At 67.7% G+C, this 43,724-nt stretch carries 40 protein-coding genes and 1 tRNA gene; 18 read left to right on the top strand and 23 right to left on the bottom strand.

The window, feature by feature from the left end; translation table 11 throughout:
- Positions 1–117, top strand: a 117-nt coding sequence (locus BSZ14_RS12985; protein WP_139330359.1) for a transposase domain-containing protein, incomplete at its 5' end; no start/stop codon positions are given.
- Here BSZ14_RS12985 and BSZ14_RS20335 read toward each other — a convergent pair.
- The 4 genes from BSZ14_RS20335 to BSZ14_RS12970 all read right to left on the bottom strand — a co-directional run bounded on the left by BSZ14_RS20335 (position 80) and on the right by BSZ14_RS12970 (position 3,041).
- On the bottom strand, positions 80–394 hold the full coding sequence (locus BSZ14_RS20335; protein ID WP_445190548.1) for a DUF5946 family protein: 315 nt from the start codon (positions 392–394) through the stop codon (positions 80–82). The two genes, BSZ14_RS12985 and BSZ14_RS20335, sit on opposite strands and share 38 nt — an antisense overlap.
- Positions 395–591: 197 nt before the next feature.
- Positions 592–1,140, bottom strand: coding sequence for an acetyltransferase (locus BSZ14_RS12980; RefSeq protein WP_445190547.1), 549 nt, complete (start codon positions 1,138–1,140; stop codon positions 592–594).
- Between the two features lie 165 nt (positions 1,141–1,305).
- On the bottom strand, positions 1,306–2,001 hold the full coding sequence (locus BSZ14_RS12975) for an RlmE family RNA methyltransferase (protein WP_076711245.1): 696 nt from the start codon (positions 1,999–2,001) through the stop codon (positions 1,306–1,308).
- Entirely contained in the window at positions 1,998–3,041 is a 1,044-nt protein-coding gene (locus BSZ14_RS12970) for a Ppx/GppA phosphatase family protein (protein WP_042488338.1), read from the bottom strand. The genes BSZ14_RS12975 and BSZ14_RS12970 overlap by 4 nt, the downstream gene beginning before the upstream one ends.
- Positions 3,042–3,211: 170 nt before the next feature.
- On the opposite strand from BSZ14_RS12970, the gene BSZ14_RS12965 reads away from it, so the two are divergent.
- The 4 genes from BSZ14_RS12965 to BSZ14_RS12955 all read left to right on the top strand — a co-directional run bounded on the left by BSZ14_RS12965 (position 3,212) and on the right by BSZ14_RS12955 (position 5,181).
- Positions 3,212–3,285: transfer RNA gene (locus BSZ14_RS12965), tRNA-Gln, on the top strand.
- A gap of 113 nt (positions 3,286–3,398) precedes the next feature.
- Positions 3,399–3,569, top strand: a complete 171-nt coding sequence (locus tag BSZ14_RS19700; RefSeq protein ID WP_158069210.1) for a hypothetical protein — start codon at positions 3,399–3,401, stop codon at positions 3,567–3,569.
- Positions 3,570–3,647: 78 nt separating this feature from the next.
- Positions 3,648–4,229 (top strand): pseudouridine synthase, encoded by a 582-nt coding sequence (locus BSZ14_RS12960; protein ID WP_076711244.1) that lies wholly within the window; start codon positions 3,648–3,650, stop codon positions 4,227–4,229.
- 121 nt (positions 4,230–4,350) lie between these two features.
- A complete protein-coding gene (locus BSZ14_RS12955) occupies positions 4,351–5,181 on the top strand; it encodes a 23S rRNA (adenine(2030)-N(6))-methyltransferase RlmJ (protein WP_042488344.1) in 831 nt (276 codons plus the stop codon).
- Between the two features lie 8 nt (positions 5,182–5,189).
- On the opposite strand, the gene BSZ14_RS12950 is transcribed toward BSZ14_RS12955, so the two are convergent.
- The 5 genes from BSZ14_RS12950 to BSZ14_RS12930 are packed head-to-tail and all read right to left on the bottom strand — an operon-like array spanning position 5,190 to position 10,832.
- Positions 5,190–6,515, bottom strand: coding sequence for an NAD(P)/FAD-dependent oxidoreductase (locus BSZ14_RS12950; RefSeq protein ID WP_076711243.1), 1,326 nt, complete (start codon positions 6,513–6,515; stop codon positions 5,190–5,192).
- Between the two features lie 52 nt (positions 6,516–6,567).
- On the bottom strand, positions 6,568–7,776 hold the full coding sequence (locus BSZ14_RS12945; protein WP_076711242.1) for a DUF1624 domain-containing protein: 1,209 nt from the start codon (positions 7,774–7,776) through the stop codon (positions 6,568–6,570).
- 29 nt (positions 7,777–7,805) lie between these two features.
- A complete protein-coding gene (locus tag BSZ14_RS12940; RefSeq protein WP_089413648.1) occupies positions 7,806–8,204 on the bottom strand; it encodes a RidA family protein in 399 nt (132 codons plus the stop codon).
- A complete protein-coding gene (locus BSZ14_RS12935) occupies positions 8,204–9,382 on the bottom strand; it encodes a DSD1 family PLP-dependent enzyme (RefSeq protein WP_042488426.1) in 1,179 nt (392 codons plus the stop codon). The genes BSZ14_RS12940 and BSZ14_RS12935 overlap by 1 nt, the downstream gene beginning before the upstream one ends.
- A gap of 22 nt (positions 9,383–9,404) precedes the next feature.
- Positions 9,405–10,832, bottom strand: coding sequence for an aldehyde dehydrogenase family protein (locus BSZ14_RS12930; RefSeq protein ID WP_042488354.1), 1,428 nt, complete (start codon positions 10,830–10,832; stop codon positions 9,405–9,407).
- A 325-nt stretch (positions 10,833–11,157) separates the two neighbouring features.
- Between BSZ14_RS12930 and BSZ14_RS12925 the strand changes: the two genes are divergently transcribed.
- Positions 11,158–11,820, top strand: a complete 663-nt coding sequence (locus BSZ14_RS12925) for a haloacid dehalogenase type II (protein WP_076711241.1) — start codon at positions 11,158–11,160, stop codon at positions 11,818–11,820.
- 2 nt (positions 11,821–11,822) lie between these two features.
- Complete coding sequence (locus BSZ14_RS12920; protein ID WP_241823751.1) at positions 11,823–12,521, top strand: cupin domain-containing protein; 699 nt, start codon at positions 11,823–11,825, stop codon at positions 12,519–12,521.
- Between the two features lie 37 nt (positions 12,522–12,558).
- Here the strand turns inward: BSZ14_RS12920 and BSZ14_RS12915 are convergent, their stop codons facing one another.
- The 5 genes from BSZ14_RS12915 to BSZ14_RS12895 are packed head-to-tail and all read right to left on the bottom strand — an operon-like array spanning position 12,559 to position 18,890.
- The gene (locus BSZ14_RS12915) at positions 12,559–14,340 is read right to left on the bottom strand and encodes an ABC transporter ATP-binding protein (RefSeq protein WP_076711239.1); all 1,782 of its coding nucleotides are present in this window, start codon (positions 14,338–14,340) and stop codon (positions 12,559–12,561) included.
- Positions 14,337–15,125, bottom strand: a complete 789-nt coding sequence (locus BSZ14_RS12910) for an ABC transporter permease (RefSeq protein WP_076711238.1) — start codon at positions 15,123–15,125, stop codon at positions 14,337–14,339. Before BSZ14_RS12910 ends, BSZ14_RS12915 begins: the two co-directional genes overlap by 4 nt.
- 5 nt (positions 15,126–15,130) lie before the next feature.
- On the bottom strand, positions 15,131–16,090 hold the full coding sequence (locus BSZ14_RS12905; RefSeq protein ID WP_042488368.1) for an ABC transporter permease: 960 nt from the start codon (positions 16,088–16,090) through the stop codon (positions 15,131–15,133).
- The gene (locus BSZ14_RS12900; RefSeq protein ID WP_198930515.1) at positions 16,087–17,613 is read right to left on the bottom strand and encodes an ABC transporter substrate-binding protein; all 1,527 of its coding nucleotides are present in this window, start codon (positions 17,611–17,613) and stop codon (positions 16,087–16,089) included. Before BSZ14_RS12900 ends, BSZ14_RS12905 begins: the two co-directional genes overlap by 4 nt.
- Positions 17,610–18,890 (bottom strand): NAD(P)/FAD-dependent oxidoreductase, encoded by a 1,281-nt coding sequence (locus BSZ14_RS12895; protein WP_042488371.1) that lies wholly within the window; start codon positions 18,888–18,890, stop codon positions 17,610–17,612. The genes BSZ14_RS12900 and BSZ14_RS12895 overlap by 4 nt, the downstream gene beginning before the upstream one ends.
- Before the next feature lie 333 nt (positions 18,891–19,223).
- Between BSZ14_RS12895 and BSZ14_RS12890 the strand changes: the two genes are divergently transcribed.
- The 9 genes from BSZ14_RS12890 (at position 19,224) to copD (ending at position 29,675) form a co-directional block, all read left to right on the top strand.
- Positions 19,224–20,135: a GNAT family N-acetyltransferase gene (locus BSZ14_RS12890; protein ID WP_206744340.1), complete on the top strand. Its 912-nt coding sequence runs from the start codon at positions 19,224–19,226 to the stop codon at positions 20,133–20,135.
- Positions 20,135–21,601, top strand: a complete 1,467-nt coding sequence (locus tag BSZ14_RS12885; protein ID WP_076711247.1) for an NAD-dependent succinate-semialdehyde dehydrogenase — start codon at positions 20,135–20,137, stop codon at positions 21,599–21,601. The genes BSZ14_RS12890 and BSZ14_RS12885 overlap by 1 nt, the downstream gene beginning before the upstream one ends.
- Entirely contained in the window at positions 21,598–22,665 is a 1,068-nt protein-coding gene (locus tag BSZ14_RS12880) for a tartrate dehydrogenase (protein WP_076711235.1), read from the top strand. The genes BSZ14_RS12885 and BSZ14_RS12880 overlap by 4 nt, the downstream gene beginning before the upstream one ends.
- A 132-nt stretch (positions 22,666–22,797) precedes the next feature.
- The gene (locus BSZ14_RS12875; RefSeq protein WP_076711234.1) at positions 22,798–24,171 is read left to right on the top strand and encodes an aminotransferase class III-fold pyridoxal phosphate-dependent enzyme; all 1,374 of its coding nucleotides are present in this window, start codon (positions 22,798–22,800) and stop codon (positions 24,169–24,171) included.
- Positions 24,172–24,214: 43 nt separating this feature from the next.
- Positions 24,215–24,709, top strand: coding sequence for an Lrp/AsnC family transcriptional regulator (locus BSZ14_RS12870; protein ID WP_042488380.1), 495 nt, complete (start codon positions 24,215–24,217; stop codon positions 24,707–24,709).
- Between the two features lie 15 nt (positions 24,710–24,724).
- Complete coding sequence (locus tag BSZ14_RS12865) at positions 24,725–25,882, top strand: M20 aminoacylase family protein (RefSeq protein WP_042488383.1); 1,158 nt, start codon at positions 24,725–24,727, stop codon at positions 25,880–25,882.
- Positions 25,883–26,115: 233 nt separating this feature from the next.
- Positions 26,116–28,332, top strand: a complete 2,217-nt coding sequence (locus tag BSZ14_RS12860) for a TonB-dependent siderophore receptor (RefSeq protein WP_076711233.1) — start codon at positions 26,116–26,118, stop codon at positions 28,330–28,332.
- 121 nt (positions 28,333–28,453) lie between these two features.
- Positions 28,454–28,816, top strand: coding sequence for a copper homeostasis periplasmic binding protein CopC (copC, locus tag BSZ14_RS12855; RefSeq protein WP_042488386.1), 363 nt, complete (start codon positions 28,454–28,456; stop codon positions 28,814–28,816).
- Between the two features lie 4 nt (positions 28,817–28,820).
- Positions 28,821–29,675 (top strand): copper homeostasis membrane protein CopD, encoded by an 855-nt coding sequence (gene copD, locus BSZ14_RS12850; RefSeq protein ID WP_076711232.1) that lies wholly within the window; start codon positions 28,821–28,823, stop codon positions 29,673–29,675.
- Between the two features lie 84 nt (positions 29,676–29,759).
- Here the strand turns inward: copD and BSZ14_RS12845 are convergent, their stop codons facing one another.
- The 9 genes from BSZ14_RS12845 to adh all read right to left on the bottom strand — a co-directional run bounded on the left by BSZ14_RS12845 (position 29,760) and on the right by adh (position 41,769).
- Positions 29,760–30,503: a DUF4198 domain-containing protein gene (locus BSZ14_RS12845; RefSeq protein WP_241823750.1), complete on the bottom strand. Its 744-nt coding sequence runs from the start codon at positions 30,501–30,503 to the stop codon at positions 29,760–29,762.
- Positions 30,504–30,742: 239 nt separating this feature from the next.
- A complete protein-coding gene (locus BSZ14_RS12840; protein ID WP_042488397.1) occupies positions 30,743–33,976 on the bottom strand; it encodes an efflux RND transporter permease subunit in 3,234 nt (1,077 codons plus the stop codon).
- Positions 33,973–35,133, bottom strand: coding sequence for an efflux RND transporter periplasmic adaptor subunit (locus BSZ14_RS12835; RefSeq protein WP_076711231.1), 1,161 nt, complete (start codon positions 35,131–35,133; stop codon positions 33,973–33,975). Before BSZ14_RS12835 ends, BSZ14_RS12840 begins: the two co-directional genes overlap by 4 nt.
- Positions 35,130–36,386: a TolC family protein gene (locus BSZ14_RS12830; RefSeq protein ID WP_076711230.1), complete on the bottom strand. Its 1,257-nt coding sequence runs from the start codon at positions 36,384–36,386 to the stop codon at positions 35,130–35,132. Before BSZ14_RS12830 ends, BSZ14_RS12835 begins: the two co-directional genes overlap by 4 nt.
- Positions 36,387–36,441: 55 nt before the next feature.
- Complete coding sequence (locus tag BSZ14_RS12825; RefSeq protein WP_139330441.1) at positions 36,442–36,780, bottom strand: hypothetical protein; 339 nt, start codon at positions 36,778–36,780, stop codon at positions 36,442–36,444.
- 211 nt (positions 36,781–36,991) lie between these two features.
- Complete coding sequence (locus BSZ14_RS12820) at positions 36,992–37,504, bottom strand: GNAT family N-acetyltransferase (RefSeq protein ID WP_076711246.1); 513 nt, start codon at positions 37,502–37,504, stop codon at positions 36,992–36,994.
- A gap of 60 nt (positions 37,505–37,564) precedes the next feature.
- Positions 37,565–39,079 carry an acetyl-CoA hydrolase/transferase family protein gene (locus BSZ14_RS12815; RefSeq protein ID WP_076711228.1) on the bottom strand — a complete coding sequence of 505 codons (1,515 nt, stop codon included), beginning with the start codon at positions 39,077–39,079 and terminating at the stop codon, positions 37,565–37,567.
- A 73-nt stretch (positions 39,080–39,152) separates the two neighbouring features.
- The gene (gene adhP, locus BSZ14_RS12810) at positions 39,153–40,187 is read right to left on the bottom strand and encodes an alcohol dehydrogenase AdhP (protein WP_042488410.1); all 1,035 of its coding nucleotides are present in this window, start codon (positions 40,185–40,187) and stop codon (positions 39,153–39,155) included.
- 70 nt (positions 40,188–40,257) lie between these two features.
- On the bottom strand, positions 40,258–41,769 hold the full coding sequence (gene adh / locus BSZ14_RS12805) for an aldehyde dehydrogenase (protein WP_076711227.1): 1,512 nt from the start codon (positions 41,767–41,769) through the stop codon (positions 40,258–40,260).
- 186 nt (positions 41,770–41,955) lie between these two features.
- Between adh and BSZ14_RS12800 the strand changes: the two genes are divergently transcribed.
- Together BSZ14_RS12800 and BSZ14_RS12795 are read left to right on the top strand one after the other, a co-directional pair.
- The gene (locus tag BSZ14_RS12800) at positions 41,956–42,996 is read left to right on the top strand and encodes a sigma-54-dependent Fis family transcriptional regulator (protein WP_076711226.1); all 1,041 of its coding nucleotides are present in this window, start codon (positions 41,956–41,958) and stop codon (positions 42,994–42,996) included.
- Positions 42,997–43,079: 83 nt separating this feature from the next.
- A complete protein-coding gene (locus BSZ14_RS12795) occupies positions 43,080–43,616 on the top strand; it encodes a hypothetical protein (RefSeq protein ID WP_076711225.1) in 537 nt (178 codons plus the stop codon).
- Positions 43,617–43,724: the final 108 nt, after the last annotated feature.

The raw sequence follows: 43,724 nt of genomic DNA, 5'->3' as shown, positions 1-43,724 counted from the left end.
CGCGTCGACCCACAGGCCTGGCTGACCGACACTCTCAAGCGCCTTGCGGGCGGCCACCGCATCAATGCACTCGGCGACCTCATGCCATGGGCATACGCCGCCCGCGTGGTGCGTTAACAGCGCTTACCACCGACTGGATAGCTCGACGGTCTTTGGTATCGCCCGGATGCTGTAGCGCGTACGCATCAACGGTAAGTCTATGGACAGCTCCGAAAAGCGCCGGGTTCTCATACTCCCGCGCCAGCAGATCGCCATATGAGGACCAGCAACCTGCGGTAGACAGCATATATTTATGCGTCGTGCCTGACATTTCAGGAAACAGGCCCCCACAGCCAAAGCATTCCTGCAAAGAGGTTTCGCTGACGTTGTCTGTGGCCACATCACCTCTCCGCATCACGACATGACGGATATCTTGCGCCACGACGCGCCGCAATCAACCCGCAAGATCGACGGGGCGTCAGGTTCCCGTGTAGGAACGGACAGCGAGACGGCCGGAGCATTCCCATTGGGAACCGCCAGCGAGACGGCGCGGGCGTTCTCGAAATCGATGGTATTTTGGGAAGGTATGTTTGCCCGCCGTTTGCTAGGTCCTCAACTCCGGTGTACGAGGTGTATCAGGGGGTATGGCCTGCCTTGCCCATCGCACGACGAGCGACCGGTTTGTGTGAATCCCATTCGCTTGTAGAAACCTACGGCCTGCGCGTTCTGCTCATTTACGTCTGTCGTCATGCCGGGGTATAGCGCCAATCCATGCCGGACCAGTGCAGCGCCGATCCCGTGGCCGAAGGCAGCCGGATCGATAAACAATGCTTCCATGTGACCATCATCGATCAGCATGAAACCAAGCGGATGGTCGTTTTGATCGACTGCAAGCGTTAGCGGCGCTTGCGGAAGGAAGGCGCAGACCTCCCGATCTATCGCAAGGCGATCCTCGACGGAAAGAAAGTGGTGCGTGGCATTAACCGCACCACGCCATATTTCCAGGACGCGCGCGCCATCTGTGGGGCGGGAGAACCGAATTGTGAACATGGCTGCGCAATAGCGCGAAGCTTTCACGACCTTCAACTGGCGCGAGGCCGGCCGCGCGCCTTCCCGCTTGGGAACGTGATAAGGGAAGGCTGCCCTGCCGTTCGTGTCCATAAGGAGTCCGAAGCGTCCGCTTTCCCAAAATCTGTTCCCAATTGCTTTTTCCCGAAACTGGCGCTTGAGGATGGGAAAATGGGAATGATCGCGCTGAACGAATGACTGCTTTCGGGAAGCCGGAGTGTCCGCAACTGGGCGAAAGCGGACCTCACCGCCCCATGCTCAATCCTCCGCCTGATCCTCCACCACCGCCGCCTTCCGCCCCTTGAACCCCTGCGCCACCACGAACCATTCGACCGATCCCTTGCGGCTCGACGGCGGCTTGGCGTGTTTCACGGTGGCGAAATGGCGCTTCATTTCGGCGACCAGCTGCGAATCGGCCCCGCCCGCGAACACCTTCGACACGAACGCCCCGCCGGGCGACAGCACGTCGCAGGCAAAGGCGAAGGCGGTCTCGACCAGCCCCATGGTGCGCAGCGCGTCGGTCTGCGGATGGCCGACGGTGTTGGCCGCCATGTCCGACATGACGAGGTCGGGCGCGCCGCCCAGCGCGTTCATCAGCGTGTCCGGCGCGGCGTCGTCCATGAAGTCCATCTCGAAGATGGTGACGCCGTCGATCGGGTCGACCGGCAACAGGTCGATGCCGACCACGCTGGCGTTCGGCACCTGGCGCCGCACCACCTGCGCCCAGCCGCCCGGCGCCAGCCCCAGGTCGATGATCCGCTTCTTGCCGCGCAGGAAGCCGAACCGCTCGTCCAGCTCGATCAGCTTATAGGCGGCACGGCTGCGATAGCCCTCCGCCTTGGCGCGGCGGACATAGGGGTCGTTCAGCTGGCGCTCCAGCCAGCGGGTCGACTGGGCGGTGCGCTTCCGCGCGGTGCGCACCCGCTGGTGCAGCCCTGCATTGCCTCTGCTCACGTTCTGGCGATTCCCATCAAGCGGCGCAGGATTCCCTCGCGAATCCCACGGTCGGCGATCCCTAGCCGCTCGGCGGGCCAGAGGTCCAATATCGTCTCCAGGATGGCGCAGCCCGCCACCACCAGATCGGCGCGTTCGGGGCCGATGCACGCCACCTTGCCGCGCGCGGCCAGGCTCTTGCGCGACAGGTCGGCGCTGATCGCGCGCATCGCGGACGTGGGCACGATCAGCCCGTCGACGGCGGCGCGGTCATAATGGCTGAGTCCCAGATGGACGCTGCCCAGCGTCGTCACGGTGCCGCTGGTGCCGAGCAGCCTGGGGCTCTTCAGGTTCCGGGGCAGGCGCGCGGCGAAATCGGCGAAACTGTCCGCCACCATCGTCCGCATCCGGGCATAGGCGGCCAGCCGCCCGGCCTCGCCCTCGCCCCCCCCCGCACTCTCGGTCAGCGAGACGACGCCCCAGGGCGCCGAATGCCAGTCGAGGATACGGGGGCTGGGGCTGCGCGTGTCGACCAGCACCAGCTCGGTCGAGCCGCCGCCGATGTCGAACACCAGCGCGGGGTCGTCCCCGGGCTCGATCAGCACGTGACAGCCCAGCACCGCCAGCCGTGCCTCCTCCTCGGCCGAAATGATGTCGAGATGGATGCCCGTCTCGGCCAGCGCGCGCGCGATGAAGGCGGGACCGTTGGCGGCGCGACGGCACGCCTCGGTCGCGACCGCGCGCGACAGGGTGACGTTGCGGCGCTTCAGCTTGTCGGCACACACGCGCAGCGCGGCGATCGTCCGGTCGATCGCGGCGTCGGACAGGCGGCCCGTGGTCGCCAGTCCCTCGCCCAGCCGGACGATTCGCGAAAAGGCGTCGACGACCGCAAAGCCGCCGCCCTGGGGCCGCGCGATCAGCAGGCGGCAATTGTTGGTGCCCAGGTCGAGCGCGGCATAGGCCTGCGCATCGGACCACCGGCCACGCTGGGGCCGGGGGGGTGCCGGACGGGCAGGCGGCTTGGCCTGCCGGTACGGCCTTCGGGTGGGAACATCCCCCATCGCCGTATCTCGCTTTATTCTGTTCTATCCGTCACGAACATGAGTGTCCGCCGGTGCTTGAAGCCCAAGGTAGCGAGTCGGCGCCCGCGCGACAAGACGCACCGCCGCCGCCGTTGCGGAATTCGGTTGACAGGGGTGATTCGGCCGCCTAGAGGCACGCCCCTGTTCGATGCCCCGTCGTCTAAAGGTAAGACCACGGACTCTGACTCCGTTAATTGAGGTTCGAATCCTCACGGGGCATCCAGATCTCTCTGAAATCTCTGGCTTTTACCCTGTCGCGGATCGGGTGGTGCGGGCGTTTGTGCCGTTTCCGCCCGGAACCGGGTCGTGTGTGGCGGGGTTCCCATTGTCATGGTCGTGATCGGATGCCTGCTGCTCGTCATCCTGCCGCTCATCGGTCTGGTGATCGGGGGATATCTGGGTGGGCTAACGGTTGGCCTGTGGACGGCACTGGCCGGTTTTGCCCTGGCCTTCGCGGTCTGTTCGCTGTCGGTCATCGCATTGGTAAAGGCGCGCCCTTCGCGCTGAGGTCGTAGGCGCAAAGCCCGGCGCGGCTGACGGCATGCGGCGCAAGACAGGGCCGCATGCGAACGCTATGAGCGCAGGATGCCCCGGCTGCTGCTGTTCAACAAACCCTATGGGGTCCTGTCGCAATTCACGGACAACGGGTCGCCGACGGTTCGGTCGACCCTGTCGGACTTCATTGCGGTGAAGGGCGTCTATCCCGCCGGGAGGCTTGATCGGGACAGCGAGGGCCTGCTGCTGTTGTGCGATGACGGGCGGTTGCAGGCGCGCATTGCCGATCCGCGCTTCAAGATGCTCAAAACCTATCTCGTCCAGGTCGAAGGCGATCCGCAGGAGCAGCAACTGGCGCGCTTGCGGCAGGGCGTCCGCCTCAAGGACGGCATGACCCTGCCCGCCGATGTCACGCGTATCGACGCGCCGGACCTGTGGCTGCGCGATCCGCCGATCCGCCAGCGCAAGCTTATCCCCGACGCCTGGCTGAAACTCACCATCCGCGAAGGGCGCAACCGGCAGGTGCGTCGCATGACGGCGGCGGTCGGGCTGCCGACCCTTCGGCTGGTCCGCTGGTCGATCGGCGACTGGTCCGTCGCCGGGATCGTGCCCGGCCAGTTCGTGGAGGCCGCCGGCCCGGGCAGGGAGAGCGGCGGCGCGCCGGACCGATAAAAGCGGCGTGGGCCGCTTTGGGCCATGATGCTCCTTGCCGTCTGTTGCGATCGACCGCGAAAACTGGTTTGAGGCTTTGACGCCTTCCGCTTCCCTAAGCGTCCGGCAGGTTTTGGATTCCATGAATTATCGCCACTCCTTCCATGCGGGCAACAGCGCCGATGTCGTGAAGCACAGCCTGCTGATCGCGCTGGTCCGGGCCTTGCAGCAGAAACCGGGCGCGTTGACCCTGATCGACACCCATGCGGGTTGCGGACTCTACGACCTTGGCGGCGAGCAGGCGCAACGCACCGGCGAGGCCGCACAAGGCGTGCTGCGGGCCTTTGCCGATGCCGACCCGTTGCTGGACGATTACCGCGCCGCCGTGCAGGCGGTGAATGACGGGGCGGAGCCGCGCCTCTACCCCGGCTCGCCACGGTTCCTGGCGCAGCTGCTGCGCCCGCAGGACGTGCTGATCCTCAACGAAAAGCATCCCGAGGATGTCCGGACCTTACGCGGCGCAATGCGCGGGACGCCCGCGGCGGTGCATGAGCGCGATGCCTATGAGCTGTGGCTGGCGATGCTTCCCACCCGCACCCCGCGCGGCGTGGTGGTGGTCGATCCACCCTATGAGCAGACGGACGAACGCGAACGCATCGCCGCCACCCTCGCCGCGGCGCATCGCAAATGGGCGCATGGCGTGACGGTCATCTGGTATCCGCTGAAAGACCGCGCCACGCATGGGCGGTGGAAGTTTGAGCTGCACAAGCTCGGCATCCCGAAATTCCTCTCGGTCGAGCATTGGCTATATGATGCCGACCAGCCCGGCATCTACAATGGCGCGGGCCTTTTCATCGTCAATCCGCCCTATGCCTTCACGCAAGCCCTGCCGCCCCTGCTGGAATCCCTCCGCGCCGCACTGGCACCCGAAGGGCATAGCGGCGAGATCACGGCGAATTGGTTGCGCGACTGAGGATTGGCCTAGAACTCCGCGACCTTGCCCCAGGCGGAGTTGGCGAAGCGGCTGGGGTGGTAAGGTTTGGGGTCGACGATCGGCGCCGCGCCGCTGACGATATCGGCGATCATATGGCCCGCGCCCGGTCCGATGCCGAAGCCATGCCCGCTGAAACCGGCCGCCAGCACCAGCCCGGGCATTTCGTCCACCTCGCCGATGCCGGGCACGCCGTCGGGCGTGCTGTCGACATAGCCTGCCCATGCCCCGGTCACCGCCCGTTCGGACAGGCGCGGCATCAGCTCCAGCGCGCGGGCATGGGTGCGCCTGACGGTCGCGGGGTCGGGTGTGGGGTCGAGGACGCGCATCGCCTCCATCGGCGTCGGCCGGTCGAGCCGCCAGCGTGCGACCCGCTCATGGCCCGACCGCACGCCCTCCAGCCCGCCGGGGGAAAGCTTGCGCCAGCGCCGCAGGAACATCGGCACGAACTGGGTGGAGAAGCGCAGGAATTGCGGGGTCGGATCGACCTTGCCGCTGCCACTGATCGACAGGGTATAGCCACCGTCGCCGCGCCGGGTCATCGAGATATAGTCGCTGTGCATCGCGGCCGGGAAGATGTCCTCGCCCGGCCCGACCGCCATCACCGTCTGGCGGATCGTCGCCTGCGGAAAGCGGATGCCATATTGGTGGCAGAAGGATGAGGCCCAGGCCCCGGCCGACAGCACCGCGATACGGGTGCGGATCGTGCCGTGTTCGGTAACGACCGCGGACAGGCTCCCGCCCTCGGTCTCGACGCCGCGCACGGCGCAATTCTGATGCACCGTGCCGCCCAGTTTCATCAGTGCGCGCGCGGCGGCCGGTGCGGCGCGCGAGGGGTCTGCGGTGCCGTCGGTGGGGGAGAAGACGCCGCCCTTCCACGGCTTGTTGCTGAATCGGCCGCGCTCGCTGGCCTCTGCCGTCGACAGCATATGGGTGGTGACGCCCGCCGTCCGCGCGAAATCGCGCCAACGGGTCCAGCCCTCGATCTCGGCCTCGTTGTCGCTGAGATAGAGCAGGCCACAGCGGCTGAAGCCCGTCGCCTCGCCGGTGTCGGCGGCGAACTGTTCCCACAGGTCCAGCGCCTTGGTCGCCATCGGCAGCTCGCGGGCGTCGCGATTCTGCTGGCGGCACCAGCCCCAGTTGCGGCTCGACTGTTCGGCGCCGACCCGGCCTTTTTCGACCAGCGCGACCTTCAGCCCGCGCTTGGCCAGGTAATAGGCGGTGAAGCTGCCGACGATGCCGCCGCCGATCACGACGACGTCGGCGCTGTCGGGCAGGGCAGGGCTAGAATCGACCAGGGTAAGCGGTGCGGGCATTCCGTGGCTCCAGCGGGTCCGGGTTGACAGTCATGGTGTAGGGCAGGCCGGGTCAGAAATATTTGAGCCAGCCAATATCCTTGCGGCGCTTCTTCAAGTCCGCGAACCAGCGCGTCGGGAAATAGAGCGGCACGATCATCACGATCCACATCAGCCAGATCCCATGGATCGAAGGGAGGCCGAACACCGCGTCATGATTGGTGCCCCAGATCGCCACCGCGCTCAGGTACAGGGTGCGCAGGACATAGAGGTGGAAGAGGTAGAAGAACATCGGCGCGCTGCCGAGCACCGCCAGCCAGCCGATCACCCGTGTGTCCGCCACCCGCTCGAACAGCGCCAGCAGCAACAGGCCGATGCCCAGCGTCTCCAGCACGAACAGCAGCGAAGGAGGATATTTGGTCAGTGCCAGGAAGCTCATGACCGTGCGGACGGTCGAGCCGGGCACGACGAACCAGGGGGTATCGCCATAGACGTTGAGCGCGCGCAGCACAACGAAACCGACCAGCATCAGCACCCCGGTCCGCACCAGCCGCCGCCGCCGGGCCGCGATGTCATCGCCGACGAACCACGGCCCGATCGCCCAGCCGAGGCAGATTACCCCGATCCACGGCAGCAGCGGATAGCTGACCCGCACGGGAAAACCGCCGAAGTTCAACATCCCGCGATCGTGCAGAACGGTCCAGATCAGGTGGAGCGGATGTCCCTCGGGAAAGGTGATCGGACCCAGCAGGTTGTGCCCGGCCACGATGACGATGCCGATGGCGGCGATCGCGGCGTGGGGCAGTCGGATCAATGCCGACAGGACGATCATGCTCAACCCGATCGCCCAGATCACCTGGAGATAGAGGATCGTTGGCGGAATTTCGAAGCGCCAGACGAAGTTGACGACCGTCAGCTCCAGGAGAACCAGGAACGCCCCGCGCTTGAACAGGAAGGCGCTGGTTTCGGCCCGGCTGTGCTTGCAGCTGTAGAGATAGGCGCCCAGTCCGGTCAGCGCGACGAAGATCGGCGCGCAGAGCGTGCTGGTCATCCGGCTGAAGAACGAGTCCGGCGCAACGGTCAGCGCATCGACCGGATCGCCGATGGGGACCCAGAGCAGGAATGCCTCGCGGATATGGTCGAGCAGCATCAGCACCATGACGAACCCGCGCAGGGCGTCGATACCGACCAGCCGCGCACCGGCGCGGACGGGGGTGGCCTGTGTCTTGGGGGGATTTGCGACCCCGGCGGGTCCGATACCCGCGGACGTGATGCTCGCCATGAAGAGGAACTCCGACGGAATGGAATGGGTCAGTCGTGCGCCAGCAGCGCGATGGCGTCGATTTCGACCAGATAGCCGTAGTGAAGCTCGGGCACCGGCACGACGGTACGCGCGGGGCGCGCCTCGCCCAGCCGCGCGGCATAGACCGCATTGAAGCGCGGCCAGTTCTCGACCCCGACGATATAGGCGGTGACCCGTGCCAGCCGGTCGGGCGTGCCGCCCGCCGCCGTCAGGATCGCCAGCATGTTGTCGATCGCCTGCGCCGCCTGCGCCTCGAAACCCATGTCGTCGAGGGCCGCGCCGTCGGCGCGGATCGGCAGTTGGCCCGAGATATAGAGATGATCGCCAGCACGCACGGCTTGCGAATAATGCCCGGCGGGCAGCGGCGCATCCTGGGTCAGGACGGGTTCGATCCGGGTAGCGGTCATTACCATCCTCCGAAACGGGGCCATGTCGCGGCGACCTGCGGGTCGGCGCCATGCACGACACGATAGGCAGGATGCTGCGCGCCGGTGGAACAGGCGTGGTTGGGCAGCACGCGCACCCGGTCGCCGATCGCCAGCGGCGGCAGCGTGCCGTCCGAACCCGGCCGCACGGTGATGATGCCATGTTCCTGATTGGCGTCGGCCAGGATCAGGTCCGCATAGGGTGTCCCGTCCAGCGTGCAGACGATGCCATAGCCTTGGTCGACTGGTTGCTTGGCGGTGCCGCGATCGCGCGACATGGCCATCCAGCCCGCATCGATCAGGATCCAGCCCTTCTCGCGCTGAAAGCCGATCACCGTGCCCAGCACCGACAGCGCGATGTCGTCGATGGCGCAGACGCCGATGCCGTGCATCACCAGATCGAAGAACACGAACACGCCCGCGCGTACTTCGGTCACGCCGGTCAGGTCGGTGGCGAAATGCGCGGTCGGGGTCGAACCGACGCTGACCACCGAACAGGCATGGCCGTCGGCGCGCAGCGTTTCGGCGGCGTCGACGACGCTCTTGCGTTCGACCTCGGCATAGCGGCGCAGTTCATCGGGCGTGCGCGCGGCATAGCTGCCCCCCGCATGGGTCAGCACACCGCGCAGTTCGCCGCCATCGGCCAGCGCCCGACCGATGGCGAGCAACTGGCCGATATCGCCCGGCAACACGCCCGAGCGATGGCCGTCGCAATCGATCTCGATCAGCGCGGGGATCGCGGTGCCCGCCGCGCGTGAGGCCTCGGCCACCGCCTCCGCCTGTTCGACCGTGTCGAGAATCACCGCCAGATCGACTCCGCGCGCGCGCAGCGCCAGCACGCGGGGCAGCTTGTCCGGCGCGATGCCGACCGCATAGATGATGTCGCGCACACCGGCATCGGCGAATTGCTCGGCTTCGCGTAGGGTCGACACGGTGGCGGGGCCGTGCGGGCTGCTCATCAGCCGCGCCGCTACCTCGATCGACTTGCCGGTTTTCAGGTGTGGGCGGAGCGCCACGCCCATCGGCGCCAGATGCGCCTTCAGCCGCGCGATGTTGCGGTCCATCCGGTCGGCGTCGAGCACCAGGCACGGCGTCTCGACGGTCGCCAGCGTCGCGGTGACAGGAGCCTGAACCGGCTTGGCGAGCGTATCGGCTTGCATCGTCTTGATCTCCATCCGGGGCTCAGGCCAGGATCGCCTTGGTCTCGAGATATTCCTCGAAACCATGGACCCCATATTCGCGTCCGTTGCCCGATTGCTTGTAGCCGCCGAACGGCGCGTGCGCGGTCCAGGCGGGATAGTTGATATGAACCTGTCCCGATCGGATGCGCCGGGCGATGGCCTTCGCACGGACCGGGTCGCCCGACTGGACGTGCGCGCCCAGTCCATAGACGGTGTCGTTGGCGATCGACACGGCCTCGTCCTCGTCGGCATAGGGCATGATGCACAGGACCGGGCCGAAAATCTCCTCTCGCGCGATGCGCATGTCACGGGTGACGCCCGAGAAGACGGTCGGGCGGACATAGAAGCCGCGATCGAGCCCGGCGGGACGGCCGGGGCCGCCCGCGACCAGCCGTGCGCCTTCCGCCTGGCCTGCCGCGATCATGGCCTGGACGCGAGCGTGCTGCGCGGCATTGGCGATGGGACCCATCGTCGTCGCCTCGTCGCCCGGCGGGCCCACGCGCCATTCGGCGGCGGCTGCCGCCGCCAGCGCCTCGACCTCGGCCAGGCGGTCGGCGGGAACCAGCATCCGGGTGGGCGCGCTGCAAGACTGGCCGACATTGCGCATCCCAGCCATCACGCCGCGCGGCACGGCCTGGGCGAAGTCCGCATCGGGCAGCAGGATATTGGGCGACTTGCCGCCGAGTTCCTGCACGACGCGCTTCACGCTGACCGCTGCCCCTTGCGCGACCAGCACGCCCGCGCGGGTCGAGCCGGTGAGCGAGATCATCGCGATGTCGGGATGCGCCGCCAGGGCTGCGCCGACGACCTCGCCGGTGCCGCCGACCAGGTTGAACACGCCCGGCGGGGTGCCTGCATCGTGCATCACCTGCGCGAACAGGAGTGCGCTATAGGGCGACAATTCGCTGGGCTTCAGCACCACCGGGCACCCGGCGGCAATGGCGGGTGCGACCTTGGCGGTAATCTGGTAGAGTGGCCAGTTCCACGGCGTTATCAGCGCGCAGACCCCGATCGCCTCCTTGCAAAGAGTAAAGCCCGCCTCCTGCCGCTCGAACGCGTAATCGGCCAGCACCTCCATCTGTGCGCGGACATGCGCGATGGCAAAGGGCACCTGCGAGGCACGGGCAAAGCCGATGGCGGCGCCCATTTCAGTTGCGATCGCCCGGGCGAAATCCTCGGCACGCTCTTCCAGCAAGGCGGCGATCCGGCCGAGCAGGGCGATGCGGTCCGCGACCGGGCTGATGGCAAAGGCGGGAAAGGCGCGGGTCGCGGCGGCGACGGCCCGGTCGATATCGGCGGCAGACCCTGCCGCGACCCTGCCGATCCGGGTCTCGGTCGCGGGATCGATGACGGGAATCGCAGGCGCCGGCGCGACCGGCGCGTGCCAGTCGCCATCGATATAGAAATGTCCCGCCCTGTCGCTCGTCATGTCCACCTGTCCCGACGTCCGTCGCCCTTGCCCCGATCCGAGGCCCCTTGCGCGATCCGGCCTGGGGCCAGTGTAGCCATGGGCGATCAGCAGACGCTTCCGAAAACAGGGGGGCAAACGGCATACCCGCCATGGTCGGCGTATCGCGACAGCGGTTTACCCCGATCGACGCTCCGATACCGCTCGAAAAGGCCAGCATATTATGCTGCGATATCGCGAAGGTTGCGCCGCGCGCGGCATGGACGCGGGCGTAACAAGCAATTCTGCCGCATGGGGCGCACTATCATCGGCCCCGGCAATATCATCTTAGCGAAGGGGGCCGACCGTGCTTCGTCCAAAGTACATCACGTTCGATTGTTATGGCACGCTGATCTATTTCGAGATGGCGCCGGTCGCGCGCCGCCTTTACGCCGACCGTATCGCGGCGGCGGACATGGACAAATTCTGCGCCGATTTCTCAGCCTATCGCCTGGACGAGGTGCTGGGCGCGTGGAAGCCCTATCGGGACGTGGTCGAGGGTTCGCTGCGCCGCACCTGCGGCAAGTGGGGCATCGAATATCGCAACAGCGACACGGCGGAAGTCTATGCCGCCGTGCCGACCTGGGGGCCGCATCCGGATGTGGTCGAACCGCTCAAGCGCGTCGCGGCGGAATATCCGCTGGTCATCCTGTCCAATTCGATGGTGGACCTGATCCCGGCCAGCGTGACCAATCTGGAGGCGCCGTTCCACGCGGTCTACACCGCCGAGGAGGCGCAGGCCTATAAGCCCCGGATGCAGGCGTTCGAATATATGTTCGACCAGTTGGGCTGCGGGCCGGAGGACGTGCTGCACGTCTCGTCCAGCTTCCGCTACGACCTGATGACCGCCTATGACATGGGCATCACGAACAAGGCGTTCGTCAATCGCGGGCACGAGCCGCTGAACGGCTATTATCAGGTGCATGAGATCCCCAGCATCGCGGGTCTGCCCGGGCTGGTGGGGCTGTGAGCGTGGCGACCGAGGTCCGCTCGTTCATCGACCTGCGCGCCTTCGTCGCGACGGCCGCGCTGCCCGCCGGTGGTGACTATCGCACCGCGCGCACGCCGCTGCCGCTTGCGGAGGGGACGTGCAGCGTCGACCTGCTCGCGCTCGACGGTACTTCGGGCATGGATGCGGGCCTGCCGGGTGATGAGTTCGTCATCGTCCTGGCGGGGTCGCTTCGGCTGGGCGAGGTCATGCTGGCGGCGGATGGCTGCGCGGTGATCCCGAGCGGCGTCGCCTTCGACTGGGAGGCCGCGCCCGGCACCCGCGCGCTCGCGATGCGCCATGCGATTCAGACGCCCGCCGCCGACCGGATCGTGCCGATCGACGAAGCGGCCGACCTGACGCCGTCCAACCCGCCGCTCGCCGAGCTGCTCGTCGGGCCGACGCCATCGTGTCGCAACCATACCGATTATCTGTCGAGCGACGGCGTGTTCATCTGCGGGACCTGGGACTCGACGCCCTATCACCGCACCGCGATGCGCTATCGCCATCACGAGCTGATGCACCTGCTCGACGGCAGCGTGACGTTCGAGGACGAGACGGGCGCCCGCCGGACCTTCGCCAAGGGCGACATCTTCCTGCTGGAACATGCCGCGATGTGCTCATGGGACAGCCGGGAGCATGTGAAGAAGGTCTATGCGATCTGGCGGCCGGTGGTCGCCTGATCCCCTCGGGGCGATGCCGCGACCGGCATCGCCCCGATCAAAGCGTTTCGAGCGACTGGTGGCAGAAAATCTGGCGGTCGTCCGTCAGCAGCCGCGGCGGCATCGCCTCGGCACAGGACGGAGCCGCGCGGATGCAGCGCGGTCGGAAGCTGCATCCGGTCGCCGACATGCGTGCCGCCGCCGCCCCTGCCTGCCGCGCGGGCGTCTCCTCCAGCCAGCCCGGCCGCAATTCGGGCACCGAGGCCGTCAACAGCCGGGTATAGGGGTGGTGCGGTCCGTGGCCCAGCCCGTCGCGCGTCGCCTGTTCGGCGACCCGCCCGGCATAGAGGACCAGCACATTGTCGGCGATGGCGCGTATGATCTCCAGGTCGTGGGTGATGAACATATAGGCCAGGCTCAGTTCGCGGCGCAGCTCGATCAGCAGGTCGAGCACCGCCTCCGCCACCACGGGGTCCAGCGCCGAGGTCACTTCGTCGCACAGCAACACGTCGGGGCGCGCCGCCAGTGCGCGCGCCAGGTTGACGCGCTGTTTCTGTCCGCCCGACAATTCGCCGGGTAGCCGGTCGGCGAGCGCGGTGGGAAGGCGGACCAGATCGAGCAGCCGTGCCACCTCCGCCCTGGCCGAACGCCGGTCCAGGCCATGATAGAAGGCGAGCGGCCGGGCGATGGCGGCACCGACGCTGACCGCCGGGTTCAAGGCGGTATCGGCACTCTGGAAAACCATCTGGACCCGGCGCAGCTCGTCGCGCGAACGGTGGCGGACCAGTGGGGCCAGCGGATTGCCGTTCAGCAGGATGCGCCCGGCGGTCGGTGCGTGCAGCCCCGCCGCGACACGTGCCAGGGTACTCTTGCCGCACCCGGATTCACCGATGACGCCCAGCACCTGACCCCGCCGGATCGACACGTCGATCCCGTCCAGTATCTTCGTGCGCGGCGCACCGTCCGGGCCGGTCCCGCCATAGCCCGCGACGATTCCCCACATGTCGAGAAGGGGCGCATCGTCGGTCGGGGGCGCGATGGCGGGCGCGCGCGGCGCGGCGGCGGCGACCAGCGCCTGCGCATAGGCATGACGCGGCGCGAACAGAATCTGCTCGGTCGTGCCCAGTTCCTGCACCTCGCCGCCACGCAGCACCGCGATCCGGTCGGCGATCTGTGCGACCACCGACAGGTCGTGGGTGACATAGACGGCGGTGGTGCCGAGATCGCGTACCGCGTCCTTGAACGCCTTCAGCACCTCGATCTGGGTGGTCACGTCGAGCGCGGTGGTCGGCTCATCGAAGATGACCAGCGCCGGATCGGTGATCAGCGCCATCGCGGCCATCAGCCGCTGGAGCTGCCCACCCGACACCTGATGCGGATAGCGTGCGCCGACGCCTTCGGGGTCGGGCAGGGCGAGGCGACGGAACAACGCCCTGGCCTTTTCCTCGGCGGCGGCGCGATCAAGCGTCCCGTGGATCAGCGCAGGCTCGATCACCTGCGCCATGATGGTCAGCGACGGATTGAAGGCGGCGGCGGCGCTCTGCGCGACATAGGCGACCGTCCGACCGCGCACTTGGCGCAGCCGCTCGGGGGTGGCGCCGTCCAGCCGCTGGCCCGCTACCTCGATGGCGCCGCCTGCGATCCGGCAGCCCGGCCGCGCATAGCCCAGCAGCGACAAGGCGATGGTCGTCTTGCCCGACCCGGACTCGCCGATCAGGGCCAGCACTTCGCCCTTGGCAACCGACAGGCTGACATCGGGGACGATCACGATCTCGCGTCCATCCTCGCCACTGGCGGTGATGCGCAGATGCTCGATACGGGCGAGCGGCGCGTCGGTCATCGCCGCCGCCGTCCGGGAAGGGAGTCGATCACGAGGTTCATTCCGATCGTGAGGGAGGCGATCGCCACCGCCGGGAACAGGACAGCAGGCGCACCGAAGCCGAGCCCGGCGATATTTTCGCGAACCAGCGCGCCCAGGTCGGCCTGGGGCGGCTGGACGCCCAGTCCGAGGAAGGACAGGCCGCTGAGCAGCAGGACGACGAAGACGAAGCGCAGGCCGAAATCGGCGGCGAGCGGCCCGGTGACGTTGGGCAGCGCCTCGCGCACGACGATATAGGGCAGGCGCTCGCCCCGTGCGCGGGCGGCGGCGACGAAGTCCAGCGCCATCACCCCCATCGCCAGCGCCCGGGCGGTGCGGAACGCGCCGGGGGTATAGATCAGTGCCAGCGTCCCGATCAGCACCGGGATGGACGCGCCGGTCGCCGCGATCACCACCAGTGCGAGCATCAGGCTGGGGATCGCGATCACGATGTCGAACGTCCGGGACAGGCCGATGTCGACCCATCCGCCCGCGGCCGCCGCAAGACCCAGCAGGATGCCCGCCGCCGCCGCGATACCGGTCGCGACGAAGGCGATCAGCACGGTATAGCGCGCGCCGTACAGCACGCGGCTCAGCATGTCGCGGCCCAGATAGTCGGTCCCCAGCGGGAAACGGCGGCTGACAGTGTCGAACACGTCGACATGCACGACCTCGGCCACGCCGTGCGGCGCGACGCCGGGGCCGAGCAACGCGACGACAATCCACGCCATGACGAGGGCAAGGCCGATGCGGCCGCTGATCGCCATCGCCCTCACCGGCGCCGCAGCCGGGGATTGGCCAGGATCGCGACCACGTCGGCGGTCGTCACCAGAACGAGATAGGCGGTGCAGAAGATGATCGCGACCGCCTGGACCAGCGGCAGGTCGCGAGTGGCGACCGCGTCGACCATCAGCCGCGCGACGCCGGGATAGTTGAAGATGATCTCGACCACGATGACTCCCCCCAGCAAGGTCGACAGGCTGAGCGCGATCGCATTGGCGATCGGCCCAATGGCGTTGGGCAAGGCATGGCGCAGCACCACGCGCGCGGGCGAACACCCCTTCAGCCGTGCGGCTTCGGCATAGGAGGTGTCGAGCGCGTCAATCACCGCCGCGCGCGTCATCCGCACCATCTGCGCCATGACAAAACAGGCCAAGCTGAACACCGGCAGCGCAAAGACGCGGACCATGTCCCAGCTCGAATGAATGTCGCGGGTCGAGGAGAGGGCGGGCAGCCAGTGCAGGGTGACGGCGAACAGCATGACCGCCAGCGTCGCGATCAGGAATTCGGGCACAGATACGATGCCGATGGTTGCGATGCTGATCGCCCGGTCGAACGCGGTGCCGCGCTGGACCGCCGCGACGATGCCCAGGGTCAGCGCGAACGGCACCGACACCAGCGCGGTCAGCCCAGCCAGCGTCAGCGAATTGCCCAGCCGTGCCCCGATCATTTCGCGCATCGGCAGGCCAGTAACCAGCGAATGGCCCAGATCGCCGGCCAGCACGCCGCCCGCCCATTCCAGGTATCGCCGCCATGCAGGCTGATCGAGGTGCATGGCATTGCGCAGACCCGCCAGCGCCTCGGGCGTGGCGCTTTGGCCCAGAATCGCCTCGGCGACGTCGCCCTCCATCATCTGGGCGATGGCAAACACCGCCAGCGAGACGAAGACCAGGGTCGCCAGGGCCGCACCGATCCGGCGGCCGATCAGCAGGATCAGGGGGGAGCGGATCATGCGCCCTCCAGCCATGTGTCGGCAGTGAAGTCGAAGCCCATCAATCCCCCCTGCGCCATGGGTTGCAGCCCCTTCAGCCTTGGGCTGTGCGCATCGAGCAGGCTGAGGAACAGCGGGATGCCGATACCGGACTGGTCGTGTACGAGATGCTGCATCTCGCCATAGAGCGACTTGCGGCGCGCCTCGTCGGTTTCGCCACGCGCGGCGACCAGCAGGCTGTCGAAGCGGGGATTCTTCCATCCGCTTTCGTTCCACGGCGCGTCGGAGGCGAAGAACTGGGTGAAGACGATGTCGGCGGTCGGGCGCGGATTGGTGTTGCCGAAACCCAGCGGCACCTTCATCCAGCTGTTCGTCCAGTACCCGTCGGACGGCACGCGGCGGATGTCGAACTGCACGCCCGCCCGCCGCCCGGCATTCTGGATCAGGACGGCCATGTCGTCCGACTTGTCCGCCGCCGTCGAGGTGACGATGGGCAGGCGCGCGCCGATCATCCCGGCCCGCGCGAAATGATGGCGGGCACGGTCGGGGTCGAAGGCGCGCTGCGGCACGCTGGGGTCGAAATAGGGGTTGGTCGGCGCGATCGGCTGGTCGTTGCCGATGGTCGCATAGCCGCGGAAGATGGCGCTGCGCATCGTCTCGCGGTCAAGCAGCAGCTTCAGGCCCTGGATGAAATCGCGGTTGCCGGTCTGCTTCTGGTCCAGCCGCGCGATCAGATTCGTATAGCCGCCCGACTTGGTGACCAGCAGGTCGAACCCGGCGCGCTCCAGATGGCTGGCGATGCGCGGGTTGATCGCATGGATCAGGTCGACATCGCCCGATAGCAGCGCATTGATCCGCGCATTGTCGTCGGAAATGCAAAACAGCTCCACCTCGCCCAGCCGGACCTGGCGGCGCCAATATTCGGGCCAGCGCACCGCGATCGACCGCACGCCGGGAGTGAACTCGACCATGCGCATCGGCCCGGTGCCGATCGGATGGTGAAAGTCCCGTGTCCCGTCGCGGATGATCTGAAACTGCGAAATGCCGAGAATCGTCGGCAGGTCGGAATTGGGGCTCTTCAGGGTGATGCGGACATGATCCGGTCCATCGGCACGGATCGAGGCAAATTGCTCGGCGAAGACGCGGGCCTTCGATCCGACCGCCGGATCGAGGTGACGCTTCAGCGAATAAACGACATCGGCGACGGTCAGCATCGATCCGTCATGGAACCGCACATCGCGGCGCAGGCGGATGGACCAATCGCGGGCGTCGCTTGTCTCGATCGACTCGGCCAGCGCGGGTTGCGGGCGGAAATGCTCGTCGAGCCGGGTCAGCCCGTCATAGACCATCGCGCAACGGCAGAAGTCGGACACCACGGTCTGGCGTGCCGGGTCCATCGTGTCGGCGGTCGAGCTGACTGCGACCGCGACCCGCAGCCGCCCGCCCGCGGGTTCGGGCCGCGCGGGCGAAAAGCCGCATGCGCCCAGCCCCAGCGACAGGCCGCCGCCGCCGATCAGGCGGATCGCGTCGCGCCGCCCGATCAATGCCGCCAGTCCTGATAGCGGTAATAGGCCCCGACCAGCGGCAGGAACCAGGGCGGCCCGAAATGTCCCGGTATGGCGGGCCAGTCGATGCCGTGAAACGGATTGGCCTCGGCCGGACTGGCACCGGTCATGATCCGCGCCATCACCTCGCCCATCAGGACCGAGATCTGCGTGCCGTGGCCGCTATAGCCCATCGCATAGTGGAGGCCGTCACGGATGCCCGCGCGCGGCAGGCGATCGGCGGTCAGGTCGACGATCCCGCCCCAATTGTGCGCGATGCGGACATCCGCCAGGGCGGGGAAAATCTCGCGCATCCGTGCTTCCAGGATCATGCCGCTGCGTATGTCGTTGCGCGGGCTGGACAGGGCGAAGCGGGCGCGGCCGCCGAAGATCAGGCGGTTGTCGGCAGTCAGGCGGAAATAATTGCCGATATTGCGCGTCGTCGTCGCGTTGCGCCGCCCCGGCATGACCATGTTCGCCAGATCACCCAGCGGCTCGGTCGCGACGATGAAGCTGCCGATCGGCACGATCCGCCGCCGCAGCCAGCCGAATGGCCCGGCCATGGACGCGCCGGTCGCCAGCAATACGGTGTCGGCGATGATCGTGCCGCGCGGCGTGACCAGCTTGTGGCGCCCGCCCGGCGCGCGGGTCAGGCCGGTCAGCGGCGTGTCCTCATGGATATGCGCTCCGTGCCGCTTCGCCGCACGCGCCAACCCGGTGGCAAAGCGGCCCATGTGGAGCGACGCGCTGTGCGGGAAGACCAGGCCGCCATGGAATGCGTCGGACCGGATTTCCCCGGCCAGCCGGTCGCGGTCGAGCAGGCGGATGTCCGGCTCTACCGTCTTCGACAGCAATTCGGCGGCGCGGGCGAGCTTGGCGACATGTTCGGGTTTGTCGGCCAGCTTCAGCTTGCCGTTGCGGGTGAAGTCGCAGTCGATGGCTTCTTCGGCGACGATCGCCTCGACCCGGTCGACGCCGGTGTCGAAGGCGCGATAGAGGGCGGTGGCGCGCTCGCGGCCGAACCGAGCGCCCAGCGCGGCGAAATCGCCCGCGATGCCGTTGTTGCACTGGCCGCCATTGCGCCCCGACGCCTCCCCGGCGATGCGTCCCGCCTCGATCACCACGACCTGCGTGCCCGCCAGAGCCAGGGCGCGCGCAGCGGCAAGACCCGTGAACCCGCCGCCCACGACAACGACCGAGGCACGGGCGGGCAGTGGGGTCACCCCCTCCGGAGCGAAGCGTTCGCCGCTATCCAGCCAATAGGATTCGAGCATCATCGTGCGGCTTTGCGTCCCCCGGCGAGAGGCCATCCCCGTGCGGCCCCGTCGCAGCATAGTCTGCTACGTCCGCCCGGCATCGTACCACTTTAGTTGTGTCACATGCCGGTCATATGTGCCGATCGGCCCCCGCCTCGCCGCACAGCATACCGCGCCCTCGTCTTCGGCCCGATGGGAGACGAGCGTGCAGGAGCGGGTCGGGAAGCCGCCGATGCCGGGTGCAGCATGATATTCCGCATCGCCCCGCAAATCACATGCGATATGCCCCGGCGCACTAGGCGGTGCGGCACCTCCTGCGCCATGGGGGCGGTAAAAAGGGCAGAGAGGATTTCGATGGAACAGCCAGCCATGCCGACAAGCGCCGACCCTTCCCCCGTCCAGGCCGAGCATCGGACGATGCGCCTGCGTGCGATGACGCTGCGGGACGTCGCCAGCCTCCATGTGCTCGCCAAGGCCGAGCAATGGCCGCACCGGGCGGAGGATCTGGCCGATATGCTGGCGGTCGGCACCGGCACGGTCGCCGAACTCGACGGCGAGATCGTCGGCACGACGATGTGGTGGCGCGCGGGACCCAAGACCGCGACGCTGGGCATGGTCATCGTATCCCGGCGGCACCGGGGCGCGGGGCTGGGCCGGATCATCATGGACTCGGTGCTCGACCAGATCGCGGCCGAGCTGGGTCCGGATGCCGCGATCGTGCTGAACGCCACCGAGGAGGGGCTGCCGCTCTATCGCAAGCTGGGCTTTCGCGGCATCGGCGAGATCCTGCAGCACCAGGGTGCGGCCTTTCAGGCGCCGCTGGTCCCGCTGGAGGCAGGGGAGCGGATCCGGCCGATGGGTGAGCGTGACGGCGCGGTCGTCGATGCACTGGTCCATGCGGCCACGGGCCTTGATCGCCCACCGGTCATGACATTGCTGCGCGAGAAGGCGCATGGCGTGGTGTTGACGCATGGTGACGCCGTGACGGGCGCGGCGCTGTTCCGCCGGTTCGGGCGCGGCTATGTCGTCGGGCCGGTGATCGCCCCCGACGCGACCCGTGCCAAGGCGCTGATCGCCCAGTGGATCGGGTCGCGCAGCGGCGAATTCATCCGGCTGGATATACATGGGAACAGCAGCTTGGGGCCGTGGCTGGAGGAGCTGGGACTCGTTCAGGTCGGCCGGGTGGTAACGATGGTGCGTGGCGCGGAGCCGCCTGCCGCCGTACCGGGACAGGCCTTCGCCATCGTCAGCCAGGCGCTGTGCTGATGTCCCGGGACCTTCGCGCGACCGGCCTGCTTGTCGAGACGATGCTGATCGGTGGGGCATGGCGCGGGGCCGGGGACGGCGCGACGCTGGACGTAACCGACCCCGCCACCGGGGCGGTGATCGGCACCATCCCGGCGGCGGGGGCGCCCGAGGCCGAGGCGGCGATCGCCGCCGCTGCCGAGGCGTTTCCCGCCTGGCGTCGCCGCACCGCCGATGACCGCGCCACGCTGCTGGAGGCGTGGCATCGGCTGATCCTGGACCATGCCGATACGCTGGCCGCGATCATGACCGCGGAACAAGGCAAGCCGCTGGCCGAGGCGCGGGGCGAGATTGGCTATGCCGCGTCGTTCGTGAAGTGGTTCGCGGGCGAGGGGCGGCGCATCGCCGGACATATGATCCCCGCGCCGACCGCCGACCGCCGTATCCTTGCGACCCGCGAGCCGGTGGGGGTGTGCGCGGCGATCACGCCGTGGAATTTCCCCGCCGGGATGATCACGCGCAAGGTCGCACCTGCACTGGCGGCGGGCTGCACCGTGGTCATCAAGCCGTCCGAGCTGACGCCCTATACGGCGCTGGCGCTGGGCAAGCTGGCCCTTCGGGCGGGTATCCCGGCGGGGGTCGTCAATATCGTCACCGGCCTGCCCCAGGCGATCGGCGCGGCGTTGACCACATCGCCGGTGGTGAGGAAGCTTTCCTTCACCGGATCGACCCGCGTCGGCGCGCTGCTGATGCGCCAGTCGGCCGATACGCTCAAGCGACTGAGCCTGGAGCTGGGCGGCAATGCGCCGTTCCTGGTGTTCGACGATGCCGATGTCGATGCGGCGGTGGCTGGGGCCATGGCGTCCAAGTTCCGCAATGCCGGACAGACCTGCGTCTGCGCCAACCGCCTGTTCGTGCAGGACGGCATTCACGACCGCTTCGTGGCAAAGCTAGGCGAGGCGGTGCGGGCCTTGCGGGTGGGCGACGGGCGTGACGAGGGTGTGACGGTCGGCCCGCTGATCAACGCCGCCGCCACGACCAAGGTCGCCGAGCATGTCGCCGATGCGCTGGCGAAGGGCGCGCGCATCGCCGCCGCCCCCGATGGCGTGACCGGGGATGCCCGTTTCGCGCGGCCGGTCGTGCTGATCGATGCGACGCCCGACATGCGGCTGGCCTCCGAAGAGACGTTCGGGCCGGTCGCCCCGGTCTTCCGCTTCCGTGACGAGGCGGAGGCGGTGGCGCTCGCCAATGCGACGCCGTTCGGGCTGGCCAGCTATTTCTACACGAATGACCTGCACCGTGCCTGGCGTGTCGGCGAGACGCTGGAGTTCGGAATGGTCGGGCTCAACACCGGCGCGCTGGCGATGGAGATGGCCCCGTTCGGCGGCATCAAGGCCTCCGGGCTCGGCCGTGAAGGCGGCCGCGAAGGCATCGACGAATATCTGGAAACCAAGGCGTTCCACTGGGGGGGATTGAAGGGCCTGTGACACAGTATCGGATCGCGGTGATCCCCGGCGACGGGATCGGCAAGGAAGTCGTGCCCGAGGGCGTCCGCGCGCTGGAGGCGGCGGCGGCGGCCTTCGGTTTCACCATCGCACAGGAATGGCATGATTTCGCCTCCTGCGACTATTATGTCCGCCACGGCCGGATGATGCCCGAGGACTGGAAGGCGCGGATCGGCGATGTCGATGCGATCTTCTTCGGTGCGGTCGGCTGGCCCGATACGGTGCCCGATCATATCTCGCTCTGGGATTCGCTGATCCAGTTCCGGCGCGAATATGACCAATATGTCAATCTGCGCCCGGCGCGGCTGATGCCGGGCGTGCCATGCCCGTTGGTGGGGCGAAAGCCCGGCGATATCGACATGATGATCGTGCGCGAGAATACCGAGGGCGAATATTCCGCCATCGGCGGCACCGCCTTTCCCGGCACCGACCGCGAGGTGGTGTTGCAGGAAACGGTGATGACCCGCACCGGCACCGACCGCATCCTGCGCTACGCCTTCGACCTGGCGCAGAAGCGGCCCGCCCGGCACCTGACCTCCGCCACCAAGTCCAACGGTATCGCGATCACCATGCCCTGGTGGGACGGCCGCGTCGCGGAGATGGCGAAAAACTATCCCGAGGTGCGGACCGACAAATATCATATCGATATTCTGGCCGCACAGTTCGTGATGAACCCCGACCGGTTCGACGTTGTGGTCGCATCCAACCTGTTCGGCGACATCCTGTCCGATCTTGGCCCCGCCTGCACCGGCACCATCGGCATCGCGCCGTGCGGCAACATCAACCCGGACCGCAGCGTGCCGTCGCTGTTCGAGCCGGTGCATGGCTCGGCGCCGGACATTGCGGGGCAGGGGGTCGCGAACCCGGTCGGCCAGATCTGGAGCGCGGCGATGATGCTGGACCATGTCGGCGAGACGGCGGCGGCAACCTCCATCGTCACCGCGATCGAGACGGTGCTGACGAGCGAGACCGGTCGTACCCGCGACCTGAAGGGGGCGGCCGACACCGTGCAGTGCGGCAAGGCGATCGCGGCGGCGATCGGCTGACGCGCGGACGCGGCATATTCTGCTGCCGGGTCGCAAAACTTGGCAGCTTGCGGCGGCGGGAAGGGTGGTGGCGGTCCCTCCCGCTGGTGAACCGGGCCTAGGATGGCGTCACCACAGACAACAAGGCCAGACATGCTCTCCAATTCGCTGATCGAGGCGGATCGCCGCCACCTCATCCACCCGGTCACGGCGTGGCGCGGGCACGAGGCGCGGGGTGCGACCGTGCTGACGCAAGGCCAGGGGATGTACCTGACCGACAGCGACGGCAACCGCCTGCTCGATGCGTTCGCTGGGCTGTGGTGCGTCAATATCGGTTATGGCCATGACAGCGTCGTCGAGGCCGCCGCCGAGCAGATGCGGCGCCTGCCCTATGCCACCGGTTATTTCTCCTATGCCAGCGAACCCGCGATCCGGCTGGCCGAGCGACTTGCGACCCTCGCCCCCCAGGGCTTGGAACGCGTCTATTTCACGCAGGGCGGTTCGGACTCGGTCGACTCGGCGCTGCGCTTCATCGTCCATTACTGGAATGCCAGGGGACGGCCGACCAAGAAGCACGTCATCGCGCTCGACAAGGGCTATCACGGCTCGTCGTCGAACGGGGCGGGCATCACCGGCCTGCCCGCCTTCCACCGGCTGTTCGATCTGCCGCATCACTGGCAGCATCATATTCCGGCCCCCTATCCCTATCGCCATGCGGCCGGTGCCGATCCGCAAGCGGTGATCGATGCCAGCGTCGCGGCGCTGAAGGACAAGGTCGCCGAACTCGGCGCCGACCATGTCGCGGCCTTCTTCGCCGAGCCGGTGCAGGGCTCCGCCGGGGTGATCGTGCCGCCCAAAGGCTGGCTGGCCGCGATGCGCGCCGCCTGCACCGAACTCGGCATCCTGCTGGTGGTCGACGAGGTCATCACCGGCTTCGGACGCACCGGCCCCATGTTCGCCTGCGAACATGAAGGCGTGTCGCCCGACCTGATGACGCTGGCGAAGGGGCTGACGGCCGGGTACGTCCCGATGGGTGCGGTGCTGATGTCGGCCGACATCTATGCCGGGATCGCCGATGGCCCCGACAACCATCTGCCGGTCGGGCATGGTGCCACCTATTCGGGGCATCCGGTCTCGGCGGCCGTCGCGATGGCGGTGCTCGACCTGTATGAAGGCGGCATCCTGGCGAACGGTATCGCCCGTACGCCGCAGCTGGCCGCCGGGCTGGCGGCGATTGCGGACCACCCGCTGGTCGGCGACGTGCGGCAGGCGGGCATGCTGGCGGGAATCGAACTGGTCGCGGACAAGGCCGCGAAGACACGCTTCGACCCGGCGCTGGGTCTGCCCGACCGGCTGTCGCGGGCGGGCCATGCCAACGGCATCATCTTCCGCGCCTTTGCCGACGGGACGATCGGGCTGGCGCCTGCGATCAGTTGCGGCGAGGAGGACATGGCCACCTTGCTTGCGCGGCTGACGCGCACGTTGGATGATGTCATCGAGCAGCCGGAGGTGCGCAGCATATTGTGATGCGCGTATCTCGCACGGGGAATGAAGGGGTATATCCGCCACCATGACGTCAGCGCCCAAACTCGATCGACTGGACTTTCGTATTCTGGCGCAGTTGCAGCGCAATGGGCGGATCACCAATGTCGACCTGGCCGATGCCGTCGGCCTGTCGCCCAGCCCCTGCCTGTCGCGGGTCAAGCGGCTGGAAAAGGCGGGCTATATCACCGGCTATGGCGCGCATGTCGCGCTGGCCAAGCTGGGCGAGACGCTGACCGTCTTTACCGAGGTGACGTTGAAGGATCACCGCACCGGCGACTTTTCCCGGTTCGAGCAGCGCGCACGCAACGTGCCGGAAATCGTCGAATGCCACCTGGTCAGCGGCGGTTACGACTATCTGGTCAAGTTCATCACCCGCAACGTCTCGCAATATCAGGAGCTGATCGAGTCGATTCTCGACAGTGATTTCGGGATCGAGAAATATTTCAGCTACATCGTCCTCAAGTCGCCGATCGTGAAGCGCTATGACCCGATCGAAACCTTGTTCGAGGATCGCGGCTGACACCATCACGAAGGTATGCCCATGCCCATCGACGCCCAGGAACTCGATCATCTCACCGCGTTGCGCCGCGATCTGCACGCGCATCCCGAACTGGGTTTCCACGAACATCGCACCGCCGGGATCGTCGCGGAGGCGCTCCGCGAGGCCGGGTTGGCGGTGACGACGGGGGTCGGCGGCACCGGCGTGGTCGGCACGCTGCGCAACGGCCCCGGCAACGGCGCGATCGGTTTTCGCGCGGACATGGATGCGCTGCCCTTCGCCGAGGCGACGGGGCTGGCCCATGCCAGCACGGTGCCGGGGGTCTTCCATGGCTGCGGTCATGACGGGCATAGCGCGACGCTGATCGGCGCGGCGCGGCATCTGGCGCGGATGCGCGATTTCTCCGGCACGATCCACTTTATCTTCCAGCCCGCCGAGGAAGGACTGGGCGGGGCCGATGCGATGGTGCGCGACGGCCTGTTCGAGCGGTTCCCGTGCGACCGGGTGTTTGCGCTCCACAACTGGCCCGACCTGCCGCTGGGCAGCGCGCGGACGCGGGCCGGGCCGATCATGGCGGCGGCGGACCGGTTCGACATCACCATTTCGGGGCGCGGCGGCCATGCCGCCATGCCGCACCAGACGCCCGATGCGATCCTGGCGGCGGCGACCCTGATCGGCGAGCTGAACACCATCGTCGCCCGCCGCGTCGCCCCGACCGAGAGCGCGGTGCTGTCGGTCACGAAGGTGACGGGCGGCGACTCGCACAATGTGATTCCGGCGCAGGTGAGTTTGACCGGCACCGTCCGCACCTTCTCCACCGCGGTGCAGGACCGGATCGAGCAATCGCTGCGCGCAATCTGCGAGGGCGTCGCACGGGCGAGCGAGACGCAGGTGGCGGTCGATTATGTCCGCTATTACCCGGCGACGATCAACGATGCCGATTGCGCGGAGATCGCGCTGGCGGCGGCGCGCGCAGTCTGCCCCGATGCGAAGGCGGCACCCGATCCGGCTTTCACGTCGGAGGATTTCGCCTTCATGCTGCGCGCGCGGCCGGGGGCCTATCTGTGGCTGGGGCAGCGCGACGAAGAGCATGTCGCGCCGCTTCATCACCCCGGTTACGATTTCAACGATGCCGCCATCCCGACCGGCATCGCCTGGTTCGCGCAGCTGGCGCGGACCCTTCTGCCGGCCTGACTCCAAACCGGCAGCCAGTCCCCGGCAGGATCGCGTCGGCCCGGCACGCGCAAATCCGCATTTCGTTCCGATCCTGTCATGGCTTCGCAATAAAATGCTTGTCGCGGCTGCCCATCATGTCGCCATCGCAGAGAGGGCGCCACATCGGCCCGCCGGTCCAGGGACCAGGACGAAGGCCAGGACGCCGTCGAGTTGAGGACGACGCGACATCCATTGAAGTCTTGGGGGATCCTATGCGCTACCGACATCTGCTATCGTTGAGCGTCGCCGGTCTGGCGATGACGACATCCACGGCGGCCTGGGCACAGACCATGCCGGTGGCGTATCACGACACGGCCGGGGCGGCCGGTCCGGGCACGGAACCCGACACCGCGGGGGCGGCGGAAGGGCAGCAGGCGGACATCGTCGTGCAGGGCCAGCGTCAGCAATATGTGGCCAACGTTCCCACGATCGAGGTGCCGCAGAGCATCCAGGTCCTGTCGGCCGAAACATTGCGCGATGCCGGCGTGACCCGGCTGGACAATGCGCTGGACTTCGCGACCGGCATCGCGCGGCAGAATAATTTCGGCGGCCTGTTCGATGTGTTCGCCTGTCGCGGCTTCTCGGGGGATGAAGGCACGGCGAGCAATTATCTGGTCAATGGCTTCAACGCCGCGCGCGGCTATGGCGGGTCGCGCGACACGTCCAATGTCGAACAGATCCAGGTGCTGAAAGGCCCCAATTCCTCGCTGTTCGGGCGCGGGGAGCCAGGCTGCACCGTCAACATCATCACCAAGAAGCCGGGCTTCGTCCTACATGGCGGTGCAATCCTGTCAGCGGGCAGCTTCAACACCTATCGCAGCGAGGGCGATTTCAACGTGCCGCTGTCGTCGCGAGTCGCGATGCGCGTGACCGGCGCGGCGGAATCGGCCGACAGCTTCCGCGACTTCAATTCCAGCCGGAAGATCACGGTCACGCCGTCCTTCCTGGTCAAGCTGGGCGAGGACAGCTCGGCCAGCTATGAGTTCGAGTATATCGACCAGAAGGTAACTTTCGACCGCGGTATCGTCGCACCGACCGGCAACCTGTCGCTGGTCCCGCGCAACCGCTTCTTCGGCGAGCCTGGCGATGGTCCCGTCCATGTCCGCGCCATGGGGCATCAGGCCCAGTTGCAGCATGACTTCGACAGGAACTGGTCGATCATCCTGGGTATCGGCTATCGCGACACATTCTTCCGGGGCGTGTCGACCGAGGCCGAGCTGGCGGCGGGGCGTCAGCGGCTCTATTCCGACGGCATCACCCTGTCCCGCCAGCGCCGCGACCGCGATTACAAGACCACCGACCTGACCTTCCGTGGCGAGTTGAGCGGCAAGTTCGATACCGGGCCGCTGACCCATCACATGATCATCGGCGCGGACTGGGACGATTACGAACTGGATATCCTCCAGAATCGCTACCGTCCGCCCGCCGTCGCGTCGCAGGCCGCCGGAAATCTGGCGGCGGGCAACCGCATCGACATCTTCAACCCGGTCTATGGCAAGCGGCCCGCGGCGGGTGCGTTCCAGAGCTATCTGGAGCGGCAATATAGCTGGGGCGCCTATCTTCAGGACCAGATCGACGTCACCGACGCGCTGAAAATCCGCGCGGGCGGACGTTACGACCAGTTCGAGCAGATCATCGACGACCGCGCCGCGCGTCGCCGGACGCAGCAGCTGCGCACCGCGTTCAGCCCCTCGGTGGGCGCGACCTATCTGTTCGGGCCGCATGTCTCGCTCTACGCCAATTACGGGCGCGGCTTCCGTCCCAACAACGGCACCGATGCGAACAACAACGCCTTCGTGCCCGAGCGCACGACGTCGTACGAGGCGGGGGCCAAGGTTTCGCTGCTCCGCCAGCGGCTGACCGGCACGGTCGCGCTGTTCAAGACGACCAAGAGCAACGTGCTGACCGCCGACCCCGTCAACGCCAATTTCTCGCTCGCCGTCGGCAAGGCGCGCAGCAAGGGCGTCGAGGCCGAGCTGTCGGGCCAGCTGCCCGCCGGGTTCCGGGTGCAGTTCAACTATGCCTATATCGATGCCGAGGTGGCGCAGAACGCCCTCGATCCCAATTTCGGGTTCGGCCTGCGCGAGGGCGATCCGCTGCTCAATATCGCCAAGAACAGCGGCAGCGCGCTGGTCTTCAAGGACTTCGACATCGGCGAAAAGCGCCTGACCCTCGGTGCGGGCGTGAACTATGTCGGCAAGCGGCTGGGCGAGACCGGCTTCCGCTTCGCCAATGGCGATTTCTATTACCTGCCTGCCTATACGTTGACCCGCGTGACGGCGGCGTTCGAGGCGACCGACCGGCTGCGCATCTCGGGTGAGGTCACGAACCTGTTCAACGTCCATTACTTCCCCAGCTCCTATTCGCGGCTGTGGACGCTGCCCGGCGCGCCGCGCCAGTTCATGGTGCGGGTTGGCTATTCCTACTGACCGACGGGCGGTCGCCCCCGCCCGGCATGGCCCCAAAAAAGGGCGTGTCGGCGGAGGGGCGGCCGCTTTGCCTGCGTAAGGGTGGGTGACGGCAATTCACCCCCAATCGGAGTTTGATCCCATGCGTCGTATCCTGCTCGCCCTGACCCTGGTCGCGTCCCTTTCCGCGCCCGTGCTGGCGCATCCCAAGCTGCTGTCGGCCAGCCCCGCGGCCGACGCCACGGTCACGACCGCGCCGCGCACGCTGGTGCTCAACTTCTCCGAAACCCTGCTTGCGCCGATGTCGGGCGCCGAGCTGACGATGATCATGCCGGGCATGGCCGCACATGTCATTCCGACAAAGACCTCGGTCGGGGCGGACGGCCGCTCGCTGGTCCTGACCCTCGCCGCGCCGTTGCCACGTGGTCAGTATCAGGTCGCCTGGCATGTCGTATCCGCCGACACCCACCGCGTCACCGGCAGCTACAAGATCCAGGTCGGCTGACCCCATGATGCAGGTTGCGCTGATCCTGGTGCGGGGATTGTCGCTGGCCATCCTGCCTGGACTGTTCGGGCTCGCACTGTTCGCGAAGATACGGCGGTGGCCGCTGATGGCGGTCACTGCCTTTGCAATTTCGGTGTCGGCGATCGGCTTCGTCCTGCTGGCCGTCGCGATGACCGGCGGCGATCCGGGGGCGCTGAGCGGAGAATTGCTGGCCATGCTACTGCGCGACACCGCGCCGGGGCTGGCCTTTGTCATGCGGATATTGCTGCTGGCGGCGTTGCTGGTCACGCTGCTGGCGCGGCCGATGGTGCCACGCTGCGCTGTCGCGCTGTTCGCGGCGGCCGCGACCGCGACGCTGGCCTGGAACGGGCATGGCGCGATGGATCCCGGCGCGCTCGGCTGGGTCCATCTGGGGGCGGACATCGTCCATATGCTGGCGGCCGGAGCCTGGATCGGCGCGCTGGTCGTCTTTGCCGGGCTTGTCCTCCGCCGTGCCCCCGATCGGGAGGAAGCGACCCGCGCCCTGGCGGGATTTGCCGGGGCGGGGAGCGTGATCGTCGCCGCCATCCTGGCGACGGGCCTCGTCAATGCGGCGAGGCTGATCGGTGTCGACGGTATCGCTCGGCTGCCGGACACCCTTTACGGGCGGCTGATGATCGTCAAGCTGTTGCTGTTCGGGGCCATGCTGGGGCTGGCCTCGGCCAATCGCTTCGTGTTGACGCCGGGCCTGCTCGCGTCGGGCGACAGGGGGCTGCGGCACCTGCGGATCAGCCTGTCGCTGGAGCTTGCCGCCGCCGTCCTGATCGTCGGACTTGTCGGCTGGGCGGGGACAGCCGAGCCGCCGGTCTCCGCCGGCTGACCCACCCGCGCCATGTGCGAGGGCGGGCGACGCAGCGAGCATCAGGGGCAGGATGCGATAGCGCATCCCGCTGGAGGGCTGGGTTCATTCTTCGGGCGCATGCGGCAGGGTGAAGGCGAGCGTCGCGGTATGTTCGTAACGGTCGATCTTGGTCGGCTGGTCCGAGGGTGAGACATAGACGGCGCGCAGCACGTTCAGCCCCTGGTTGCGCACGGGCAGGGTGACCCGGCCGTCCGCGCCGGTCGCGACCTCGGCCGCGTCGGGGTCGTTGACCATGTCGTTGATGACCGTCGCGCCCGCGATCGGCTTGCCCTTGAAGTATACGCGATAGGTCATCGGCGTGCCCAGCTTGGCGGGCAAAGCGCCGACCGGCACGATCTGCAGCGTCTGCGCCGGGATCAGCGGCACCGGCTTGGTCAGGGGGCCATGGATCATCGTGGCATATTTGATCGTCGTCTCGCTCTTGACCGCGTTCGGCACCTCATCCTTGGACTTCTTGACGAATTCGCCGTCGGGCAGCTTGGACCATGTGCCATTCTGCAGCACCGCGCTGACGATGGTCGGCGGCGCTTCGGTGTCGACCAGCACGACCGGCCCCGCCGTGCGCAGCTGCGCGCCGATCGGGTTCAGCTCGGCATCCCAGGCCTGGACGCTTTCCATATGGGGCTGGCGCTTGACCGCCTCCAGGTCGTCGGCGCCGATGCCATAGACGATGGCGATCTGCTTGGCGCGCTGCGCGAACCAGATGCCGTGAGCATCCGCCAGCGCGGGGATCAGGAGCCCTGCGGTCAGGGCGGTGGACCAGATCGGTGTCATTCGCTTCGCCACGTCATCACTCCTTTGCCAATGTCCCGAAAGGCTAGAGTCGAAAACGATCGACTCTGCTCACCCCTCCCCTTCAGGGGAGGGCTAAAACCGTGCAATGCTGATCGCTTTCAACTCTAGGCGTGGATCGTCCGCAGCTTTGATCGTCTTTTGCATTTTCCGCGAACAAGATGCCGTGACGGGGGGCGGGTTGAAGCATGTCTGGTGCCCGCCCCCGGACGGTGCCGGGGGCGGGCGGCGGCTCAGGCCTCGGCCAGTGCCCCGGGACGGCGGGGGCGCCCCCGCGATTTCGTCCAGCGCGACACCCAGGCGGTGATCGCGGGCAGGACGACCAGCGTCAGCGCAGTGGAGGTGATAAGCCCGCCGATGACCACCGTCGCCAGCGGCCGCTGCACCTCCGCCCCCGTGCCGGTCGCCAGCGCCATCGGCACGAAGCCCAGTGAGGCGACCAGCGCGGTCATCAGGACGGGGCGCACCCGCTCCATCGCGCCATCGGCGATCGCACGATCATCCTCCTCACCCAGCGCGCGGTGCCGGGCGATGGCGCTCATCATGACCAGGCCGTTCAGCACCGCCACGCCCGACAGCGCGATGAAGCCGACGGCTGCGGTGATCGAGAAGGGGATGCCCCGGAGCAGCAGCGCGAAGACGCCCCCCGCCAGCGCCATCGGCACCGCCGAGAACACGATCAGGGCGGGCACGAAGCCGCCCAGCGCCATGAACAGCAGCGCATAGATGGCCAAGAAGCAGATCGGCACCACCAGCATCAGGCGAAGCCGCGCCGATTGCAGGCTCTGAAAGGTGCCGCCCCAGTCGGTGTACATGCCCGGTGGCAGGGGCATTTTCGCGATCCGTGCCTCGGCTTCCTCGACGAAGCCGCCCAGGTCGCGGTCGCGGACATTGACCTGCACGGTTATCATCCGCTTGCCATTCTCGCGGCTGATCTGGTTCAGCCCCTGGGTATAATGGAAGCTCGCCACCTCGCGCAAGGGCACCGAGCGCGCCGTCTGCCCCTCGACGGCGGGGAGCATCACCGGGATCGCGCCCAGCGTGTCGATATCGTCGCGCTGCACGTCGGGCAGGCGGACGACGACGGCGAAGCGGCGATCCCCCTCGAACAACAGTCCCGCCTCACGCCCGCCCAGCGCCGCCGCGACGGTGGCGGTGATCGCGTCGACCGACAGGCCCAGGCGACCGGCCGCCTGGCGATCGATCCGCACGTCGAAGGTCGGCGCGCCATCGGTCTGCTCGACGCTGACGTCGGCCGCGCCGGGAATGGTGCGGACGGCATCGGCGATCTTCCGGGCCTCTGCCCCCATGGCGTCCAGGTCGTCGCCGTACAGCTTGATCGCGACATCGGCCCGCACCCCCGCGATCAGCTCGTTGAAGCGCATCTGGATCGGCTGCTGGATTTCCGTGCGGTTGCCGATCACCTGCTTCATCCGCTCCTCGACGCGGCGGATGATGTCCGCTTTGGTTCGCACCTCGGCGGGCCATTCGCCCTCGGGCTTGGGGATGACATAGGTGTCGGAGGCATTGGGCGGCATCGGGTCGGTGCCCAGATCGGCATTGCCGTTCTTGGAAAAGACCAGGGCGACCTCGGGCAGCGTCTTCAGTGCCTTCTCGATCCGCATCTGCATCTGCGTCGACTGGTCGATCGAGGCGGACGGGATACGGAAATTGGTGACGGTAATGTCCTTCTCGTCCAGCTGCGGCATGAACTCCTCGCCGAGCAGGCCGAAGCCCAGGGCCGCCGCCACGAACACCGCCACCCCGCCCAGCACGAAGGGGCGGGGCCGGGCGATGGCACGGGCCAGCACCGGGGCATAGCGCGCCTTGAACCAGCGGATGGGCCGCACTTCGCTTTCCTCGACCCGGCCCTTGATCAGGATCGCGATCATCGCGGGCACGAAGGTCAGCGACAGGATGAAGGCGCAGGCGAGTGCGATCATCAGCGTGATCGCCATCGGGGCGAAGGTCTTGCCCTCCACCCCCTGGAACGTCAGGAGCGGCGCGAAGGCGAGGAAGATGATCCCCTGGCCATAGACGGTCGGCCGGATCATCTCGCGCGCCGAGGCGGCGGTCGTCTCCAGCCGTTCCGCGCGGGTCAGCAGCCGCCCCTCGATATGCTGGCGCTCCGCCAGATGGCGCAGGGCGTTCTCGACGATGATGACCGCCCCGTCGACGATCAGCCCGAAGTCGAGCGCGCCCAGGCTCATCAGATTGCCCGACACGCCCAGCATGTTCATGCCCGTCGCGGTCATCACCATGGTGATCGGGATGACGGCGGCGGTGATCAGCGCGGCGCGGACATTGCCCAGCAGCAGGAACAGCACCACGATGACCAGCAGCGCGCCCTCGACCAGATTCTTCCGGACGGTGGCGATGGTCGCGTCGACCAGCTTCGACCGGTTGTAGACCGGCTCGGCAAAGACGTCGGGGGGCAGGGTACGGTTGATCTGGTCCAGCTTGTCGGCGACCGCCGTGGCGACGACGCGGCTGTTTTCGCCGACCAGCATCAGCACGGTCGAGATGACCGCCTCCGACCCCATGCGGCTGCCCGAGCCGGTGCGGACCGCGCCGCCGATCGTCACCTGGCCGACATCGCGTACCCGGACCGGCACGGCGTTGCGGGTGGCGACGACGGCGTCCTGAATGTCCTCGATCGACTTCAGCCGGGCGTCGGCCCGCACGAGGAAGTTCTCGCCCGCACGGCGGACATAATTCGCCCCCGCCGAGACATTGGCGCGCTCGACCGCATCGGCCAGCTCGGTCATCGCGATGCCATAGGCGGCAAGCGCCGACAGATTGGGCTCGATCAGATACTGCTTCACATAGCCGCCATTGGAGTCGACGCCCGCGACGCCCTTCACCGTGCGCATCTGCGGGCGGATGATCCAGTCCTGGACGGTGCGCAGATACGCGGCCTTCGCCAGCTCGGTGGTCAGCCGCTCGCCCTCGGGCGTCAGATAGCTGCCGTCGCGCTGCCAGCCCGGCTTGCCGTCGATCCGGGGGGCGCCGCGCCCGTCGGGATGGCGAAAGGCGATGGAGTAGAAGAAGATCTCACCCAAACCGGTGCTGAGCGGCGCGAGATTGGGCTGGACGCCGACGGGCAGGCTGTCCTTGGCCTGGGCCAGCCGCTCGGCGATCTGCTGCCGCGCGAAATAGATGCTGGTCGCGTCGGTGAACACCGCCGTCACCTGGCTGAAGCCGTTGCGCGACAGCGAGCGGGTCATCTCCAGACCCGGTATGCCCGCCAAGGCGGTCTCGATGGGGAAGGTCACCTGCTTCTCGACATCGACCGGCCCCAATGAGGGGACGAAGGTGCTGACCTGTACCTGTCGATTGGTCACGTCGGGCACCGCGTCGATGGGCAGCATCGTGATCTGCCACGCGCCGAACGCTACGACGGCGAGCGTCAGGACGGCGACCAGCCAGCGCAGGCGGACCGAGCCGGAGAGGATGGCGGCGATCATTCCTCGCCCCCCATGTCCTTTTCGAGTTCGGCCTTGATCAGGAAGGCGTTGGTCGTGGCGATCCTCGTGCCCGCCGCGATGCCCCCGGCGATGGCGACCATGCCGTTCGAGCGGCCCGCGATCGTCACCGGCCGGGCGCGGAAGCCCTGGGCTGTGCGGACGAAGACCATGTCCCGCCCGCCCAGTGTCTGCACCGCGTCCTGCGGGATCGTGATGCCGTCATGGGCGACGCCCCCACTGGCGAAGATGCGCGCCTGGACCAGCTGGCCGGGCGAAAGCGTGTCGGCGGAGGCCTGCGGCGTGACGATGATGGTCGCGGTACGCGACTGCGGATCGACGACGCCGGTCGCGGCGCGGACCCGGCCCGCCACGCCTTGGCCGTCGCGGGTCAGCAATTCGACCCGGTCGCCGACCCGGATGCGGGCGGCTTCGGCCGGGGGCACGGCGGCGGCGACCTCCAGGCGACGGGGATCGGCGACATGGAACAGATCGGCCTCGGCGGTGACATATTGGCCCAGCCGTGCGGCCGCCATCGTCACGCGTCCGGCGATCGGGCTGATGACGGCCACCGATCGCCCGTCGCCGGTGACGCGCGCCGCGCCCGCGGCCGCACTCGCACGCAGCGCATCGGCCTGTGCCACGGCAAGATTGGCCTGCGCCGAATCATAATCGGCGCGCGGCGAAACCCCCTGCGCCAGCAATCCGCGCTCACGCTCCAGCTGTCGCCGCGCCAACCCGACCCGCGCGGCGGCGGCGGCGCGGTCGGCGGTGATCTGCGAGGCGTCGCGGCTTTCGATCAGCGCCACTGTCTGCCCGGCGCGCACCGCATCGCCCATGCGGACGAGGATGCGGGTGATGGTGCCCGGCGCGCGGGCGGTAAGCACCGCATCCGCATCGGGCGTCGCCTGGACGGTGGCGGCGGCGATGACCGCGCGGCCCAGCCCGCCCGTGTCCGCAGGTGCGACGGCGATCTGTGACGCCGCGATAGCTTGCGGAGAGATGGCGAGCGTTTCGCGCGGCCCTTTTTCGACGGCGGCCTGGGTGGTCGGGGCGGGGGATGCGTTCGGCCGGGTCAGCCGGGCCGCCCCAAAGCCCAGGGCGGCGGCGGCCACGAGGCCGAGCGCGGCTCCGGTGGACAGACGATATTGGGGGGTCATTGAACCGGTTCTCCGGTGATGCTGAGGCCCGCGAGGCGGGCGAGCGTGGCGCGCGCGTCGAAGCGGGCGATGTCGGCGTCCAGGATGACGCCGCGCGCGGCACCCAGATTGTGGCGGGCGGACAGCAGCTCGATCAGCGGGGCCTTGCCCGCCTCATAGGCGATGCGCGCCAGCCGATAGGCTTCCTCGGCGGTCGCCAGTGTTCGCTTTGCCGCCGTTGCGCGGGCATCGGCCGCGTCGATCTGGGCGCGGGCGGCGTGGGTGCCCGCCTCTGCTTCCAGTCGGGTGGCGGCGGCACGCGCTTCCATGCCCCACAGTTCGGCCTGGGCGGCGGCGATATTGCCCCGGTTGCGATCGAACACCGGCAAGGGAATCGTGACGCCCGCAACGATGGCGGGGCCATTGGCGACCCGCAACTGGCGCACGCCCAGCTGTGCGGTGATGTCGGGCGTCGCGCGGCGTTGCTGCACGGTGACGGCGCGGGCGGCGGCTTCGCGCTCGGCCTGGGCCAGCTTCACGGCGGCGCTCTGCATCGGGTCGACCGGACCACTGGCCAGGCGGGCGTCCATCCGGTCGATCAGGGACTCGGCCAGCGCCGTATAGGGCCTTGGCGACCCCGCCATCGCCGCCAGCCGGGCGAGCGCGCCGACCCGCTGCGCGCGGGCGACCTCCAGGTCCGATTCCATCGTGTGGAGTTCGGTTTCGGCCTGCACCTGACGCAGCCTAGCTTCCTTGCCGGCCGCGACCAGCGCGCGCGAGACTTTCAGCACGTCCGTGGCCTCCTCCACCTCGTCTTCGGCCAGTGCGATGCGGCGGTCGGCGATTTCGGCTGCGGCATAGGCGCGGGCGAGCTCGGTGGCGAAGGCGACTCGCCCCTCTCTGCTGCGGGCCTGGGCCACTGCCATCCCCGCATCCCCGGCGGCGATCCGCGCGGCACGTTTGCCGCCCAGTTCGATCGGCTGGTCGATCTGAAAGGTCGTCTGCTGCTGGTCGCGGGCATTGGTGCGCAGATCGCCTGCAAAATTCTCGCCATAGAGGTTGATCGAGGGATTGGGGCGCGCGCGGGCCTGCTCGGCAAGGCCGCGCGCCTGCGCCACATCGGCATCCAGCGCGGCGATGCGTGGCGCCTCGCGGGCCTGGCGCAGCAACTGTGCGAAGGGCGGCGCGATCTGCGCCCAGCCTGCGCCGGGGCAGAGCGCCGCCAGCGTACCGGCCAGCGCAATCCTGCGCGACCGGCGAATGAAACCGTTCATATCTGTCCGTCCCTGCCACAATGAAGCCTGTCGACGCCGAGGCGCCGGACCGGGTTCAGCTGCGTGGCGGTCGCAACAGGGCGGCGGGGTCGGTGCCGCCGGGCAGGTCGTCGCTGGCGATCGCCCAGTTTGGCGCGACGATGCGGATCAGATGAAGGGGTGTCGCTACCCCGCCATGAACGATCCACTGGCCGATCGCGTGGGCGAGGGTATGAATGGGCGCATCGGGATCGCTGGGCGACGCCGTATGGCCGTGCAGCATGGACGCGGCGTGGACGGGATCCTCGTCATGCACCATGGCATCATGCCAGCCGGACAAGCCGATCACGCCAAGCACCGCCAGCAGGGCCAGCGCGGCGTTCAAAAAGACGGATCGGGCGTGGCGTATCGCCATGGTCGTCAGAATGACCGGGCGGCATGACGAAGGCAACCCTGCCGCTGGCATCCATCGCGCAGGATCGGCTGTGGCGGGGTGGCCTTTCGGCAGATCATCCTGTCGGCCGATACCAGCCGGAAATTCCCGGCTGGACGGACGGGCCGTCGGCGCAGAAGCCGCATGGTACGGGTCGACGGGGCCGCGCCTCTCGTGAACCCCGGCGCCTGGGTCAGGCGATGCTGCGCTTCAGCAGGACCAGCATGGGGTCGCCCTCGACGGGATGAGGTTCGAAGCCCATTTCCTTTTCGATCGTGATGGCGGAGCGGTTTTCGCGGTCCTCGAGTGCTTCGATCGTACGATATCCCCTGCGCCGCGCATGTTCGACCAGATGGTCGAGCAGCGTCCAGCCGATACCCTGTCGCTTCATGTCGCGCCGGATGGCGATGGCGGCCTCGGCGGAGGTGGACCTGTCGTCGCCCGCCAGCATTGCGGCCGCGAGGATCGATCCGTCGTCGGCAAGGGCGATCAGGCTTTCCGTGTTGCTGTCGTTCGCGGTGATCATGCCCCTGAGCCGCTCATGGCTGACCTCGCGCACGCCGGTCAGGAAACGGAAGCGCAGATCCTCGGGCGAGACATGCGCGAAAAAGGCAGCCAGCGGCGCCTCGTCCTCCCCGCGCGCGGGGCGAACGTGCAGCCGCACGCCTTGGCGGGTGACCAGCAACTCGTTGTCGGCGATCGTCATGATATCCTCCTGCATGGCCGCAACCATCAGGCTTTTTGCCGTCCGCGACATTGACCATGGTCAAGACGGCCGCATCGTTCCCGTTTCCATATAGCGTCGATGCCAGGACAGCGCCTCGGCGGGAAGCGAGGGGGCATGAAGGCCATAGGAGCCACCCTCGGCCCGCATCGCATAGTCGGCGAGCATCGGTCGGTAATCGGGATGGGCGCAGCGTTCGATCACGGCCTTCGCGCGCTGACGCGGCGACAGGCCGCGCAGGTCGGCCAGCCCCTGTTCGGTGACGATCACCTGCACGTCCTGCATGATATGGTCGACATGCGAGGCCTGCGGCACGATGGCGGAGATCTTGCCGCCCTTGGCGGTCGAGGGCGTCATGAAGATCGAGACATAGGCGTTGCGCGCGAAATCACCCGATCCGCCGATGCCGTTCTGGATGCGCGATCCCATCACCAGCGTCGAATTGACGTTGCCGTATATGTCCGCCTCGATCAGCCCGTTCATCGCGATGCACCCCAGTCGGCGGACCAGTTCGGGATGGTTGCTGATCTCCTGCGGGCGCAGGATCATGCGGTCGCGATACGCGGCCATGTTCGCGTTGAGCCGCGCCGCCGCCTGCGGGCTGAGCGAGAAGGCGGTGGCCGACGCCATACGCAGGCGCCCGGCATCGAGCAGGTCGAGCATCCCGTCCTGGATCACCTCGGTATAGGCGGTCATCGGGTCGAACGGCGCGTCGATCAGGCCGGACAGCACCGCATTGGCGATATTGCCCACCCCAGACTGGATCGGCAGCAGCGCGGGGGGCAGGCGTCCGCGCGACACTTCATGTGCCAGGAATTCGATGACGTGCCCCGCAATGGCGCGCGCGGTATCGTCGGGCGCGGCGAAGGGCAGGTTGCGGTCGGGTGCCTCGGTTTCGACGATGGCGACGATCTTGTCGGGATCGCAGGCCAGATAGGGCGTGCCGATCCGGTCGTCGGGGCGGACCAGTGGAATCGGCACGCGGTCGGGCGGCAGGCGGGTGCCGTAATAGATGTCGTGCATCCCCTCCAGCGCCGCGTCCTGCCAGCGATTGACCTCCAGGATCACGCGCTTCGCCCGGTCTGCCCAGGTCTTGTTGTTGCCGACCGAGGAGGACGGGATCAGCGAGCCGTCCGCGCGGATGCCCGATACCTCGATGATCGCGGTGTCGAGCGGGCCGAGCACGCCCTCCCACGCCATCGGCGCCACCTGGCTGAGATGCATGTCGAGATAGTCGATCTCGCCGCGGTTGATCTTCTCGCGCGCGACCGGATCGCCGCTATAGGGCAGGCGCTGGGCGATGCCGTCGACCGCCGCCAGCGCGCCGTCCAGTTCCGGGCCGGTCGAGGCGCCGGTCCACAGGTTGACGCGGAACGGATGCCCTTCGGCATGCGCCACCGCGATGCGCCGCGCCAGTGCCTGAGGCACCATCTTGGGATAGCCGGAGCCGGTGAAGCCGCTCGTCGCCACCGTCTCTCCGGGGCGGATCAGGGCGGCGGCGGTGTCGGCATCGGTGATACGCGAACGAAGGGCCGCACAGGCGATACGGTCGGTCATTATTTCTCCAGTGCCGGCGGGCGGGGCTGGCGCCGCCCCAAAACCCGCTTTCGGCGAGTTTTCAAACGGACTCTCAGGCCGTCAGGTCGAGGACGATGCGACCCTCGATCTGGCCTCGCCGCATCCGGTCGAACACCTGGTTGACGTCCTCCAGCCGCGCGGTCGAGACGGTCGCCTTCACCTTGCCCTCGGCGGCGAAGTCGAGCGATTCCTGCAGGTCGAGCCGGGTGCCGACGATCGATCCGCGCACCGTGATGCCGTTCAGGACCAGCCCGAAGATGTTGAGCGGAAAGTCGCCCGGCGGCAGGCCGTTGAGCGCCACCGTGCCGCCGCGCGCCATCATGCCGATGGCCTGCGCGAAGGCCTTTTCGCTGACCGCCGTCACCAGTGCGCCCTGCGCGCCGCCGCCGGTTTCGCGCTTGATCGCCGCGGCCGGATCGGCCTCGGTCCGGGCATTGACCGTGACCTTCGCGCCCAGCCGCCGGGCAAGGTCCAGCTTGGCGTCGTCGACATCGACCGCGGCAACGTTCAACCCCATGGCGACCGCATATTGCACCGCCATGTGACCCAACCCGCCGATGCCGGAGATGACGACGGTATCGCCCGGCTTGGTATCGGTCATCTTCAGCCCCTTATAGACCGTGACCCCGGCACAGAGCACCGGTGCGATCTCGGTAAAGCCGATATTGGCGGGCAGATGGCCGACGAAGTTCGGATCGGCGATGACGTAATCGGCAAAGCCGCCATTCACCGAATAGCCGGTGTTGAGCTGGCTCTCGCACAAGGTCTCCCACCCGCCCAGGCAGTGTACGCAGTGACCGCAGGCGGTGTAGAGCCAGGGCACGCCGACCCGGTCGCCTTCCTTCACGTGGCGAACGCCCTTGCCGACCGCCGAGACATAGCCGACGCCTTCATGCCCCGGAATGAAGGGCGGATTGGGCTTGACCGGCCAGTCGCCTTCGGCGGCGTGCAGGTCGGTATGGCACACGCCCGAGGCCTGGATCGCGACCTGGATCATGCCGTCGCTGACTTGCGGCACGGGGACTTCGTCGATGGTCAGGGGAGCACCGAATTCGCGGACGACCGCCGCCTTCATGGTCTTCGACATGGATATTCTCCTATCGTCGGAATGATGAAGCGGGGATGGGCGCGCTGGGCCGTCCCCGCCTTGACCGGGGTCAAAAGAAGCCGAGCTTCTTGGCCGAGTAGCTGACCAGCAGATTCTTGGTCTGCTGATAATGGTCGAGCATCATCCGGTGCGTCTCGCGCCCGATGCCGGAGCGCTTATAGCCTCCGAACGCCGCGTGCGCGGGATAGGCGTGGTAGCAGTTGGTCCAGACGCGCCCCGCCTGGATGGCGCGGCCCATGCGATAGGCGCGGGTGCCGTCGCGCGTCCATACGCCCGCACCCAGGCCATAGAGCGTGTCGTTGGCGATGCTCAGCGCTTCCTCATCGGTCTTGAAGGTCGCGACCGAGACCACGGGTCCGAAGATTTCCTCCTGGAAGACGCGCATCCGGTTGTTCCCGCTCAGCACCGTCGGCTTCACGTAATAGCCCTCCAGCCCCTCGGGCCGGTTGCGGGTGCCGCCGGTCAGCACCTCGGCGCCTTCGTCGCGGCCGATGTCGAGATAGCCGAGGATCTTGTCCATCTGCTCCTGCGAGGCCTGCGCGCCGACCATGGTGGCGGGGTCGAGGGGGTCGCCCTGGATCATCGCCTCGACGCGGGCGACCGCCTTTTCCATGAAGCGGTCATAGATGGACTCATGGACCAGCGCGCGGCTGGGGCAGGTGCAGACCTCGCCCTGGTTGAGCGCGAACATCGCGAAACCCTCGATCGCCTTGTCGAGATAATCGTCATCCTCGGCCGCCACGTCGCCGAAGAAGATGTTCGGGCTTTTGCCGCCCAGTTCCAGCGTGACGGGGATCAGGTTTTCCGACGCATAGGACATGATGAGCTGCCCGGTCGTCGTCTCGCCGGTAAAGGCGATCTTGGCGATGCGCGGGTTCTGGGCGAGTGGCTTGCCCGCCTCGACGCCGAAGCCGTTGACGATGTTGAGCACGCCCTCGGGCAGCAGGTCGGCGATCAGCTCGGCCAGCACCATGATCGAGGCGGGGGTCTGCTCGGCGGGTTTGAGCACCACGCAATTGCCCGCCGCCAGCGCGGGTGCGAGCTTCCAGCAAGCCATCAGCAGCGGGAAGTTCCACGGGATGATCTGCCCCACCACGCCCAGCGGTTCGTGGAAGTGATAGGCGACGGTGTCGTGGTCGATCTCCGAAATGCCGCCTTCCTGCGCGCGGATGCACCCGGCGAAATAGCGGAAATGATCGATCGCCAGCGGCAGGTCGGCGGCAGTCGTCTCGCGGATCGGCTTGCCATTGTCCCAGGTCTCGGCGGTGGCGAGGAGGGACAGGTTCTCCTCCATCCGATCGGCGATACGGTGCAGGATCAGCGCGCGCTCGGCGACGCTGGTGCGGCCCCAGCCGTCCCTGGCCTTGTGCGCGGCGTCGAGCGCCAGTTCGATATCGGCGGCCTGGCTGCGCGCGACCTGGCAGATGACCTGCCCGTCGATCGGCGATCGGTTGTCGAACCAGCGTCCGTCGACCGGATCGACCCAGCGGCCGCCAATGAAATTGCCATAGCGTTCCTTGAACGGTGCTTTGCGCGCCTTGATGGCGTCCTGGATCGTCATCGAACCTCTCCTTGGTCTGTTATGATCCAAGGCTCTGCCCGTAGCGCCCGAGGGGCAAGACGATGCGCGATGAAGTGCAGGCGATGTGGTGGACTTTCCGCCGTCGAGGCGTAGCATGTGTTGCAGGGCGCGACGCCAAAGCCGCGCCGGTGTCGCAACTTGCGACAGTGGGAAGAGGATGCGGCGATGGACGGCGCCGGAATAGAATATGGGCGTCGGGCCTTTTTCGACGAGGGGCAATTGCCGCTGGAAAGCGTGCGCCAGCCGGTGCTTCGCTCCTGGCTGCGATGCACCGATATGGGCTTGGCGCAAGGAAGGCGACGCGATGGCGATCCGCTGACCGAGAGCGAACTCAACGCGCTACGCCAGCGGCGCGAGTCGCTGCGCCGCCTGTGCCGTCCCGAGCTGGAGATGCTGGCGGGCGAGGCCCGCGATACGGGCAGCGTCGTGATCCTGGCCGACGCGGATGGCATGATCCTCGATACGATCGGCGATACCGGCTTCCTGTCGCGGGCGGCGCAGGTGGCGCTCCGGCCCGGTGTGTCCTGGACCGAGGCGAGCACCGGCACCAACGCGATCGGCACCGCCATTGCCGAGCGTCGCCCGATCGCCGTTCACGGCCCCGAGCATTTCTTCGCCGAACATGCGGTATTGAGTTGTGCGGCGACGCCGATCCTCGACCCGCGAGGCGCGATCGTCGGGGCGCTCGATATATCGGGGCCTTCGGTCAGCGGGCATGGCCATGCGCTGGGGCTGATCCGGCTGGCGGTCGACCAGATCGAGCATCGGCTGTTCCGCGACCGGTTCGCCGATTGCCGTGTTCTGCGGATGCATGATGACGCCGCGATGCTGGGCACCGCGCGCGAGGGGATATTGGTGTTCCGCGACGACCGGCTGGTCGCCGCCAACCGGCGCGGGCTTTCGCTGGTCGGGCGCAGCTGGGAGGCGCTGGACGATGCGGCACTCGGCGAACTGGTGGACATGCAGGGGCAGGCGGCGCGGGGCCGATTGCGCCTGGCCAATGGCGCGACCCTGATCGGTGGCTGGGATGCCGAGGGGCGGGGCGGCGGCGTCGAACTGGCCATGGCCACCCGCCCGTTGGCCGACGACCGCGCCGAAGCGATCGAGGCGGCGTTGGCGACGCATGGGGGCAATGTCTCGGCGGCGGCACGGCAACTGGGCGTCCATCGCAGCACGATCCACAGGCATCTCGCCCGCCAGCGCTGAATACGGCCGCCGGGCGCTTTGACCATCGTCAATGCGGGGGCCGCGTCCCTTCGTCACCAGAGGCGCGAAGGAGAAGACCCGCGATGGATCGCAACCCGCTTCAAGGCAGCGTCGTGCCGTTCGCGCGGCGCTGGCACGTCATTCAGGAAATCGACCTGATCCGCCTCTTGCAGGAGCATCGTCGTCGGCTGGCGCTATGCGGGCAGGCGGAGGCGATGGCGGACGCCTTGCCCGATCGTCCCGACGCTTCGACCATGACGCTGTTCCTGCACGCGCTCGATACGCTGGTGGAGCGGGGCGAGCAGGCGGACGGCGTCTATCTGGAGGCGATGCTGTCCAACGGGCGGGCCGATCCGCTCACCGGCACGCTCCTCGACCATGTCCGGCACCGGCATGAGGCGGATGCGGCGGCGGCGCGCGAACTGGTCGCGGCCTTTGCCGAGGCGGATGCCTTCGCCGCGCCCGAGACGTTGGGCCATATGCTGCGCAGCTTCTTCAACGGATGCCGCTGCGCGGTCGATTTCGAGCAGCTGGCCATCATCGCGCTGGCCGGACACCGACTGACCCCGGAGGCGCGCGGCCTGCTGGTCGATGCGCTGGCGGGGGCGCTGTACGACTAGAGTTGAAAGCGATCAGCATTGCACGATTTTAGCCCCTCCCCTTCAGGGGAGGGGTTGGGGTGGGGCATCGCCATGGGGGTTTCGCTCGCGGAAGCGCCCCACCCCCGG

Origin of the sequence: Sphingomonas sp. Sph1(2015), assembly GCF_001970915.1 — a bacterium.
Lineage (GTDB): Bacteria > Pseudomonadota > Alphaproteobacteria > Sphingomonadales > Sphingomonadaceae > Sphingomonas > Sphingomonas parapaucimobilis.
Note: the sequence above shows the minus strand (reverse complement) of the source record. Positions and strands in the feature narration are given on the sequence as shown.

Bases quoted from the DNA above. Each gene is read 5' to 3' on its own strand.
- BSZ14_RS20335 (WP_445190548.1), bottom strand. From the start codon at position 394: ATGCGGAGAGGTGATGTGGCCACAGACAACGTCAGCGAAACCTCTTTG.
- BSZ14_RS12980 (WP_445190547.1), bottom strand. From the start codon at position 1,140: ATGGACACGAACGGCAGGGCAGCCTTCCCTTATCACGTTCCCAAGCGG.
- BSZ14_RS12970 (WP_042488338.1), bottom strand. From the start codon at position 3,041: ATGGGGGATGTTCCCACCCGAAGGCCGTACCGGCAGGCCAAGCCGCCT.
- BSZ14_RS12960 (WP_076711244.1), top strand. From the start codon at position 3,648: ATGCCCCGGCTGCTGCTGTTCAACAAACCCTATGGGGTCCTGTCGCAA.
- BSZ14_RS12955 (WP_042488344.1), top strand. From the start codon at position 4,351: ATGAATTATCGCCACTCCTTCCATGCGGGCAACAGCGCCGATGTCGTG.
- BSZ14_RS12950 (WP_076711243.1), bottom strand. From the start codon at position 6,515: ATGCCCGCACCGCTTACCCTGGTCGATTCTAGCCCTGCCCTGCCCGAC.
- BSZ14_RS12945 (WP_076711242.1), bottom strand. From the start codon at position 7,776: ATGGCGAGCATCACGTCCGCGGGTATCGGACCCGCCGGGGTCGCAAAT.
- BSZ14_RS12940 (WP_089413648.1), bottom strand. From the start codon at position 8,204: ATGACCGCTACCCGGATCGAACCCGTCCTGACCCAGGATGCGCCGCTG.
- BSZ14_RS12935 (WP_042488426.1), bottom strand. From the start codon at position 9,382: ATGCAAGCCGATACGCTCGCCAAGCCGGTTCAGGCTCCTGTCACCGCG.
- BSZ14_RS12930 (WP_042488354.1), bottom strand. From the start codon at position 10,832: ATGACGAGCGACAGGGCGGGACATTTCTATATCGATGGCGACTGGCAC.
- BSZ14_RS12915 (WP_076711239.1), bottom strand. From the start codon at position 14,340: ATGACCGACGCGCCGCTCGCCCGTATCGAGCATCTGCGCATCACCGCC.
- BSZ14_RS12910 (WP_076711238.1), bottom strand. From the start codon at position 15,125: ATGGCGATCAGCGGCCGCATCGGCCTTGCCCTCGTCATGGCGTGGATT.
- BSZ14_RS12905 (WP_042488368.1), bottom strand. From the start codon at position 16,090: ATGATCCGCTCCCCCCTGATCCTGCTGATCGGCCGCCGGATCGGTGCG.
- BSZ14_RS12895 (WP_042488371.1), bottom strand. From the start codon at position 18,890: ATGATGCTCGAATCCTATTGGCTGGATAGCGGCGAACGCTTCGCTCCG.
- BSZ14_RS12890 (WP_206744340.1), top strand. From the start codon at position 19,224: ATGGAACAGCCAGCCATGCCGACAAGCGCCGACCCTTCCCCCGTCCAG.
- BSZ14_RS12885 (WP_076711247.1), top strand. From the start codon at position 20,135: ATGTCCCGGGACCTTCGCGCGACCGGCCTGCTTGTCGAGACGATGCTG.
- BSZ14_RS12875 (WP_076711234.1), top strand. From the start codon at position 22,798: ATGCTCTCCAATTCGCTGATCGAGGCGGATCGCCGCCACCTCATCCAC.
- BSZ14_RS12870 (WP_042488380.1), top strand. From the start codon at position 24,215: ATGACGTCAGCGCCCAAACTCGATCGACTGGACTTTCGTATTCTGGCG.
- BSZ14_RS12865 (WP_042488383.1), top strand. From the start codon at position 24,725: ATGCCCATGCCCATCGACGCCCAGGAACTCGATCATCTCACCGCGTTG.
- BSZ14_RS12860 (WP_076711233.1), top strand. From the start codon at position 26,116: ATGCGCTACCGACATCTGCTATCGTTGAGCGTCGCCGGTCTGGCGATG.
- copC (WP_042488386.1), top strand. From the start codon at position 28,454: ATGCGTCGTATCCTGCTCGCCCTGACCCTGGTCGCGTCCCTTTCCGCG.
- copD (WP_076711232.1), top strand. From the start codon at position 28,821: ATGATGCAGGTTGCGCTGATCCTGGTGCGGGGATTGTCGCTGGCCATC.
- BSZ14_RS12840 (WP_042488397.1), bottom strand. From the start codon at position 33,976: ATGATCGCCGCCATCCTCTCCGGCTCGGTCCGCCTGCGCTGGCTGGTC.
- BSZ14_RS12835 (WP_076711231.1), bottom strand. From the start codon at position 35,133: ATGACCCCCCAATATCGTCTGTCCACCGGAGCCGCGCTCGGCCTCGTG.
- BSZ14_RS12830 (WP_076711230.1), bottom strand. From the start codon at position 36,386: ATGAACGGTTTCATTCGCCGGTCGCGCAGGATTGCGCTGGCCGGTACG.
- BSZ14_RS12825 (WP_139330441.1), bottom strand. From the start codon at position 36,780: ATGGCGATACGCCACGCCCGATCCGTCTTTTTGAACGCCGCGCTGGCC.
- BSZ14_RS12820 (WP_076711246.1), bottom strand. From the start codon at position 37,504: ATGACGATCGCCGACAACGAGTTGCTGGTCACCCGCCAAGGCGTGCGG.
- BSZ14_RS12815 (WP_076711228.1), bottom strand. From the start codon at position 39,079: ATGACCGACCGTATCGCCTGTGCGGCCCTTCGTTCGCGTATCACCGAT.
- adhP (WP_042488410.1), bottom strand. From the start codon at position 40,187: ATGTCGAAGACCATGAAGGCGGCGGTCGTCCGCGAATTCGGTGCTCCC.
- adh (WP_076711227.1), bottom strand. From the start codon at position 41,769: ATGACGATCCAGGACGCCATCAAGGCGCGCAAAGCACCGTTCAAGGAA.
- BSZ14_RS12800 (WP_076711226.1), top strand. From the start codon at position 41,956: ATGGACGGCGCCGGAATAGAATATGGGCGTCGGGCCTTTTTCGACGAG.
- BSZ14_RS12795 (WP_076711225.1), top strand. From the start codon at position 43,080: ATGGATCGCAACCCGCTTCAAGGCAGCGTCGTGCCGTTCGCGCGGCGC.